This is a genomic window from Alishewanella sp. HL-SH06 (assembly GCF_052656265.1).
Genome location: NZ_CP199752.1, coordinates 2,042,992 through 2,095,000, shown reverse-complemented (window position 1 = coordinate 2,095,000; position 52,009 = coordinate 2,042,992). Strand labels below are relative to the sequence as shown.

Here is a 52,009-nt window from a genome sequence, read left to right as displayed (position 1 = left end):
AAAATCACCCGCGATCTTCTTGGCAAAATTACAGGAGTGCTGACGTGTAAAACTAAAGGCGTCGCCATGACGACTGACAAATGCATCTAAAATCATTACTTCTGAATTACCTTAATAACATATCGATGAGATATTCTAGCCTAAATCAATCTGCAGATGGTCTAGCCAGTAAGGTGGTATGCAGTTGATCAGGCCCGCGACGTCTGGATAAGAATAGCGCGTTACCACCCATTTGTTTAGCATTAAACTTCGCGGCGGTACTTAAAGCCGCTACGTCATGATGTGTATGACATACGGTAGGATCGGGAAAGGCTACGCCGATTGATAAAGAAAGCATAGGATAAAAGCAAGACTCGCCCATGCGATTTAACGAGTGGATCCCCTGCTGTTGCTGATGTTCGGGCTCATAATAAGCTGTTATACGGTTTGCAAATTCAATCAAAATGGCATTGCACAGAGGTTCAATAACAACGTGAGTGCTGATCAACACAAAATCGTCACCACCGATATGACCAATAAAACAGGATAAACCTGCCGTTTTTTGCTGAATAATTTCAGCTAATAATTGCAAAACTGCATCACCCTTACTGTAACCATAGATGTCGTTAAAGGGTTTAAAATGATTCAGATCTAAATACGCCACCGCAAAGTCTGTACCCTTGGCCAATAATTTATCGATTTCTTGGTAAATAGGCACATTGCCTGGTAAAAAGGTCAGCGGATTGGCATAACGCGCATGCTGCAGTTTCGCTTCACTGACTTTTTTCAGTAATTGCCGTACCGATCCTAAACCAAGATAATAACCATCACGACATATAATAAAGTACCAACTCGCTGCACTGTGCTCATCTTCAGCAACAATGTTGCTGACTTCATCTAAACTACATTCAGCATCAACCATGACGGCTTGCGTATTCATGATCTGAGCAATTGTCTTTTTTTCATTCAGCGCTCGACCAAAGTTTTGCGAGAAAAGTGCTTGTAACTCAGAACGACAAATTAAACCTACTGGCTTATTATCATCTACCACCGCGAGAGTTTGTAAGCGGTGATCTTGTTCAAACATAGTAGCAACTTGCAACGCGGTTAATGAGGCTGAAATCGGCGCAACCGCCAACAAAAGTTGCAAGATATTATCTTGACTCTGAACCGTCGGCTTAACTTCAAGTAAGCGCTTGTTCGCGAGATTCTGCATAAAACTGACTTGTGGCCGTCCGAGCAAATAACCCTGGGCAAAATCAGCACCTAATTCTTTACACTGAAAGAGTTCTTCCTGCGTTTCAATCCCTTCGGCAATAATCAACGCACCGGTAGCTTTAGCTAAACTGATAATATTTTTAACAAAGGCCTTTTTGGTCGGGTCACGATGAATTTCGCTAATGAAATAACGATCAATTTTAACGAAATCAGGCTGCAACTCTGACCATAGCTTCAAACCCGAAAAACCACTGCCCAAATCATCAATCGCAATTAAAAAACCCAGATCGCGATAATGGTTCACCGCTTTAATTAATAAACTCGCCTCTTCTACTTGGTATTGTTCCGAAATTTCAATCACTACCTGTGACGGATCTAAACCGGCTTTTTGTAACATCGCTTTGGTTAGGCCGCTAGGATGATCAGCGGTCAGTAATAATAGTGGATTAACATTTAAGAATAATTTACTAGTGACGCCTGCACTGGCAAAGGCTGCAATACTCAACTCTCGGCAGAGCAGTTCTAACTCGGCTAACGCATCGCACGCAAGCGCGGTTTTAAACAGTTGCAAAGGCGAATGCAGCGGGCTGTTCGATGGGCCACGAATTAACGCCTCATAACCGAAAATCTGCGCAGTATTTAAAGTAACGATAGGTTGAAATAACGGCTGAAGCGCTTTGGCCTGCAAAATACTTTGTAGCTCAACACAAGACTGTTCTGAAGTTGCCATACATCAAATCCAAAATTAACAACAATAAAGAATATGCAGGTTGTATGACAACGATATGACTAAAAAAACAAACACAAAACACTTGCTTTTTATTTGAACAAAAACTACTGTATAGGCATACACTGTATAAATAACCAGCTAGAGGTTTACATGCTTATTACCAGCAAAACGGCACACCATGATACTCAACTTCGCAACAGCAAATCGTTAAACAATATTGCTGTGCCTTCCACGCAGGCCTCGGCATATCAACAGCATGATAATATCGAACTACAACTATTAAAGTTGCTACAACAACATCGCGATGTAGATGGCTGGATCGTATTAATCGCACCGAAAGTGAAACCTAATAAAAATTTTTGGGCAAGCTGCCAGATCCCTCTAGAAAAAATCTTAATGATTCATCCGCACCAGGTTAAGGATTTAGCGAAAACGGTACAACGCGCGATAAACAGTGCTAGCTGTAAAGTTGTGTTGCATGGTGGTGAATTAACTGATGAGGAAGCAACGCAATTAGCGCAATTAGCAGAGAAGCAGCAAACTGCGTTGTATCCCTTAACACAGGCAATGGTGAAACAACATTAAAACTCTATATCAGTGACAAGTGACAAGTGACATACTTTATCTAAGCTATGCATCACAATACTTAACAAAAAACGATAAATCATCAATAAAGTGAAACACCCTGAGCTGGCTTAGGGGTAAACTAACACGCATTAATGTGGAGATAACGATGCTGTGTTATTGCTGTTCAAAAAAACCGTTTATTGAATGCTGTGCCCCTTATGTATTAGAAGGTGAATTAGCACCAAATTGTGAAGCCCTAATGCGTTCACGTTACACGGCCTATTGTCTTGGTCAGATTGACTATGTTTACCAGACTACGCATCCAACACAACGTTCAGCTGAATTGATAGAAGAAATTCAACAGTTTGCTGATAGTGTGCATTTTTTTAAGTTAGCGATCAGCGAGAGCAACCAGAATATGCATAAAGGTGAAGTAAGTTTCAAAGCCTACTTTATTATCGATAACACCGTTGAAGTGATCACAGAACAATCATTTTTTGAATTTATTGATAAATGGTATTACCACAGTGGCAAACTGTCAGCCACACCAAGCCATAAGTTAAAACGTAATGAGCTTTGCCCGTGTGGTTCATTGATAAAAGTGAAACATTGTCAAACTCATCTAATAAGCGGTCAAGCATAAGATCAAGAAGCACTAAAGCGGTAAAGGGTTAGCATTCAGTTCTTGCAGCATTTCATATAACACGGTTTCGTCCCCTTCTTGGATCGGTGGTTCCTTGCCACTTAGACGACGTATAGCATGCTGATCTAAATTACTCATCAAGCGACCATCTAATTTTTTGGCATCATCTTTTCTAACCCAAGGCTCAGGGGTTAAAGCGCTTTGTAATTTCAATTGGCGTAAACTCGTTTGCGCAGATCGATTAAGTTGCGCTAACACAGCCGCATCAGTTTCTTGCCATGCAAAACTGCGGCGTTGACGCACAAATAATTGCTGATAGAGCGTTGCGTTAACCTCAACGCTTTTAGGTAATGGCGTATAAAAAGCCGCCATTTCTTGTACCGCCGGAGACAACACCGCTAACCACAACGCAAAATCAGCACGATGCTGTTGTTGCAGTGCTTGGTTAAGCGTTGTACCCAGTTGCCATTCGTTAATGATTGCTTGCATTATCTACACTTTTTAGCCTAACTGTTTGCTTTATCGGCAAACAGTCAAAAAACTTTAGTAAAGTGCTTTACTTAAAAACTGAATTTGATAATATGCGCCTGCACTTGTGGAGGGGTTCCCGAGTGGCCAAAGGGATCAGACTGTAAATCTGCCGGCACTGCCTTCGAAGGTTCGAATCCTTCCCCCTCCACCATTTCTCTTTATATCTAAGTTCTTCAATTTAAATCTAAACGCTATAAAACACTCTTAGGGCAAGGTGAGAACCTTCACCAGGTTTGACAATGCGCAGCATTGACCAGCGGAACAACATGGCGCTTGCCTGAAAGGCGAGCAACGCAAGCAATTTCTTCTTCAGCAGCCTCTTTCATATTCAATTCATCGTGTTATCAGCAAAAAATGCTGTTACGACTGACTCATTGTCGCGATTAATTAATGCTGTCTTTATAAGCAAAAGCAAATAATGGCATAACAGCCAGTACTTGCTCGTACTTATTGATAATGACTATAACGTTGTCTTTGGTTAAAAGGCCGTAACTAACTGGCAAGTTGCTGACATAGCTCAGTTAATAAGGTACTGGCACCAATACGTAGCCCTTCGCTTTGTGCCGTTTTACCCGTCACTTGCTCATATAAACTGACTATCTCTAATGCTTGCTCAACGGTTTTGACACCACCTGATGCTTTAAATCCTACCGAGCGATCTGCGGCAGCTATACTGGTTAAGATGATTTTAGCCGCTTCCAAGGTAACGCCAACCGGCACTTTACCGGTTGATGTTTTAATAAACTCGGCACCACTATCTATAACCAATTCACTGGCTTTAGTAATTTGTTGTGCGGTTAATAGCTCACCTGATTCAATAATGATTTTTAAACACAGACCTTGGCTTGCTTCACGCACCGCAGCTAAAAACTGAGCAACTTCGGTTTCTTTGCCGCTGAGTAAGGTTTGATAAGGTAAAACACAATCAATTTCCGTCGCACTGGCTTGGCGTGCTGTAGCGATGTCTGCTAGTACGGTAGATAAGGGTTGATCGCCAGTTGGAAAGTTAACAACCGTCGCCAGTGCCACAGTTTCATTAGACTGCGTAATATGTTTACGGGCCTCGGCTAAAAATTCAGGATACACACAGAATGCGGCCACCGGCGCGGGAGTTACCGGTAATTGGGCTAACCAATCGGTCATTTGACGCTGATCATCGTTATCTTGTAAGCGTGTTACATCTAATAGTTTAAGCAGTTGCAATAAACGAAGGGGATTCATCATGGTTAGTTGCCTGTCTGTTTCATTATTATTAATTACCGTCTAATTAATCGCGGTATGCTCACCTAGTGAGGGCAGAGATTAAACTAAAATAGCGATTTAATGCAAAATCTAATAAATAATTATGCCGCAATGGAATCTTTTTATAATCAGTGGGTCTTAAAAGGTGTGTTATCCCTGGATGTATTCTCCTTTTAATCAATTTATCTTGATACCGACCTTTAAAGGTCGGTTTTTTTTATAACAACAACCGCTGATGTTGCTTTAGCCACTGCTCCGCTAACCTGTAATCAGCAGAAAACTTTGCTACGCGTTGCCAAAAAGCGTTTGAATGATTCATGTGGGTTAAATGTGCTAATTCGTGCACAACAACATACTCTGCTACCCAAGTAGGCGCTTGCATCAAGCGCCAATTAAACCCTACCTCTGACAAACTATTGCAAAACCCCCATTTACGCTGCCAGTTACCAATACGGATTGCCTTTGGCTTACACCCCATAAGCTGAGCTTGAGACGCTACCGCTTGCTGAAAATACTGTTCAGCCAGCGGTACAAAATATTCTTGCAGTTGTCGATTCAGGTATAAAGCACGTCGTTCTGGCTTCACCCGCGTTGGGATCGATACTTTACACTGACGCTCCGTCATTACCACATTGGCTTTGGCCGCTAACTGCCAACAAAATGGTATCGATTGCCCTGACACTAAAATTTCATGACGATCTAACGCTGCCACGGCGCTATCAGCTTCGGCTTCCGTTCGAGCAAGGTGTAACAAGATCCATTGTTGTTTGCGCGCTAATAACGCAGAGATGAACTGACTTGAAGTGCCTTTTGGTGCTCGAATGGTCAATTGCCCTGCCTTAATGGCCAATTGCACAGAACGTCGCCGACTGTAGATGACTTGATAGTTAAAAGGCAAAGCTGTTTGCCCAGATAATATTGCCAAAGATTGCTCCGGATCCGAGTTTGTCACAGGTCGTGCTGATCTGGATTACATGGTATGATCAACAATAAGCGTTAACAGGTCTTAATTCGGATAGTGTATGAAAATAATTTCTTTTAATATTAATGGTATTCGCGCCAGGCTGCATCAACTTCAAGCATTAATTGAAAAACATCAACCTGACATTATTGGTTTACAGGAAATCAAAGTACATGATAGTGAATTCCCATTAGCTGATGTTCAAGCAATGGGTTATCACGTTTATCATTTTGGCCAAAAAGGGCATTATGGTGTTGCCATCATGAGTAAGAAACCGGCCAGCGAAATGCAATATGGTTTTCCCGGCGATACTGAAGATGCTCAACGTCGAATGCTAATTGGACAATTCGATTTAGCCGATGGCAAACGCCTAACTGTGCTAAACGGCTATTTCCCGCAGGGGGAAAACCGCGAGCACCCGATAAAATTCCCAGCCAAAACTCAGTTTTACGCTGATTTGCAACATTACCTAGAAACTTCGCATAACAGCGAAAAGGACTATGTGGCCGTAATAGGTGATATTAACATCTCGCCTATCGACTTAGATATCGGCATCGGCGAAGCCAATGCCAAACGTTGGTTACGTGAAGGTAAGACCTCTTTTTTGCCGGAAGAACGTGCTTGGCTACAACAATTGAAAGATTGGGGCTTGATCGACACTTTCCGTGCACTGCATCCAGAAACTGGCGCACAATACAGTTGGTTTGATTATCGCTCGAAAGGTTTTGATGATAATCGTGGATTACGCATAGACGTGGTTATGGCTACCCCGTTGCTGGCGGCTAAGTGTATTGAGTCAGGCATCGATTATGAACTCAGGGGTATTGAACGCCCATCTGACCACGCCCCTGTTTGGTCAGTATTTAATTTAGCTTAGCTTGAGCCACTGTCATGAATGCGTCTTGTTAAAACCAACGGCGCATTACCGTATTGTCTAACTGCTGATAAGCCTGTTGAAGTAGTTTAGCCAGATCGAAATAGCTTTTTAACGAGCCAGGCTGGCTTTGTAATTGGCCATGCTTGATGATTTGCTCACGAATTTCGTTTCCCCAATTTATCAGCGCTGGAGGTAAACTGTTGTCAGCTCGTATGCCTAGCCAATAAAAACCCTGCAATGGTAACGCGGCTAAAAACAACATCATGGCAATAATCTGACCGAGATGTTCTGCACCAAGCAATTTGAATTGGACTAAAGCCGTAATTACCGATAATACCGGCAAAAAATGAACGCCTTTACGCGTTAAGAAAATGACTTTATTTTCAGGGAAAATAGCATTTAATTCTGGTTTAGTCGGCCAAGTACGACTATAACGAATACCTTGGCTTAGAATACGAATCAGCTGCAATTACTCTACTCCCGTGCTGGCCTAGTTTGATAACTTTAGCATACTTTTAATTGTTCTAAACAAAATAAAAATGCCATTGAAACGTTAATGAAAGACACAGTGACGCCTCAGATTTAACAAAATATAAACAACAAGATATTTAAACCAAATTGATAGCAAAAGTCTGCTTTTTTTACGTTCTCTGTACTTTTTCGATCATGACAGACTAAACAAAGAATATGCCAAAATAAAAATCCAATAGAATACAGAACGATAAACAAGATAAACCGTGTTATTCACAATGTTATTCACAGAATCTGTGGACAACATGAGGCTTGTTAATAACGGTTTAATGGCTTAACGACTGTTTTTTTGCTAGTGGAAATCGTTAATTAAGCTACAAATTTGAGCAAATACGGCAAAAGCAGCAGTTTTATGGCCAAAAGCGCTGCTATCGCTTTAATGCTGGGCTACATAAGGTAGTGAAAGATGCTGATATTGCAAAAACTTTAAGCTATCATCAAAGCTTCATGATCTTGGAGAGCAACAGTGCAGCAATCAGTCATCATCTGGCAACAAGATTGGACCACACTAGAAGGTTTTATTATTAAAAGCCCGTTTAGTGGTCAGGTCTTACCGATCAGCATGCATCCTGAATTACTGTATCAGCAGGATATTTTTCCGGCGACCTTATGCTGTAAATTACAACAAGGTACGCTTTATGCTCCATTCAGTGGCCACTTTACAACAGCCAGAGCCGGTGAGCGTCGTTTAATCTTTACTCATACTTCGGGGCTAACGCTGACAGTCGATTTGCCTTTTGCTATTAGCATCGATCACGGCAAAGGCTTACATTGGCTGTGCCGAGCACCACGTGAAGTCAAGGCAGGTACACCGATACTGCAAATCGACTTAGCGTATTGGCAATTAGTGCTCGATGAACTGTATTGTGTCGCGAGCTTATCTTTACCGAGCAAACTCGATAAGTTACTCAGCCGACAAGCTCAAGTGCTAGCCAACCAAGATCCTCTTTTTGTTCTGCAATTTAAAAAGTAAAAAACTATGATTACCTTATACGGCATCAAAAACTGTGACACCATCAAAAAAGCCCGACGTTGTTTAGAGCAACAAGCGTTAGCCTATCAATTTCACGATTATCGCACCGATGGCTTGGACGCTGAACTGCTAGCGCGTTTCGCCGCGGAATTAGGCTGGAAAAATTTACTTAATACACGTGGAACAACTTGGCGTAAGTTAGCTGACAGCGATAAAGCGGAGATCAACGAAACACGTGCTTTAGCCTTAATGCTAGAACAACCTGCGCTAATCAAACGACCAGTATTACAACATAACGAACAACTGTTACTGGGCTTTGATGAGCAAGCTTATCTTGCTTTATCTGCCTCTTCTGAAAAATAGGTAATTCATTTATGACTGATCTCACCAATCCGGCCAGCAACCCAACATTAGCGCTCACCATAGCGTTAATTGAACGGGCGTCAGTGACACCTGAAGATGCCGGTTGTCAGCAACTGATGGCGGCACGTTTAGCTAAAGTGGGCTTTAATATTGAGATGATGCCGTTTGCAGATACGCTCAATATGTGGGCACGCCATGGTCAAGGCAAACCGTTATTTTGTTTTGCCGGTCACACCGATGTAGTACCGAGCGGTCCTGTCGATGCATGGCACACCCCCCCGTTTCAGCCAACCATCATTGGCGATACCTTATTTGGTCGCGGTGCTGCCGATATGAAAGGCAGTTTAGCTGCGATGGTTGTTGCGACTGAGCAATTTTTAGCACAAGAACCGTCACCGGCTTTTAATTTAGCTTACTTAATTACCAGCGATGAAGAAGGCCCCTTTATCAATGGTACGGTCAAAGTGATTGAAACTTTAGAAGCACGCCAAGAAAAAATTCGTTGGTGTTTAGTGGGCGAACCCTCTAGCCATCTGCAAGTGGGTGATGTGATAAAAAACGGTCGGCGAGGTTCGTTAACAGGGCACTTAACCGTAAAAGGTATTCAAGGCCATGTCGCCTACCCACACTTAGCTGATAATCCTATTCATAAAGCGGCACCGGCATTGGCCGCCTTAGCAACAGAGATTTGGGATAACGGTAACGCTTATTTTCCAGCAACCAGTTTTCAAATCGCCAATATTCAAGGTGGCACCGGTGCATCAAATGTGATCCCGGGAGAATTAAACGTCATGTTTAACTTCCGCTACAGCACGGAAGTGGATGCCGAGCAGCTGCAAAGTCGAGTCTATGCCCTACTCGACAAATTTGGTTTACATTATCAGCTAGAGTGGACGTTAAATGGCTTACCGTTTTTAACCGAGCAAGGCGATTTAGTTGACTCCACGGTGGCCGCGATTGAAAAAGTACGAGGTATTACGCCACGGCTTGAAACCACAGGTGGCACCTCAGATGGCCGTTTTATTGCCCCAACTGGCGCTCAAGTGATTGAACTAGGCCCCTGCAATGCCACTATCCACAAAGTAAATGAATGTGTGGCGATTGCCGATCTTAGCCAATTAACTGAAGTGTACCTGCAATTATTGATTAATTTGCAGCAACGCTTAACCGCATGAGCCGCGCGATACTGAACCGTGCCCTGTTAACGGGGCTTGATAATTCAGCCATGCAACATATCGGCAATCAGCAGTGGCTTCACCAAGAGGCCATGGCTGCATTTCTGCAACTCAAAGCGGCCTTGGCTAATGAAGGTTTTGATTTAGCCGTGGTATCGGCTTGGCGCAGTTTCGAGCGTCAAGCTCGTATCTGGCAAGCAAAATGCTTGGGGCAACGTCCGGTTTTTAATCATGCTCAACAACGGGTTGATGTGACTTCACTGTCAGCGCAGGCACGTATTGAAGCGATTATGCTTTATTCGGCACTACCTGGTGCAAGTCGACATCACTGGGGAACAGAAATAGATGTTTATGATGCCGCGGCTGTGCCAATAGATTATCAAGTACAGTTAAATACAGACGAATATCAAGGCGATGGGCCTTTCGCCACTTTAGCACAGTGGTTACAACAGAATGCTGCTGACTATGGCTTCTTTTTACCTTATCGCGCATTTCGCGGTGGTGTAGCGGCAGAGCCTTGGCATTTGAGCTATCAACCGCTGGCCAGTGCATGTCAGGCAGCGCTAACTCTAGAACAATTACAACAAACCTTGATGGATAATCCGATTGCCGAGCAAGCCACAGTGTTGCAAATGTTACCGGAGTTATATCCTCGTTTTATCACTAACATTTGTGAGGCAGAAATATGAATTGGCCGTTATTTTGGGGCATCGCACTCGCTTTTGGCGTAATCATTGGCAATATCATGCTCATTAAACATTCAGCTAAAATGAAAATGCCCAGTTTAAAAGATCTAGCCGATCCGCAAGCCAAGCCTGACAACGCCAGTCAAACTGACGCTGCCAAGCAAACACAAAGTAAACCGGTTACTCCGAGCCCTGATCAAAAGCCGAATAGCCCTGACTAAAGCGTTGTAACTGGTCTCGTAAGTTAGGTGGTGTGCCCGTAATAACTAAAGTATCGGTTTTGATATCGTACTTTATCCGCTCCCCGAGTAGCTTTTCATCGAAGCTAAGCGATAAGCCGCCACCCGCACCATTAAACTTGACCATTTTTTTCAGCTCTTTCACTTCGACTGGAAATTGTTCAGCGACATCGAGCTGTTGTTCCGCACAATAGTGTAAGAAACCATTACTTTGCTCAGGATCAACGACCGCCGATAACTCAGTGAGTACCACATCTTGCCCGCTCTTGGCGCGCTCTTCACAGTAGTCAAACACCTGACGCCGAGCGCTGGTTTTTTCAGAGGCATCAAATTCTGCCGCACCCAGGTATTCTTCAACTGAAGCCAACACTTTTTGGCTATTCACTCGTGCATCGGCGCCCTCGGTACAGCCTAAAAAATCTAAAAAGAAATCGGCCACTTTTCGCCCTGCACGTCCACGAATAAAACTGATGTAATTGCCTTTAGCCGCATTAACCGCATACTCCGTTAAATCTAAACGTGCGGCCAGTTGCATCCGGCCAATATCTAAATGCCGTGAAGTTGCTAACTCGAGTTGCTCCGACAATTCAAAGTGATCTTTACTGCCTAACAGGCAGACCAAAAGGTAATCGCTGGCTAAATAACGATAATGTGCCAGTAACACATAACCTGTTTCAGGTAATTGATGTTGGCTTAATTCCACCACTAATGCATCCGTAGTGGCTTTGGCAAAACCCAAAAAGTCTGTTTGATCAGCCTGCCAATCGGCTAATGCTTGTGGCACTCGTGCGGACTTCTCTGGATTAAAACTGGCATATCCTTTAGCTGGTTTGCCGTTATAGGCCAGATGTAAGGTTTCTACCAAGTTGGCAACGGCGACGTTACTGCTGATCAAACCGTCACGATAATGCGCTTGATGTTCGCCACTATCGGTCAACGCAATGTAATTAATAGCCAGATGTTGCATATCTACCGACATAAATTTTCCTGTTTTTTCTGAATTCTGTTACTATTCTATCTGTTTAAGCTTTGTTTATCTGAGTAATCCATGCCTATTGTATCAAAATATTCGACTAGCCAAATTGAAAAGCTGGTAAATCAACTTATCGACACCCTGCAAAATGAGCAGGCGACTACCGAGCTGAGCTTAATGTGTTTAGGCAATGCCGTCAGCCATGTTATTAATACATCAGTACCCGCCAAACAACGCGCTGCGGTAACTGAATCATTTAATCGGGCATTAGCGGATGCCATCAACGTAAATCGTCAGTAAACTTAACATGGTGTTAGAACAAAATCTGTCACTGGTAAAAAAAGTCAATCGCTTGCTGAATTGGGGTCACTGGTTCAGCTTTTTTAACATGCTGCTGGCTTTAGTGATTACGGCTTTTTTCTGGTGGGCAGAACCTTTACCTGTGACATTCCTTGGCTGGAGTTATCTTGTATTAACCTGGCTAGGACATACCGCATTTATCTGCTTTATGTTTTTTATTTTAACCATCTTTCCATTGTCGTTAATTTTTCCCTATCAGCGCCATATTCGCGGCCTGGCCGCAGCGCTCGCCAGTATTGGATTAGTACTATTAATCTTTGACGCTTACGTTTATAACCAGCTTGGGTATCATCTAGGCAGTGCATCTTATGATCAAACGATTGATTTATTGCGCCAGCAAATAGTCACCAACCTGCGTAACTTTTTGCTGATCGTGGCCGTAGTCGGCAGTATGTTGTTTGCCATAGAACTGACCATCAGTAACTTTTGCTGGAAAAAAATTACCCGCTTAGGGCAATCAGGTATTGGTAAACCTGCACTTATACTGTTTTTCGGCAGTTTTATGTTAAGCCATGTTTTACATATTTATGCTGACGCGAAGTTGCAGTGGGACATTACCCGCCAAGATAATGTTTTACCGTTTTCTTATCCCGCTACGGCAAAAAGTTTGTTAGCCCGCTATCAGTTAGTTGATTTAACACAACGCGCACAGCGCCAAGCCGAGCGGCTAAGTTTAGAAACCAGTTTGCCACTTACCGGTGAGTTACGTTGTACTTTGCCGGCACAACAGTCGACACTACTGCTGTTTAGCCAACCCTTAACCGAGTCGCAGATTAACTTTTTCCGTCAGCAGCAATTTCGATTACACGAACAACATTTTGCCCCCAATAATGCCCCTGAAGCACTGCTCAATGTGTTGTATGGCCAATTTATGGTAGAAGCAAGCGACACCGAAGCGCTTAAACAGCGGCCGAGCTGGTTATCACCCTCTCACAGCCAGGCGTTTTCGGTAGTGAATCGCGACCCTAAGCTCAGCGCGTTGCTTCCTTGGGCATCAGAGTCGACCACTTTCACGCCTTTTAGTATGGTATTTGACGCGGATCCCACGCAAAATTGGGCTGACTATCAACAATATGCCCAAATTGTCATTGTGCCGTTACACAGCAATAATACTAAGTTCCAACTGGCTCCCGTCACCGCTCTGACCCGCTGGCCAGCACTGAGTCAACAATTAAAACAGCATAATAGCCAACAGCTGGACTGGTTACCCACCTTGGTTGCTGCGGCCGGCTGTGATGGCCAGCAACGCTGGCTTAGCGATAATTTGCTCGCACCTAAAGCCTTACCCAAACTGAATATCAGCCAGCAAGATATTATTAGTATCCGAAAAGATAAGATGCTGATCTTACGTCAAGATGGCAGCTATGGCGTCTGGTCAGCAGGCACCTTAGTGCCGCTGAATGACAAACTGGACGTACCGATGCTTATCGATGCGTTAAAGCGCTTAGAAGATTAGCTGCACTTTACTGCTTATTGTATAATCTTCGGCCCTTTCAAGCGGGGCCGCTTACCTGCTAACTCAAGCTCGGCGAGATGAAATAAATTGGTAAACACAATGGGCGGCGCCGGTTCACCAAAACATTCAATAAACGCCACTTCTGCTTCTTTAACAATTTGCTGGTACAGCTGATCATAGGTACTAAAACCATCATAACTGTAAGGCTCATTCAAATCAGCCATAGCGTGTTGTTGTTGACGACGCATAAAATAGTTCATCAGGAACTCATACTGCTTGATATCCAGCCATTCACGGCAATCCATAAGGTTTCTCCGAAATATTCTGCCCTGCGATAATGAAAATTACTTAGGCTAAACAACCTATCGCTCATGCCAAGATAAGGTATACGCAACACGGGCGTCAATTGACTTACCAAGCTGATTAATTTTATTGTTAATGCTAAGCAATAAAATTCACTTTAAATGCAAATGAGAGGTGCTATCATTTGATCATCGTATTGAGATAGGATGTAACTGATGATTAAGACACTCACCTTCGCGCTAATGCACTTTACCATTGCTTTTGTAGTGACCTATTTAATTACCGGCGATCTCATCCTCGGTGGCTTGGTTGCTATTGTTGAACCGGCGGTAAATACGGTAGGTTATTTTTTCCATGAAAAAATCTGGTCTAAACTGGCTAATACACCGCAAGGCTTTGCGGCTTAAACTAATAAGCAACGAAAGCAGCATACCCGTTGAAATTAGCACAGCACACACCGCAAAAAGCCGTTACAATATTCAACTTAAACAATGAATAATGAGGCACAAATGATAGCATTAGGTACCCTGAATACATTAACCGTAAAAAAACAGGTTAAGTTTGGTTATTACCTGGACGGATTAAGCTGGGGTGAGATCCTACTGCCGAACAACGTGGCGCCCGCAGATATTGTTATCGGCGAGCCCTTGTCTGTATTTTTATATTTAGATTCTGAAGATCAACTGATTGCCACCACTGAGCAACCGAAAATTATGGTTGGCCAGGTGGCCTCTTTAGCTGTGGTTGCCAGTACTAAGGTGGGTGCTTTCTTAGATTGGGGTTTAAAGAAAGACTTATTAGTGCCCTTTAGCGAGCAGCAAATCCCGCTGAAAGTGGGCCAGCACTATCTAGTGTATTGTTATGTCGATTTAAGTAATCGTATTGTTGCTTCGACTAAATTAGATCGTCATTTACATAAAACACCTGTGCCTTACCAAACCGGTGATAAGGTGCAAGTGATGATCAGTGAGCAAACCGATATTGGATACAAAGCGATTATTGAACATCAACATTGGGGTGTATTGTATAAAAATGAAGTTTTTCGCCCACTAAAACGAGGTGAACGCCACACCGCCCTGATCACCAAAGTTCGCGATGATGGCAAAATTGATTTACGCCTAAATCAAGCCACTTATCAGCAAGCTCAGGCGTTAACTGAAAAGATTTTACAGCGTTTACGCCAAAACGACGGCAAGCTGGCTTTAACGGATAAAAGTTCGCCAGAATTGATTGCCGATGCCTTTGGTGTTAGCAAAAAAACTTTTAAACAAGCCATTGGCGCCCTGTATAAAGACAAGCTAATTGTTATCACACCTGCCGGTTTGCTGCTGGTTGAAAAGTCAGTTTGAATAAATAACACCTGTGCTTCGTGCAAAACAAGGCGCATTGAAACGGTATTGACCTTCACGCTAAACGACGTTCTTGCTAAAAACAGCGAGTAAAATACAAAAAACCGGTCTTGCTGAACAGACCGGTTTTATTCTTAGCCAAATTTGGCTCAAATCACGCTGCGGTTATTTGGTTTAGTGCAAACTAAATGCACCGCGCTGGTGGCCCGCTCACGAAAGCCGCCTTCGCAATAGCACAGATAAAAATGCCATAACCGAATAAAATTATCGTCATAATTTAATTTATGCACCGCATCTCGCTGTGCCATAAAATTATCACACCAATCTTTTAGCGTACGAGCGTAGTCAAAACCGATATCCTGAACCTGACGTATCACTAAGTCTGTATGCTCCGCAACCGCAGTAGCCATCCGGCTAATGGACGGTAAACAACCGCCCGGAAAAATATAGCGTTTAATAAAGTCAACTTCACGAACATATTGATCATAACGATGATCGACCATGGTAATTGCCTGCAATACCATAATGCCATCAGGTTTTAATAAGCTGCTGCACTTGGCAAAGTAATTATCGAGAAAATCATCGCCTACCGCTTCAATCATCTCAATAGACACCAGCTTATCGTAGCTACCCTCAAGCTCGCGATAATCTTTAAACAACAGGGTAATTTGTCCCTCTAAACCTAATGCTTTTATACGGTCTTGGGTGTAATCAAATTGCTGTTGTGAAATCGTGGTGGTAGTCACTTTACAACCATAATGCTGTGCAGCATAAATAGCCATACTGCCCCAACCAGTACCAATCTCAATCACATGATCACTGGCTTGTAATTGCAGACGCTCACAAATTTGTTGCAACTTATGCTGCTGCGCTTCGGCTAAACTGCTATCAACAGAGGGATAAACCGCACTGGAATACATCATGCTAGGATCTAAGAACAGCTTATACATCGCGTTGCCTAAGTCATAATGCGCAGAAATGTTGCGTTTAGACTGACTGACCGTATTACGATTGCGGTAATTTAGCAGCTTTAATACTGGACGGCTCAAACGTGCCCAAGTAGAGTCCATCTTATCGAGCACAGCTAAATTACGGGCAAAAATTTGTACTAGGGCAGTTAAGTTGTCGCAGCGCCAATGGCCATGAATATAAGCTTCACCGCCACCAACCGAGCCAGCTAACACCAGTTTTTGGTAAAAGGCAGGATCAACCACTGTTATCGTGGCGTGTAACTCAGCACCCGTTTCACCAAATTGTTGTTCTACCCCTGCTTCAATCACCGTAATGGCACCGTGACGTAATTGGCTGAGGAAATTCAAAGTAAATTTACGACATAACCGGTCAAACCAACCAAGATTGTCAAACACCGCTTTTTCACTAAGCGACAAACTCATACATCAGTTCCTCTGGATTTAGGATGGCCATAGATAGGCATCCTTTTAAACACTAGTTTTAAAGCCTGCCAATAAATTCGAGTCATGATCTGTACGCTTTGCCATGGCTGACGGATCAATATCTTACGGCGTACTGCGGCTGTCAGCTCAAAGCGTCGTAGGGTAAACCACGCACTAAACACCGCTTGGGCTTGCTTGATATTCGTAATACTGCAAAACAATTGCTCGCTAGGCTGGGGAATTTGCCATCGATATTGCATATCCAATGGATTAAACGGTGAAACATGAAACACTTTGTCATGTTCATAGAACTTGGCGTTTTCTTGCAATTGCTGCAAATAGTAATGCCGTTCGTTCCAAGGCGTATTACTGACCTCCGCGAGCAAATAACAGCAACGACCGCTTTCATCGTAACAATAGTATAAATTAAGTGGGCTAAAATAGACGCCCCAGCCTGCCAATGGCGATACCAAGAAAACCTGGTTAATCGCCACATTACCGCCTAACTGCTGTACTTTGGCGCGAACAGCTTGCCCCAAGTCGCTATCACCCTCGAGAAAATCTTTACGTCGAAAACTAATCGCAGCAAACCGCTCAAAACCGATGCCTACAGCAGATAAACTAGCTTGGTTTAGCTGGCTGCAATCCAGCCAATAAGCCGCATAAGGATAGCTAAAGCCATGCACCTTGGGTAGAAAGCGCTTATGCCCTACCCGACCACAATATACCGCATGGCCTGCTTGCATCAGTAATCTACACCTAATAAGGCGGCAACATCGACAGCACTACGAGCGCCGTCTTCATGAAAACCGTTATACCAATAGGCACCACAAAAGAAACTATTATTCACACCATTGATCTCGTGACGCCGCTGCTGGCTGGCGATAGTACTATGGTTATACACGGGATGTGCATAGTGATAAACCCCTAATACCTTATCTTTGGCGATACTGGCGCTGTTGTTTAACGTCACGCAAAAAGTCACGGGGGCTTCTAAGCGCTGTAAAATATTCATATTATAAGTCAGTGTCGCTTGATTACTTTGCTGGCTATCAAGATTGTAGTTCCAAGACGCCCAAGCCGCTTGGCGAACCGGCAGTAAATTCGTGTCGGTATGCAGCACAACTTCGTTTTGTTGATAAGCAATTCCCCCCAAAATCTCCCGCTCTTGTGCTGTGGCATCTGTTAATAAAGCCAGCGCTTGATCGCTGTGACAAGCAAAGATCACTTTATCAAATTGCTCGGTTGTGCCATCGGCAAAATGAATGGTTGCACCCATAGCATCGCGCGACACGCCACTGATGTTTTGCTTTAAGCGTAATTTAGCAGCATCGACCTTTTGTAACAGTGCCTCCACGTAGCGCTTAGACCCTCCTTTTATCACTGACCATTGTGGCCGATCATTAATATTTAACAAACCGTGGTTATTAAAAAAGCGAAGGAAAAAACGCACCGGAAATTTTGGCATATCGGTTAAACCGGCTGACCAGATTGCTGCGCCCATCGGCATTAAATAATTATCACGAATGCCTTGGCCAAAGCCATGTTTGTCTAAAAACACGCCCAATTCTAAATCCAGATCGGCATCATCTTCAGCAACCAGTTGCTTACCCAATTTGTTAAAACGCACGATTTGCCGCAACATTAACCAAAAAGACGGTCGAAACACATTACGTTTTTGTGCAAACAAGCTGGTTAAAGTGTTGCCATTATATTCCAGATTGTTTTGTGTATTTTTGACTGAAAAGCTCATCTCTGTTGGTAACGCAGGTACAGCAAGCTCAGCAATAAATTTATTGAAGATGGGATAGGTCCAGTTATTGAAAACAATAAAACCGGTATCAATGGCATAGTGCTTGCCTTGCACTTCAACATCAACAGTGGCAGTGTGACCGCCAAGATAATCATTTGCTTCTAACAAAGTAACATCATATTTATGTTGCAACAGATACCAGCTTAACATGCCAGAAATTCCGCCGCCTATTACTGCTATGCGCATAACTTTCCTTATAATGGCAGGCTAAACGCCTGCTTAAACAGCGGGTTAACCCGCAGCCATTTTACGTTTAACTTGGCTGGTTAACCAACCTAATACTGGGATCTGCTGATAAACCATTTCGGTCATATCATAATAATCACGATGATAGATAATTTGCTCACCTTGCCAACGTAATTCTGAACAGCCCTTAACACTAATTTCTTTACCCTTAGCGATGGCAGGATGGCTGTACGTCATCACCCAACTTAAAAAACCGACATCACCCGAACAAGAACCAGATACCGGCATAAAGCGTGCATAGTTCAACCGTTGATAACCATGATTCAAGTATACTTGTAACGCAGTTGCGCCTTGAATTTGTTGCACCGGATCAATAAAACAGACGTCTTTATGATAGAGCGCTGTTGGTGCAATAGTATGTTGCCCTGAGATCTGATTAAAATAATCTAAAAAGGCCTGTAGGCGCGGTTCAAGCATGCTGGTTCTCCTGATTTTTTACTGCTGAAAACAGCGCTAAGGTAATTTTTCGAACTTGATCATGTGCAACCACAGGAGCAGCATAACCTTTAGGCGTAATCGGTTTATGCGGCCAATGAATGTCTTTAGCCGATTTAGCCGCCAATTCAGGAATAAATTTACGGATAAAGTCACCATTGGCATCAAAACGTTGGCTTTGTGTTACTGGATTAAAAATACGGAAATACGGTGCTGCATCTGTACCGGTTGATGCGGCCCACTGCCAGCCGCCATTGTTCGCCGCAAAATCACCATCAATGAGCCTCGACATAAAGTATTGCTCGCCCCAGCGCCAATCTATATGCAAATCTTTGACTAAAAAACTGGCCGTGATCATACGTAAACGATTATGCATCCAGCCCGTTTGATTTAATTGCCGCATGGCAGCATCCACAATCGGATAACCGGTTTTACCCTGACACCACGCTTCAAATAAGGCAGCGTTATTCGGCCATTGAATAAGATCGGTTTCCGCTTGAAACGCTTTATGCTTAATTAATTTTGGAAATGCCAGCATGATGTGTTTGTAAAAATCACGCCAAATCAGTTCAGATAACCAGACTGCAGCACCACTTTTCTCTTGCCAAATTGAAGCTCCGGCTTCTAATTGCAAGCGAGCGACGCATTGTTGTGCTGACAGCACGCCGATCGCCAAGTAAGGTGAAACCTGTGACGTGCCATCCACGGCTGGTAAGTCACGTTGCAAAGTGTAATCTTGCACCTTTTGCTGACAAAATAGGCGCATCTGCTGCAGTACTTCTGCCTCTGCCACTGGCCACGCCGATGAACTGTTATCCCCCTCTTGCATCACGGTAAAAGTTGGTAAGTCAGTAAAGGTTCGCGCTTGTGGCTTTGGCTTAGCAAAGCAATGCACACCTTGTTCAGCATATTTTGCTAACCAATTACGTTTGAATGGTGTAAAAACTTTATAGACATCCCCCTGCTGGGTTAACACTGAGCCAGGGGGCATAATGCAAAGCCTGTCGAACCAATGACAATCAATCTGCTGCTGTTGTAATAGTGCGCTAACCTGTTCATCGCGTTGCTGCTCACGCACTTCGTACTCACGCTGTGCATACAAAGCCACCAGCCCTTTAGGAATAAAGGCAGCAATCGTCTTAGCGCAACTAGCATAGTCCACACCTTCCACCATCACTAACGGAATATTTAAATCTGCCAGCTCGCTCTCTAATGCTTTGACACGACGGCGCAATAAATCTTGACGTATAGCGGCCATATGGTGTTGTTGCCAGCTTTTAGCGGTAGCAATAAACACAGCGATAACAACACCGTTGTCTGCCGCCGCCGCGTTAAAGGCCGCATGCAATGCTTCGTTGTCATGACAACGTAAATCATGTCGAAACCAGACTAAATGGACAGAGGGTGTTTTCATAAGGCTTTGTATCCAAATTAGACGTGCTTGCACGTCAAAATAATTCCAGCAATTAGTTTACCTAAATTGCCTAAACACGATTATTTAAGGATCCTACCAATAGAAAGCACGGCAGCACTGATCCTGACGTTACTGCTGTCAGCATTTTGCTCAGTAGTGAACACTCTTCTTTACAGTACGCCTATTCATTCGGATCAACCCTTTAAAAAAAATCAAAAAAAAACGGCAGTTACTTTGTAACTGCCGTTTTAAGGTTTAATGTTTATCTAACCTTTACTGGTACCGCTTTCTACCCGTGATCTCAGTTTCTGGCCTGGCCGAAAAGTGACTACACAGCGAGCAGAAATGGGAATATCTTCACCTGTTTTTGGATTTCGGCCTGGTCGCTCGTTTTTAGTGCGCAAATCAAAATTACCAAAACCCGATAACTTAACCTGCTCACCAGACTCTAGCGCAGCACGGATCTCTTCAAAAAAAGCTTCCACTATTAGTTTGGCATCGCGTTTACTTACGCCAAACTTGGTAAACAAACGTTCTGCTAAATCAGCTTTGGTAAGCGCCATCTTTATTCCCTCAACGTTGCGTCGAAATCATTTTTAAGCACGCTAACCACTTGATTTATAACCTCTTGGATAGTTTTATCCTCAAGCGTACGCGCTTTATCCTGTAAGGTCAGAGCAATCGCTAATGACTTAAACCCTTCCGCAACGCCCTGACCGGTGTATACGTCAAATAATTTTAGGTCAACTAACTGATTTACGCCAACTTTTTTTATACTAGCAACAATATCAGCAAAATGCACATCTGATCTAACAACAACCGCTAAATCTCGGCGATTTGCCGGGTATTTTGATAAATCTTGCGCTTGCACTATTTGACGAAGGCCTAAAGCGGCCACTTCAAGCTCAAACAAGAAAGCTTTACCTTTAATACCTAACTTACGTTCAGCTTCGGGATGCAAAGCACCTAAATAGCCCACTACCTCGCCATCAACATACACAGCTGCAGTTTGCCCAGGATGAAGTGCACTGTGCTCTGCCGCAGCAAAATGTACACGAGCTGACGCTGACAATAAGGCCAACAGGGCTTCAACATCACCTTTCACATCGTAAAAATCAGCCGGACGCTCTGCGATCGTCCAATGCTCATTGGCATAAGAGCCCACGACCACGCCGCCGATCACCGGTACTTGACGTACACCGTTTTCGGCAGCAGCATCAGGAATAAATTTTAGGCCATATTCAAATAGACGTAACCGATTATGCTGACGATTTTGATTGTATTGCACCGCTTGTAATAAGCCTGGCCAGCTATTTAAACGCATGGCTGACATATCTGCCGAAATCGGATTCGGTAACACTAAGGCAGGCTGATCGGCAAACAAAGCTTGCTGCACTTTAGGGTCAACAAAGCTGTAAGTAATCGCTTCTTGATAACCACGATCCACCAACACCTGACGCATTTGCGACACACTTAAACTGGCTTCATTAAAACGGCGCATTTTTAAGGCTGCGATGGGCGCTTGGTTTGGGATATTGTTATAACCATACACCCGAGCCACTTCTTCAATCAAATCTTCGGCGATGCTGATATCAAAACGATAACCTGGCACCGTCACTTGCCAACCTTCTGCGGAATCTGTGACACCTAAGCCTAGGCGTTGAAAAATATCAGTCACTTCGCTGCGTGCAATATCATGACCAACAATGCGTTTTAACTTTTGCTCAGTCAACACGATAGGTGCTTTTACCGGTAAACAGTCTGCAGCAACCGCTTCGGTGATCGGGCCTGCTTCACCGCCGACTATTTGCAACAACAAGGCGGTAGCTCGTTCCATGGCGGTACGTTGTAATTGAGGATCAACACCGCGCTCATAACGATGCGAGGCATCCGTGTGTAAACCATACTGACGCGCTTTACCGGCAATGGCTAAAGGGGCAAAAAACGCACTTTCTAGGAAAATATCCGTAGTGTTTTTTGTAACACCACTGTCTAAACCACCAAAAATACCTGCCATCGCTAACGCTTTATCCGCATCGGCGATTAATAAGGTATCAGCCTGCAAAGTCACTTCTTCGCCATCTAATAACACCAGTTTTTCGCCGGCTGTGGCCATTCGTACTTGAATATCACCGTTGATTTTTGCTAAATCAAAGGCATGCATTGGATGCCCCAGTTCTAATAAAACATAGTTGGTAACATCAACAATGGCATCGATACTACGAACACCGCAGCGCCGTAATTTTTCAGTTAGCCATAATGGGCTGGGCGCTTGCACATTAACGTTGCGAATGACACGACCTAAATAGCGTGGGCAGGCACTCGGGGCTTTAAGGTTGATGGCTTTTTGTTCATCGATGGTCGCAGCAACTGGCGTAAATTCAGGCTGGCAAACCTCAAGTTTATTTAACGCGGCCACTTCACGCGCTAAGCCTTTAATCCCTAAACAGTCAGCACGGTTTGGCGTTAAATCAACTTCGATAGTCACATCGTCTAAAGCTAAATATTGGCGAAGATCAGTGCCCACTGGCGCATCTGTTGGTAATTCCATAATACCGTCAGAGTCATCTGCCATGCCTAATTCTGAGAATGAACACAACATACCGTGTGAAGGCTGTCCACGCAATTTGGCTTTTTTAATTTGAAAATTACCCGGTAATACCGCACCCACGGTAGCTACCGCAACTTTTAGCCCTAAACGGCAATTCTTTGCGCCACAAACAATGTCTAATAACTCCGCAGAACCAATAGACACTTTGGTAATTTGCAATTTATCAGCATCAGGATGTTGCTCACAAGCCACGACTTCACCGACGACTACGCCACTAAACTCACCGGCCACCGCAGCAATACCATCGACTTCTAAACCGGCCATGGATAATTGTTCAGATAAAGCTTGAGTATCCAGCTTAGGGCTAACCCATTCACGTAACCAGGATTCGCTAAATTTCATCTTGTTCTACTCCGCTTATCTGAACTGCTTTAAGAAGCGCACATCATTTTCAAAAAATGAGCGTAAATCGGTTACGCCGTAACGCAACATCGTTAAACGCTCAACGCCCATACCAAAGGCAAAGCCACTGTACACGTCAGGATCGATGCCGACAGAGCGCAGCACATTCGGGTGCACCATGCCACAGCCGAGTACTTCTAACCATTTTCCGTTTTTACCCATCACATCCACTTCAGCAGAAGGTTCTGTAAATGGGAAGAACGACGGTCTAAAGCGAACCTGTAAGTCTTCTTCAAAAAAGTTTTGCAAGAAGTCATGCAAAATGCCTTTTAGCTCAGCAAAGTTGACATTTTTATCGACCATTAAGCCTTCAACTTGATGAAACATTGGCGTGTGTGTTTGATCATAATCATTCCGATACACCCGACCTGGCGAAATAATGCGCAGTGGCGGTTGTTCTTTTTCCATAGTGCGAATTTGCACGCCAGAGGTTTGCGTGCGCAACATCAGCTTAGGATTGAAATAAAAGGTGTCATGATCTGCTCTGGCAGGATGGTGCTCAGGAATATTCAGCGCATCAAAGTTATGAAAGTCGTCTTCGATTTCTGGCCCATGCTTGGTTTCAAAACCTAACTCAGCAAAAAAACTTTCAATTCGCGCAATAGTGCGACTGACCGGGTGTAAGCCACCGCTTTCAATAGCACGGCCGGGTAAGGTGACATCAATCCGCTCTTGTGCCAACTTATCGGCAAGTTGCGCTTGTTGTAACAAATCACGTTTTTGATTTAGCGCGTCTTGCACTTGCTGCTTTAATTCGTTTATTTGTTGACCAGCGATTTTACGCTGCTCTGGGTCCATCGCCCCTAAGGATTTCAGCAGATCGGTAATACTGCCTTTTTTGCCCATAAAGGTTACGCGAACCTCTTCTAAAGCAGGAATATCGCTCGCGGTTGCTACCGCAGCCAGAGCCTCATTTAATATCGCTGTCAGGTTCATTGTTGTCCTCAACGTCACCAGGATTGCCTAGATTCAAAGCCGCCAATAATACACCAGAAATGGCTAGCACGCAGTTTTAGCAGCAGATTTTTTCGTTTAGAAGCAGATTTTTCTGATTATTTTAGGCTTGTTGCAGAATTTCACGGATGAATGGGATAGTGAGTTTTCGCTGATGCACAATAGAGGCTTTATCAAGTCGATCTAAAATAGCCACCAGCGAACGGATATCACGATTATGGTGGTTTAATAAATAACGCGCCGCCTCAGCAGGCAGTTCAATGCCCTTAAGCCGAGCTTTTTGTTGTAATAAGCCTTGCTTGTCGTCATCACTTAACAACCGTAACTGAAAACTGGTGCAGGCATGCAAGCGTGACACTAAATCCGGTAAGGTGATCCCCAGCTGTTGTGGTGCTTGATTAGCAACAATAATCAGTGCCTTACCTTGCTCAACCAGACGATTATATAAATCAAACACCGCCACCTGCCAGTTGAGATCGCCCGCCACCGCCTGAATATTGTCTAAACAAACCAGATCGAGTTGCTCAAGGTTATCTAAGATCCGCGGAGTTAATTGCTCACAATCTTGCAACGCCACTAACTGGCTGGTGCGGCCTTGCTCATGCGCCTGCACGCAGGCAGCATATAATAAATGCGATTTACCGCTACCACTGGCACCGAATAAATATACCGGTGCTTGCCCAGTAGGATCAGCTAAATACTGCTTTAAAAAGCTCACTGCCGCACTATGTTCGGCGGCATAAAAACTATCTAAGGTTTCATCTTCAGGCAAAGTAACAGCTAAAGTCAGTTGCATTTAACGCCTAACAAATTGAAATACCGCTAACACATCCGATGGATTAGGATCCGTTTGCAGCATCGGTACCCCAGGATAGGCACCGAAAGAAGGTTCAAGGGTATCGATTTTTTGAATAGTCGGTTCAAACTGCAAGCTTTGCAATAATTGCTCGGTACTCATTTGGATAGTTAGCTGAAAACGAGTAAATTGCGCGCTTTGTTGCACGATCTGAACTTTGCTGACCCCTAGTAAACTCGCTAGGTTACGCTCAACACTGACCACCTCGGCCAAACTTTGCATACCACCGACTTGCAGTACCAGATGTTGCTCTGCTGCAGGGTTAAGTAAAATAGCGAATTGTTGCGCCAGTTCTTGACCTAAGCTAGCCGCATACTGCTGCATTAATTCGGTTTCATTGGCCGCTTGATATTCATGTCGTAATACGCGCCCTTCTTGCTGTCGCAACGCGGTTAAACGCCAGGGTAATTCAGGGTTATCGCTTGTGGTTTCGAGTAATAACACCACCACTTCATCTGCTTGATAGCGTGCGCTGGCGGCGTCAATTTGTTGCCAAAACCCAGCCCACACATCAGTTTCAGTTAACAGCATTAAGTCGTCGATATCATACAAGGGTAAAGTAAAAGGCAAGGCTTGTTGCTGCAAAGCGCTGCTTAAGCTGGTTAGCCAGACGCTATCAGCACGGCGCACAAAATTACGTTGCAACTGTTGTTGTTCAACAATCCAAAATAAAATCTCAGGTCTTTGCCCACCCCAAACTGGAATTTGGTAAGATTTAAGTAATTGTTGAATACGCTGGCTGTCTAAGACAACACGAACCTTATTGCCCTGCTCGGTTCGGATCGCTTCAAACTGCTTAACGTAGCTTGCGGCATTCGCTAACTCATTTCGAAGCTCGGCTTGTTGCATAATATCTGGGCGACCAGTCACACGCATTAACACTTGCTGTAAGGCTTCACGTTGCCATTGCTGTTGCGTTTGCTCTGCACTCACTTCAGCCTGATACAAAGGCGGACGCTCTGCGCTACACAGTACATTGCTAAACAACAATATTAATGCTAACCCCAGCCATTTAGCCAAGACCATGCTTTCTCCTTTGCGCTGCTCGCGTGATTACGCCTTATTATAACAAAGCCACCCGCAGGTGGCTTCACTAAAACAAGCAAACGATTAGCCTAAATGAACACCTAAACGATTGGCCACTTCTTCATAAGCTTCTACCACGCCACCTAAACCTTGACGGAAGCGATCTTTATCCAGTTTTTTGCGGGTTGCTTTATCCCATAAACGGCAGCCATCCGGTGAGAATTCATCACCTAACACCACTTGGCCGTTAAAAACACCAAATTCTAATTTGAAGTCAACTAACAACATCCCGGCTGCGTCAAACAAAGCATTTAATACTTCATTCGCTTTAAATGTCAGACGCTTCATTTCCGCTAATTGCTCAGCTGTTGCCCAGCCAAAAGACACTGCTAACGATTCATTCACCATCGGATCGTGTAACGCATCATTTTTTAAGAACAATTCAAAGGTGGCAGGCGTTAAAGCCATCCCCTCGGTAACACCAAGACGACGCACCAATGATCCAGCAGCATAATTACGAATAACGCACTCTACCGGGATCATGTTTAACTTTTTCACCAGCACTTCATCATCGCTGAGCAATTTCTCAACTTGCGTTGGAATACCGGCTTCTTGCAACTTTTGCATAATGAAAAAGTTAAATTTGTTGTTGATCATGCCTTTACGATCAAGCTGTTCAATACGCTCACCATCAAAAGCAGAGGTATCATTACGAAAGTGTAACACGAGCAGCGAATTATCTGTGGTGTTATACACTGTTTTGGCTTTTCCACGGTACAGCTCAGTTGTCTTTTGGACCATTTTAAACTCCGATCGGCAGGCACTAAAATCAGGCGCAAAGTATAAAGGGCTTTGGCCTGATCGCAAATGACTTTTTACCGTAGATTATAACTCAGCACCGGCTGCACGGATGGCAGTGACCATCGGCTCGTAAATACTGTTCACAATATCAGCAGATAATGGCTCACCTGTTTTGTCTAACCAAGCAATCGCAGTATGGTTGTTGGCTAAACGTGATAACACAATCCGGTAATCGCCATTTTCTATGGGTAACTGTAAAGGGGCATCACGTAACGTAACGGTGCGCCAAAAACCTCGTTCGGGTTTGGTGTAATTCAAATAATAGGTATAAACAGAACGGTCAAAATCTGTTACCGATAAATTTAAATCATTAAATAATAACTCTAACTGTGACCATGTTACATCTAACGGCTGTTCAGTGATTAAAGCGGCATTGCCGGCTTTGTCGATACCGGGAGCCAAAGAGACTTCCGCCACTTGTGCACGTAAATCACGGGCCTTGGCGACCTCGGTTACAGCCACTTGATTAATCACTCGGTTAAGTAAATTCACTTCGTTGGCTTTAATTTGAACCGCATTGAGCTGTTCACCTGGCACAAAATACTGATGCTCTAACAAGGTCACCGTCATACTTAAACTGCGACCATGCGGCCGAGGTGCTAACTCAATTTGAAAACGTACTTGGTCCACAGCATCTTCAGATTTCCAAAACAGAAAGCCAGAAGTCTCAGAGCGCTTGATCCAACCCGTTTCATACCGTAAGCCGGCATCGTCAGTTTGCTTTAATTCAATGGCTTGCTGTTGAAAAAACGCCTGCAATTGCTCAGTCACAAAAGGCGTTAACTCACCGGTTAAGTCATTACGTTCAAACCATACCCGAGCAAGTTTTTCTTCTTCCTCTAAGCGACTGCTGGTTGCAGTGGCAAGAACTAAGGTAGGAGAACGCTTACTGATTTGCTCTTTTGAGTCGGTTTGCACCGGCTGATTGGCTGGAATATCATAGATTGCTGGCTGATTGGGTGTGGCCATACCTGCGGGGATCTGCAGGTTAACTTTCTTCAGCTCAGTGCTTTCTGTTGGTGTTTTGTCAAAAACTGAACAGCCACTTACTAAGACGCTGACAGCGATAATACCATTTGCCCACTTTTGCACCTAAACTACTCCTGCTCTAAAATTCCGGCTTTTTGTAATGCCTGTTCGATTCGTTTTTCATGAATTGGTTCCAACTGGGTTAACGGTAAGCGCAAAAAATCGGACTTGATTAAGCCCATGCGCTTTAATGCCCACTTTGTTGGAATTGGATTGGATTCGATAAATAAATCTTGGTGAAGCGCTTGAAGCTTTGCATCCATGGCTAAGGCTGCTGCATTTTGTCCGGCAAAAGCAGCCTGACACACTTGGCTCATGGCCGCAGGAACGACATTAGCTGACACCGAGATGACACCGTGCCCCCCCGCTAACATAAACTGTGCAAAGCTCGCATCGTCGCCACTTAACAGTAAAAAATCAGCAGGACATAACGCTTTAAGCTCGGCTAAACGAGCAAGTGAACCGGTCGCTTCTTTTATACCGACGATATTGTTAACTTTCGCTAATGCTGCTACCGTTTCCGGTAGTAAATCAACGCCCGTTCTACCCGGCACGTTGTATAAAATGATCGGCTTGTCAGTTGCCGCCGCTACCGAAGTAAAATGCGCCAGCATGCCTTTTTGCATTGGCTTATTGTAAAACGGTGTCACTGTTAGATAGCCATCAATGGGCAGATCAGCAAAAAATTGCGTTTTAGCAATGGTTTCACTGGTCGACATTGCACCATTACCCGCAATGACCGGGATCTTCCCCGCCACTTGCTCGCATACCTTAGCCATCACTGCATGTTGTTCTGCCATGGTTAAGGTAGCAGCTTCTGCTGTAGTGCCCATTATCACCAGACCGGCACTACCTTGCGCCAAGTGAAAAGCCACTAATTGCGCTAAGCTCTCATAATCAACCTGACCCTCATCGGTCATCGGCGTCACCAGGGCAACGATACTACCTTTGAACATGCTACTGTGGCTCCACATTTTGTATTAAGGGCGCCTATGTTAAAGACAGCAGCCAGTAAACACAAGCAAGCTTTCACCCTGATTGCTGATGCGTAAGGGCAGATGACATTCATTTGCAATATGCTAAACTGCGCGCCGTATCATGTTGGCAAAAAAACTGCTGTTTTTAGACCTTTATAGGAAGTGCTATGCCTCTTCAACTTGTGGTTACCGCGATAGGCCCGGATCGCACCGGCATCGTCAGTAAGCTAGCCCGCTTGGTGACCGAATGTAATTGCAACATTATTGATAGCCGTATGGCTATTTTCGGCAGTGAATTCACCTTTATTATGCTGCTTTCTGGCGATTTACCGGCCATCAGCCGTATTGAGCACCTGTTACCAGCGCTAGGATTAGAACTTGATCTAACCACGATGAGTAAACGTACTAGTGGCCAATCGCAAACTCAGGTTGTGTCGCATTATGTACTGGACTATGCGGGCCCAGACAAAGTCGGTACGCTTGGTGCTATCACAGGATTGTTAGCTAGTCACAATATTTACATTGGCTCTTTGCAATCGGCTACCAGCCCCAGCGCAAACGGCGTAATGATGCATACGCAAATGACGCTGGAGTTAGCGGAAGGAATTGATGCTGAACACATTTCTGTAGAACTCTTTGCCTTGATGCAACAACTCGGCTTACAAGGTACTTTTCAAGCACAACAATAAGGAAACGCTATGCAAACACTAACCGCCGGACAAATTGCCCCTGATTTTACGTTGCCCGATCAACAACAACAGCCCGTCAATCTTAGTGCTTTGCTTAAACAGCAGCGCGTACTTGTTTACTTTTACCCAAAAGCCATGACGCCAGGTTGCACTGTGCAAGCCTGTGCGCTGCGTGACAGCATGGCTGAACTTGAACAGTTAGGCGTTAAAGTGGTAGGCATTAGCACTGACGCACCGACACGCTTAGCAAAATTCGCTGAACGCGATCAATTGAATTTTACCTTGCTTGGCGATGAAGACCATCAGGTTGCAGAAGCTTTTGGCGTTTGGGGCTTGAAAAAATTCATGGGTAAAGAATACGATGGTTTGCATCGTTTAAGCTTTCTTATCAATCAAGACGGTAGCATTGCAAAAGTCTTCGATAAATTTAAAACCAAAGATCACCACGAAGTCGTACTCAGCTACTTAAAAGGCTAGCATTCATCTTGCCAGACTCGCATTTTAGCCTGTCGTTATACTAAATAACGGCAGAACTGCTAGCATCATATCCAGCGATTACGCCTAGCTTTTTCCCTATTTGGAGCACCCGATGAATAAATTAATATCATTTTCTGCCTTGGCTTCGGCCCTATTGTTTGCCTCACCTGTTGTGAATGCACAAACCATACAATCAGAAAAATCAGTCTTGTCTATTGAAAAAGTGGCCGAAGGCTTAGAGCACCCTTGGGGCCTAGCATTTTTACCCGATGGTCGGATGTTAGTAACAGAACGCGCTGGCAAGCTGCGTTTAGTCAATACAGACGGTAGCCTTAGCGCACCGTTACAGGGCTTACCCGACATCGTTGTCAACGGTCAAGGGGGGTTACTCGATGTGGTGTTACACCCCGATTTCGCATCGAATAAGCAGTTCTATTTCAGTTTTAATCAGCCTGGCGAAAATGGCAGCAGTACAGCAGTCGCCCTGGCAACTTTAAGCGACACAGCAATCAGCGATTTAAAAATTGTGTTTAGTGCTAATCCTAAATTTGAAAGCCGCCATCACTTTGGCGGGCGCTTAGTGATCCAAGATAATAATTACTTATTTATCACGTTGGGCGATCGAGGGCAGCGCCGCGATGATGCACAGACCTTAGATAACCATCACGGTAAAGTGATCCGCTTACATTTAGATGGAAGCGTACCTACCGATAACCCTTATGTGAAAGATGCTGCAGTCTTAGATGATATTTGGTCTTATGGTCATCGTAATATTCAAGGTGCAGCTCTGCATCCTGCAACGGGTGAACTGTGGACGCATGAACACGGCCCGCAAGGCGGTGATGAAATTAACGTCACTCGTGCCACACTTAATTATGGCTGGCCGATGATTACTTATGGTGAAGAATATGGCGGCGGCAATATTGGTCAAACCAAAAAAGCCGGCTTAGAGCAGCCAATGCATTATTGGGTGCCATCCATTGCACCCAGCGGTATGAGCTTCTACTTATCTGACGCCATTCCTGGGTGGAAAGACAGCTTATTGGTTGGATCACTGAAATTTGGTCAACTCGTGCGCTTAGAACTCAACGGTGAAAAAGTCAGTCATGAAGAACGTATTATGATTGGCCAGCGGATCCGTGATGTTCGCCAAGGCCCTGATGGTGCAGTGTATCTGCTGACCGATCAAATTAATGGCCAAATTCTTCGATTAAAAGCTGCCAATTAAACATGTCAATACTTCCTCGATTTACACTAGCCGGTGGCCTTGTTGCCACCAGCTTGTTGCCCTACTCGGCATTCGCGGCTGAACCCACAGAAATTATTGTGGTTACAGCCAGTCAGCAACAACAATCTTGGCTCAGTACGCCTGCGAGTATCGATATTGCCAGGCGCAATGAACACGGTCTGTTAATCGATAGCGCGGAGCTCTTGCAAGGGATCCCCGGCTTGCAAGTTGATAGTCGTGCCAATTTTGCGCAAGACACACGGCTCAGTTTACGTGGTTTTGGTAGCCGCAGCGCTTTTGGTATTCGTGGTATTTACTTACAACAAGACGGTATACCCATCTCGGCACCCGATGGCCAAGGCCAACTTTCCAGCGTTTTACTCGATAACATTGCTTATGCCGAAGTATTACGTGGCCCGATGGCCGTATTGTATGGCAATGGCGCCGGTGGCGTGATTTCGTTATACACTAATGAGCAACAACCCAGTGGGGTGAGCAGTGATCTCGCGTTAAGTTCTATGCATCAGCAATACCAACTGCAAATTAGCCAACGCTCATTAAATAATAGTTGGCAGTTAGCCGCTAAACACTTTGAAACAGAGGGCTTTCGAGAGCGTTCCAGCGCGCGTAAGCAACAAATTCAATTTGGTTGGCAAAGCTTATTAACAGACGAGCTGACTCTGCGCCTGCGTATTGATGGCTCGAATGATCCCCTGCTGCAAGATCCGCTGAGTTTATCCGCAGAGCAATGGCGAGAAGATCCTGAGCAAACAGCGGCTCAAGCCAGTTTGTTTGATACCACTAAAAGCACCCAACAACATCAAGCCAGCCTCGCCTTAGCGCACAGTGGTCAGCATCCTTGGCAAGTTGCTATTTGGCAAGGTAATCGTGAAGTGGCGCAAAACTTAGCCTTCACCGGCTCTGCCATCACCTCATCAGGCGGTGTCATCGCACTAGACCGCGATTTCCAAGGCGCTAATGCACAAAAGCAATGGCAGCTGCACCCTGAGCTGAGTACTCTTGTTGGCGCAGCTTTTGCAAAAAGTGATGATGCTCGCCAGGGTTATGTCAATCAATTCGGACAGCGGGGTGACTTGCGACGCGACGAAACCAATCTCGCCGAAAACCGGGATCTTTACTGGCGTGTCAATTATCAACCGACCGATAAATTGAGCTTTAATGGGGGCTTACGCTACACCGAACTGTACTATGCTATTCGCGATAATTTTATCCAAGGCGCAAATCCAGATGACAGTGGTGAGCGCAATTATTACCAACATGCTGGCGCCATCGGTATGAATTATCAGTTTGCCGCCAACTGGGCTTGGTTTATGAGCACAGGTCAGGGTTTTGAAGCCCCCACATTAAGCGAGCTTGCCTATAAAACTGAAGGCAGTGGCTTAAATTTAGGCTTACAGGCCAGTAAAAATCGACAGTGGGAAACAGGTGTAAAGTACCAAGATGCTTCAAGCAGCATGAGTTTAAGTGTGTTCAGTATCCGCAGCAGCGATGAATTGTTGGTTGACAGTAGCAATAACGGCCGCACCAGTTATCGTAATGCCGGTGATACTGCGCGAGATGGTATTGAGCTGGCAATGCGCACCGAGTTATCCGCGCATTTGCAACACGATTTTAGCTTAACTCTACTTGATGCGACCTTTGCGTCTACAGCACTATCGGGAAAACGCTTACCCGGCGTAGCAAAAACAGATGCTTATTCGCAATTACGCTATCAACCCCGATTAGCGCTGCCATTGTATTTAGAATGGATCAGCAGCTATCGTAGTAAAATTGCAACCGATGATGAGAATAGTGATTTTGCGCCAAGCGCCGTTACTTTTGATGCCGCTATCAGCAGCGAGCAGTTGTTAGCAAAGTGGCAAGTGCGTTATTGGCTAAAAGTGAACAACTTGACCGATCGGAAAAATGTGGGTGCGGTGGTGGTTAATCAAAGTAATGGCCGCGCTTTTGAACCCGCACCTGGACGCTATTTTAGTGCGGGTGTGAACCTAAATTATCGCTGGTAATATTAATCTGCAAGGTCAGCGGGATGAACTCTCGTTGACCACGCTTTCGCTGTTGCTTTTACCAGTGAAGCTAAAGGTATGGCGAAGAAAATCCCCCAGAAACCAAATAACCCTCCGAAAAACAATACCGCAATGATGATGTAAACGGGGTTTAAGTCGACCACTTCTGAAAATAACAGCGGCACCAATACATTACCATCTAAGGCTTGAATAATGCCATACGCCAACATTAAGTAACCGAATTCAGGTGTTAAACCCAACTGAAACAAGCCTACCGTGGCCACCGGCAGCGTTACTAAGGCCGCCCCAATGTAGGGGATAAGTACCGAGAAACCGACCAGTAAGCCCAATAACATCGCATAATTTAACCCAAATAACGAAAATACCGCGTAACTCACTGTACCAACAATGACAATTTCTAGCACTTTGCCCCGAATATAATTCATGATCTGCACGTTCATTTCGTGCCAAACTTGAGTAATTAATTTGCGTTCATCGGGTAAAAACTGCACAAAGCCATTAGACAGCTCGGTTTTATCTTTTAGCATAAAGAAAACCATGACAGGTACTAATACCAGATAAATCAGCAGCGCGACTAAATCCACAATAGATCCCAGTGATAACGACAGCACGGTGCGACCAAACGTCATGACTCGCTCATCAACTGATTGCATCAGCAATAAAATCTGATCTTCGCCGACCATGCCGGGTAACAGTTCAGGTAATTCGAGTAAGTAAGTGCGACCGAGTGCAATCATTTGTGGCAAATCGCGTAATAAGTTTCGGCCCTGATACCAAGCAATCGGTACCACCCACATCAACAGCAGGATCAAAATGCTCATAAAACCAAGCACCACCACGCTGGTACTGATTGTTCGATTAAAACCAAAGCGCGTTAGACGTGCAACAGGCCATTCTAATAAGTAGGCAAATACAATGGCGACCAACACAGGCGCTAACATACCACTGAGCCAATAAATGGCAAAAAAACCGGTCAGCAGCATCAAAAACAGCGTAACAACCTGCGGATCAGAGAATTTGTTTTTGTACCATTTTTGCAACCAGTCTAGCATGTGATGTCTCGCGTAAATGTAAACGATTTTGCAGTATACCAACATCAGCATAAAAGTAACGACTCACTGTTAGACAGGGTGCTGAATGTGGTAAATTAGTGCCGTATTGAGCCGTTAGCTTACTGATTGTTTTAAAAAGCTACAATCAGTGACGCTTCGTTAAACTTTACTGAACTTACAGCGTTTAACAGAGCCAAACCAGCAGAAATGTAGCTTAATTTGCAGCATCAAACAGGTCAGTGATTTATGATACGCTTTGCAGTAAGAAAGACAATTTTGCTCTCTCTGCTCACATTAAGTTTGCAGACGCCATCCGCTATGGCTTTAAACACCCTGCCCGATATCGGCGGCAACGCTTTTTCAACTTTAACGCCTGAAAAAGAAAAACAAATCGGTGATGTACTGATCCGACAAACCCGTGCTCGTTTACCCATGGTGTACGATCCTTTACTCGATGAGTACCTTAATGCACTGGGTAATCGTTTAGTCGCTCGCTCGAATGATGTAAAATTTCCCTTTAAATTTTATTGGGTCAATAACCAAGAGATTAATGCTTTTGCCTCTTTAGGCGGCAATATCGTTTCTCATACGGGTACTTTAGCGGTCTCTGAAAGTGAAAGTGAGTTTGCGTCGGTGATCGCGCATGAAGTTGCCCACGTGACACAACGACATATCGCCCGTTTTGTCGAAGCGCAAAACCAACGCTCGCCTCTCACCATTGCCAGTTTGTTGGGTTCGATTATTTTAGCGACCATCAACCCTGAAGCGGGCATGGCTGCGATGGCCGCCTCGCAAGGCGCGGCACAGCAAAGTGCCATTAACTTTACCCGCAGTAACGAGCAAGAAGCCGATCGTATAGGGATGACTATCCTGGCCGAAGCGGGTTTTGATCCTAATGCCGTACCGATATTTTTCAGCCGATTAAGTCAACAAAGCCGGTTTGTTAATCAGCAATTAGCCTTTTTACAAACGCATCCTCTTTCGCAAGCTCGAGTCAGCGACACCCGCTTACGAGCTCAACAGTTTCCACAACGTTTTGTGCCGGATAGCCAAGATTTCACTTTAACTAAATCGCGCATTTTAGCCCGTTATCATTACAGCACCAAAGACGCGTTAATCATCTTCGAACGTATGCTAACTGAACCCGGTGGCAATACCCGCGCGAATCATTACGGTTTAGCCATTGCCAAGCTGGATAACAAAAACTATGAAGAAGCCCTAGTTCTTATAGAAGACTTACTAAAACAAGATCCGTACAACCTGTATTACCTTGATGTTTATACAGATATCTTGATAGCTGAAAAGAAATACGAACAAGCAAAAGAATTTTTACAACAAGCCTATTTACTGCGGCCGAACAACCAAGTGGTAACGCTAAACTATGCTAATGTGGCTGTGAAATCAGCTAACTACGGTTTAGCCGTACATTTGCTACGTAACTTATTGTATTACAAAGACGATAATATCTTAGCCTATGATTTGCTGTCAGAAGCTTATAAAGCACAAGAAGACTTCGCCAAATATTATGAAACACGCTCGGATCTGTTTTATCAATTGGCTAATTATCCAAAAGCCATCGATGATTTGAATGAAGCGTTGAACAGTCTTAAACCCGATGCCCGTTTAGAAAACCGGCGAATTGAAGCCAAAAAACGTCAACTGCAAGCTGAATTTGAGCGCTTGCAACGCATGTAACTGACGATTAGGACCTATTATGATTATTTACCATAACCCACGTTGCTCAAAAAGCCGTGACGCCCTAGCGCTTCTGGCCGATAGCGGCCAATCGTATCAAGTTGTTGAATACTTAAAAACGCCACTCGATTACCCAGCTATCGTTGATTTATTGTCGAAGTTAAAATTACCTGCACGGCAGATTTTACGCAGTAAAGAGCCAGAATATCAAAGTTTGAACTTGGCAGATCCGTCGCTCAGCGAACAGCAGATTATCGAGGCCGTAGTTGCGCATCCCCGTTTAATGGAGCGCCCTATCGTAGTTAAAGGTGAGCAAGCGGCGATTGGCCGGCCGTTAGCTAATATTGAAGCGTTGTTAGCATGACTTGCAGTGTTTTAGTCCTCTATTACTCACGTCATGGCTCAGTCGCCGCTTTGGCTGAGAAAATCGCTAGCGGCATCCAACAAGCCGGTGCCGAAGCAAAGGTTCGCTGTATCGCTGGTTTTGATAAAACCAGCGTGCCTAAGCACCCCGTCGCTGAATTAGCAGAGTTACGAGAATGTGATGGTTTAGCCTTTGGTAGCCCAGTACGTTTTGGTAATATGGCCGCTGAAGCAAAAGCTTTTTGGGATTCCACCAGCAGTTGTTGGCTTAAAGGCGAGCTAATTAACAAAGCCGCGGGGGTCTTTACGTCCTCAGGCAGTTTGCATGGCGGCAACGAAGCCAACCTACTCAGTATGATGTTACCTTTGCTACATCACGGCATGGTATTGATGGGCGTGCCTTACAGCGAGCCTGAGCTGCATAAAACCCAGAGTGGCGGCACTCCTTACGGCCCAAGCCATGTGAGTGGTTTAAACCATGATACCCAGTTATCGGTTGACGAACAGCGATTAGCCTTGGCTTTTGGCAAACGCCTAGGTCAGCTTAGTATTGCATTGAAAAACAAAGGATTTACAAGTTAATGACAGCAACTTCTGCAGTGCCCATGTCTGCGCAAACCCAACGTTTTCTGTTATTGGGTAGGCTTGGCTATTGGGGCTTATGGCTATTGATCCCGCTGTGGCATCTTTGGTTGGCCCCAGTGAGTTATGGTGAAGATCAAAATTTGCAACCCAGCACGCTTAGTACACTCCTTTTTTTGTGGCTACCGTTATGGTTACCGATGATAGGCATCATCAAAGCCAAAGCATATACCTTTGCTTGGGCTAATTTTATTGTCATGATCTATTTTTTACACAGTTTAACCAACTTATGGGTCAGCAGCGGCTTATATCAAGCCTTGTCTGCAGTTGAGTTAGTGTTATCTTGCGTCATGTTTTATGGCTGCACCTACTTTGCCCGCAATCGCGGCCAAGAACTCGGTTTAAAAATCCCCAAATTAAAAGATGATCCTGAGCGCAAAATCTCGGGTCGTTAATCCAGCAAAACTGCAATTTACCCTCAGTATCTTGCAGTTTTTTTTATGCGAGCAATCTGCTTGCTCATTGAGTCCGTAATATTCACTATCTTGAATAAACATATGCAGTAGTTATGAGCGAGCAATTGGCACTATTTCCATTAAGCAGTTTTCTGTTACCCGGTGGCAGAATGAAATTGCGGGTATTTGAGCCACGCTATGTCCGGTTGGTCAAAGAATCGCTAAGTGAAAAACGTGATTTTGCAATGGCCACGTTAAATCCATTCGTCAGTCAACAACACCCTGATCGGATATTGCCACTAGTCTGTAAGGTGAAAATAGAAGATTTTGAAGCATTGCCAGATGGTCTCTTAGGCATCACCTTGCGTGGCGTAAGTCGTTATCATATCTGCCACCGTTGGCAAGAGAGTGATAATTTGCACATCGCCGAAGTAGAAGCACAAGCAGATTGGGCTGATACACTGCTGCCGGCAGCTCAGCATGGCTTTGCGCAATCCTTTGCGGCGCTCTTAGACGAATACCCGCTGTTAGCGGAATTATACCCAGAGCCTAAACTGGATGATGGCGCTTGGCTGGCCGGGCGCTGGTTAGAATTACTGCCAATGCAACCGGCACTTAAGGTGAGCTTAGCGCAAAGTGATCCTGCCTATTGCTTAGAGCAACTTGAAAGCTGGTTCGAACATAACGCCTAAGCCTCAGAGCTGAAAGCTGATGTTGTATTCTTATTCAATACCCAAGTATTTATGCACTTGCACACTCAACCGCCAGTTATGCTGAATACAGCTGGCGATGGCGAGCTCAGTGGCGCGCTTTTGCTGGCTAATCGGTTGTAAATACACTAACTTATTTAAAATTTGATGCTCGGTTAATAACGTCACAAGCTCATCAACGTGTTTTTGCATGGCCACCGGGTGTTTAATTTCATCAGCGCGCTGCAAAGCGCTAGCTAAAATTTTATAGCCCCCCGCCATATTCAATTTTGGTGATACCGTCACCCAACAATCAGCAGGGGCTTTTATTTCAAACGTGCCGCTGGTTTCAATTTGGCTACTGTAACCTTGCTCGCTTAATGCTTGGCATAATGGGACGAGATCATACATGCAAGGTTCCCCCCCGGTAATCACCACATGCCGAGCTTGATAACCACGCTCGGCAAACAGTGCTAACAAGGCTTTCGGTGTGACATTTGCCCAAAATTCACTATCGGCTTGTTTCGCACTGACCTGGGCCAAATCGACTTGTTGCTCCAGATTGATGGCCCAAGTGTGCTTGGTATCACACCAAGCACAGCCCACAGGACAGCCCTGCAATCGCACGAAAATCGCTGGCATACCGGTAAAACTACCTTCGCCCTGAATGGTTTGAAAAACTTCGTTAACCTTATACACCCGCTTTGTTAATCCTCTGAATCAAAGTAACCGACGCAATTAGTGCGCCCTAGCCGCTTTTGCACTATACTACGCGGCCAAATTTTCCGGCATTATACTAGAGAGAGGCGCGAATGACGCAAAAAGTTGTGGTTATTTATTCTGGCGGTATGGACTCCTTCACGGTGCTGCACAATGCCATTCATGCCGGCCATCAGGTATATGCACTGTCTTTTAATTACGGCCAACGCCACGTTAAAGAGCTAAAATGCGCAGAGCAAGTTTGCCAGGAATTACATATTGACCATAAAATTGTTGATATTACCGCGATTAACCAATTAATTAGCGGCTCTTCACTGACTAGTGACATCGATGTACCTGAAGGCCATTATGCTGCTGATACCATGAAATCGACCATAGTGCCCAACCGCAATATGATTTTATTGTCGCTTGCGGTCGGTTATGCCGACTCTCTTGGTGCGCGCGCGGTATATTATGGTGCACATTCAGGTGATCACTTTATCTACCCAGATTGCCGACCTGAATTTGTTGAAAAAATGAATGATGTTTGTCAGATCGCTAATTATCAACCCGTCGACATTGTGAGCCCGTATTTATATCAAACGAAAATTGAGATCTTACGTGATGGCTTAGCGATGGGCTTGGATTACAGCAAAACCTGGACATGCTACAACGGTCGTGAACATGCTTGTGGTAAATGCGGTTCTTGTCAGGAGCGCTTAGAAGCCTTTGCACTTAATCACACCAGCGATCCGTTGGTATATGAATAACTGCGCTGTCTGTTTAATCCTGTCTTTTGCTAAATAGGAGCGAAGCGCCATGCAAATAGACACTCAGATCACTAAACTGAGTCGCCTGCCCTACACTGCCGGTGCAGAGTTGGCCCAGTGTAGCTATACAGGATTAAAAGCACTGATCATTGATGGTGATGAAGACGATTTTGATGCCATAGCAGAACGGCGTCAACAGACGATTACGCTGCGTTGTAGTTTGTGGGAGGCCAAACGGCTGAGCGATGACGACATCCAAGCAAACCCATCGTTACAAGCCATTGTTGCCAGCTTGCCGCAAGTTAAGGTTAGTGGCGTCGTACAGCAGATCCTTAGTGATGAGCAGCTATTACTACGTCTTACAGATAGCGCTGAACCTTTGTCGGTTTGGATCAGCGATACGCAGCAGCTGTGCGTTGGCCAACCCCTCAATTGCTGTGGCGAACTGCACGCCAGTGTGCTGGCTTATCGTTAACAGCTCAGCTCGTTGGCTTACACCAACATCACACTAAAACGAGCCCGTCAGGCACAAAAAAACCGGTTAGGCTTAAGTAGGTTATCTTAAGTTAAAACCGGTTTTTTTACGCTAGCTCAGTGGCGAAATGAGGCCGTGTTAACTGCTAAACAAGCTTTGATGCAGTTGCTTAACGACAGCAGGGCCATCCTGATCTTGGATTAAGAAACACAGATTATGCTTTGAAGCGCCGTGACAAATCAGCCGCATATTAATACGCTCAAGCGCATGGAATAACGCACCCGCTACCCCTTTACTGCTATGTAAATGGTTACCAATCACCGCCACTAAACTTAAACCTTGCTCAACGGTGACTTCACAAAAGGTTTTAAGCTCATCTAACGCGGGTTCAACGCTATTAGAAAAGGCACTGGTCATGCCGCCCTCATCCAGCGTTAGCGCCACACTGATCTCGGATGTTGTGACCAAATCGACCGAGATCTGATGACGGCTAAGCGTATCAAACACCCGTGTTAAAAAACCCGCGGCATGCAACATGGCAGGGCTTTTTACTGTGATCAAGGTTTGTGATTTACGCAAAGCGATAGCACGATAAGGTGGCCGCTCTTGCACGGTCTTCGCAATCCACGTTCCACCGGCAGCCGGTTCACGGCTTGAACCGACAAACACCGCGATATTTTGCCGCATTGCCGGCAACAAGGTGGCAGGATGTAACACTTTAGCACCGAAAGTGGCCATTTCTGCTGCTTCGTCAAAACTGATTTCGCGGATACAACGCGCATCACTGGTTAAACGCGGATCGGTGGTGAAGATACCCACAACGTCGGTCCATATTTGTACCGTTGCCGCTTGGATCGCTTCAGCTAATAAGGCGGCACTGTAATCGGAACCGCCACGGCCTAAGGTTGTGGTTTGTTCAAAATCATCTGCGCCAATAAAGCCTTGGGTAACAACACGATAATCGGCTAACAACGGTGTTAAATGCACTTGAGCAAGCTCAGCGATCATCGCTAATTGCGGCTCAGCTTTGCCAAAGCGACTGTCGGTGCGCATAACACGGCGAATATCAAAACACAGTGAGGCCGCACCACGCTCAACTAAAACTTGTGCAAACAGCACTGAACTTAAACGCTCACCAAAGGATTGGATCAGATCTTTATGTGCGCTGCTATATACCGCACCGCCATTTTCAATCATCGCTCTAAGTTCAGCCAACAACAACTCAATAGGCTCGGCTACCGCTTGCGGTTGCTGTAAGCGATTCAACACATTTAAAGTAATACGCTCAATGCCAGCAAAGGCATCGTGACGGGAACTGACATCAGTAGTTTTGGTAATATCCACTAACAAGTTGGTTACGCCAGAGCTTGCGCTAACCACTACCACACGGATATTGTCATCTGCCAGAATGATATCGGCACAACGAGACATAGCATCGAAGTCAGCGACACTGGTGCCACCAAATTTGGCAATAATAAATTTAGACACTGGGGTCTCTCCTTAACAAATTAGATAAGCAGAGCATGGCATTTGCTAGCAGGCAAAACGAGAATAGAAACAGACCGTTGCTGAAAGTAACAAAGGCCAGAAGCTCTCCACCGATTACAGGTGACAGTCCTAAGGATTCAGCCTTAGCGACCGAGTAAGTAATGTCTATCTCGTTACTCACTCTCGGCGCTAAACCCCCTCAACTATGCTACGAGTGATAGTGCTCTGACATAGAATACCTGGCTAGCGCGCCTCTTCTGGTCTATCGAATACGATTGACGGCGCGGACTTTACCAAGATTTCTGCAGACTTGCAATAGCCTTTTAGCCATCTAGATGCAAGAATGCAATTATTTTCTTGAACCGTCAAGCGCCAACGAGAAATTAATAATGTGTTTGAATATGTTTTAACCGTTCTAAAAAACGTTCCATGGTTTTTTCTTCAGCGGCATCGGCATGCCATTTATTATGAAAACCCAAGGTGAGTTGCACTTGCCCATCGGTAAAGTAGACTTCATAACCATCAAAACCTTGGCTTACGGTTATGCCTTCTAATTCAAAGCCCGCCCCGTGCTCGGTGTTCACGGCTTGACCTGATTTTTCAATTTTACTGTACAAATTCAGTAGGAACTTGCCATCAATTTCGTTTTGCATAATGACTCCAGTTTGTTCGGTTTGAACCAGTTACGCTTTATCGGTATAGTTCGATTGTCTTTAAAGGAGAAAAATAATGAAAATAGCCTTTGCTGCTGCCAGTTTACTCAGCATCTTTGCAGCTCACGCCAACATTGTCCAACCCGCACCGCTCGTTTCTATTGCCACGCATGATAGTTTTTTTAATCAATTAAAAGCACTGTGCGGAAAAGCCTTTGCCGGTAAAACCGTCGTTGATACGCCCGCTGCACCGGGTTTTGAAGGTGCATTAATTATGCATGTACGCCGCTGCACCGATACAGAATTACAAATACCGTTTCATGTCGGTGACAATCATTCGCGTACTTGGATTATCACTAAAACGGGTTCAGGACTCTCCTTAAAACACGATCATCGCCATAAAGATGGTTCGCATGACGAGCAAACCATGTATGGGGGCCATACTGTTGATGCCGGTTGGCCAAACGTGCAGTCGTTTCCTGCCGATCAATACTCTAAAGAGTTATTTGCCGCCAATGGCTCTGCACAATCCATTGGCAATACCTGGCAAATGTATGTCTATCCAGAACAATTTACTTATCGGCTAGTGCGCGAAGGCCGCGAATTTCGGGTCGACTTTGATTTGACTCAACCGGTGTCTTTACCGCCTGTACCTTGGGGTTATGCCGATTAACCGCCCTAATTTCGCGACGGCAGCACTAGGCAAGTGTGTCGTCGACTCATACACTAAGAATATAGCCTAACACATCCAAGGAAGTTCTAATGAAAGATACTGTTAAACCTGCTATCTGGTTAAGTTTAGCCTCTGCACTATTCCTCAGTGCTTGCGATAAACCTGCCGAGGCCCCTAGTAACGCGGCGGCGGCTTCGGCAACCACCGAAGCCCCTGCGTTAGTCGATACCGACTTTAACCCTAAACTCGCTGAATACATCAAAACCCTGTCTTCAGATGAATTTCAAGGGCGCGCTCCAGCCACTAAAGGCGAAGAGCTTACCGTCGCTTTCATTGAGGATAATTTTCGCCGTATCGGTTTAAAAGGCATTGATGGCGACAGCTATAAACAACCGGTATCGTTGGTGCAAATTGATCCGAAAAATGTCACGGCAATGACACTTACGGGCGGTGGCGATACCGTGCCTGATAGCCTAGCTTATCGCGATGACATGATTGCTTGGACTACCCAAGTTGTTGATAAAGTTAATGTCGCAGAAAGCGAAATGGTGTTTGTCGGCTACGGTATTGTTGCGCCGGAATATAATTGGAACGACTACGAAGGCTTAGATGTTAAGGGCAAAACCGTCGTGATGTTTGTTAACGACCCCGGTTATGCGACTCAAAATCCTGAATTGTTTAACGGTAATGCCATGACTTATTACGGTCGTTGGACTTACAAATATGAAGAAGCGGCGCGTCAAGGTGCGGCAATGGTTTTGATCATTCACGAAACTGCACCTGCTAGCTATGGTTGGGGCGTGGTTGCGCATGGCTCGCCGATTAAATTTGATTTAATCAAAGAAAACAAAAACAGTGATCGTGCACAAGTGGAAGGTTGGATCACCGCTGAAACCGCTGAAAAGCTATTTAGCAACATTGATCAAAATATTGAAAGCATGCGTGCACAAGCTTTATCAGGTGATTTCAAACCGGTGCCACTAAATGTGAAAGCGTCGGTTTCCATCGATAACAACTTACGTGAGCTCAACTCAAGTAATGTGGTCGGTTACATTGAAGGTAGCAAATACCCCGATGAATACGTACTTTACATGGCGCATTGGGACCACCTTGGCATGGACTTCTCTAACCCAACCAACAAAGTCTTCAATGGTGCGCAAGATAATGCCAGCGGCACCGGTGCTGTTATTGCCTTAGCAGAATACTTTAAACAACACGCCCAGCCAGAGCGCTCAGTGGTATTTGTGTTAGTGACGGCGGAAGAGCGTGGCTTACTTGGCTCTGCTTGGTATGCTGCTAATCCAGTATTCCCATTAGAGAAAACAGTAGCAGCCATCAATATGGATGTGATGAACGTTTATGGCCCAATGAAAGACATGGTCGTTGTTGGACTGGGTAACACCGACTTAGAAGAAATATTGGTAAAACACACCAAAGCACAAAATCGATATGCCGTAAAAGAGCCGAATCCAGAAGCAGGCATCGCTTACCGTTCAGACCATTTTAGTTTGTCGAAAAAAGGGGTACCGATCCTGTATGCCAAAGGCGGTAATGACCACTATCAAAACGGCTCAGAATGGGGTGCGGCTCAACGTGCAGAATACAACAGCTGTTGTTATCACAAAGTAGGCGATGAATGGGATGACAGTTGGGACTTACGTGGTGCTCAGCAAGATCTGTTCTTGTACTACCGCGTCGGTGACGAGTTAGCGAATAGTCGACTGTGGCCAAACTGGTATCAAGGTAACGAGTTCCGCGCTATTCGTGATGCTTCAGCGGCACAACGCCAAGAATAATTTTTTAATTTAATCAGTTACATTAAAAAGCAGCTTCGGCTGCTTTTTTTATCGCTATAAATTCAGAATCAATTCAGTTAGGCTAAAGCACACTCACCTTTGGCGGTAAACTAACAAGGAGCCTGCATGCGTCGATTGCTAAAAATCTTAGCTATGCTGCTGTTAGCATTACCGGTGTTACTGTTTATCGCTTGGTTTTACCTGCATACTCAATTAAAAATGGCTGGGATCAGTAGCTGGTCGCTGCAACTGGCACACCTTTCTTGGCATCAAGCCAACTTAAACCAATTAGATCTCGTTTTTGAAAACGACCACTATCGTAGCGAAGTGAGCTTTCACGACTTAAAACTGCGCTGGTCATGGCCAGGCTTTTTTCGAATTCAAGCACATAGCATCCAACTGGCCAGTGCCACCATCACTGTGCAGCAAACCGGCGAGCACGTTGCAGACACCGCCGCTCGGCTCCCTGTGGCGCTATCAGCGGATTGGCGCTTACCTACATGGTTGCCAAAGCTGATTAAACTAGACCAAATCGATTTATTGCTGCCCTGTGCCAGCGGCCAATGTGCCTTGCAAGCTAGTCTAGTGGCCAGTGCGGATGAGCAGCAAGCTTGGCAAGCCAGTTTATCGTTCAAAAGCCCACAGTATCAGCAAACCGTCAAAACTGATTGGCAATTGCAGCAAGGTCCTGATGAACTGGCCATTCAAGCGACCTTGCTCCTAGATCAGCAACTGGCGTTAAGTTTTAAACAACAGCTTGCTGTCGATCGTGCTGCCAGTACCGAGTTAGCCTTAGCCATTTCGCCGCCTTCACCGGCCTTATTAGCTTGGCTTAACGAGTGGGATCTGCAGCTACCTGATGAATGGCGCGAGCAATTTACTCAACCAGTACAATTACATCTTGTCGCCCGTTGGCAATTACCCGAGCTATGGCCTGAGGCCAGGCTAGCAACCAACGCGTTACCCTTGGTTAATGCCGAGATAGATATTATTGCCAGAGCCCCAGACGCATTTATTATTCCCAATATCGGCTGGTTAAAAGGAGAATTAAAAGCACAGCTCCAGATTGCCGATCAGCATGTGGCGAAGTGGCAATTAGCCGCTGATCTGGCATTAAGTCATTATCCTGATTTTGGCCTGAAAGCTTATTTCGCGGATCCGCTAGCGCCACTGCTGATTAAAATTGATAGTCAAAGCGCCAACAGCCCGTCATTAACGCAACTGCCGCTAAAACTTCAACTGAGCTCAGCCAGCCCAGTACAAAGCAGCTTTAATGCACAAGCGATGTTAAGTTTAACGCCAGAGTTAGCCATCACGCTCAATCAAGCTGAGCTCATGCTAAAAACCAAGCAACTGCAAGTCAAAGCGTACCAATTAAAACTGCAAGATGTGACATTGCAAAGCCGTTTTCATGGCGCTTGGCAGGCCAAGTATTGGCAATTACAACTAGCCGATAACTCCAGCTTAGCGGCCAAAGTGATGCATCCCGACGCGAAAGGTCAAGTGAAACTAGCCCTTAATGGCACCACAATTAGCCAAGCAACAGACGCCGATGTCACACTGAGCAGCCAACTGCAACTGTTGGTACAACAACTGCAACATGCTCAACTGTTAACACAAAACTGGCAATGGCAAGGCAACGCCAGTGGCTCCCTCGTAAAGCTTGACGTTGACGGGGTGTTAAGCAACGACAGTGGCTTAATCGTTAAACAACAAACCGCGTGGCAAGCCCCCGCGCAACTGCAAATGGATTGGCAACTAGAGGACTTGTTTTTACTGGCAGGCAACCCTTTAGCCACAAGCTTCCAAGCTTGGCCAAGTTTACTTAATTTAACTCGTGGTCGCATTAACGCCTATGGCCAGCTTAGCTATCAGCAACAACTTGTAGCTAATGCACAAGTGAATTTTCGAGAATTAACAGGGCTTTATAATCGTACCCTGTTTACTGGCTTAACCTCTGCGTTTTTAGTGAATTTAAAAGCCCAGCAATTCACAATCGAGGTGCCTGAATTACAGCTGACGCAGCTTAACCATGGCTTACAGATGGGCCCGTTACAGCTGAAGGCGCAGTATCAAGCGACGCTAGCAGAACCTATTTTAGGTAATTTACAACTGTTAGACGCTCGTCTTGGCTTTATGCAAGGTGAGTTGTCTGTTGAACCGCAATTAATGGCACTAAAACAGCCAAGCCAACAACTGGTATTAATAATCAACCAACTTGATTTAGCAGAGCTGGTGCGTCAGCACCCCACTACAGAATTAAAAGCCAATGGTAAACTAAGCGGGCGTATTCCATTAACTATCAACAACAAACAATTTAGTGTGCAACAAGGTCAATTAGCCGCAGAAGCGCCAGGCGGTACTTTACAGTATCGCAGTGCCGCCAGTGCTGCCTCAGCGAAGACTGGCGGTATGAAAATCGTCTTTGATGCATTAGAAAACTTTCAATTTAGTGTACTGAACTCTGAACTTAATTATGCAACCGATGGCAAACTGACGTTGGCGCTACAGCTAAAAGGCGCCAATCCGGCTTTACAACAAGGCAGAGCGATTAATTTAAATATTAACTTAGAGGAAGATTTACCGGCCATGCTCGCGAGCTTGCAGTTGGCCAACAAACTGAACGATACATTGACCAAACGGGTCCAACAATATATTCAACGACAACAAGCTGCGAAAGCTGCTGCAGGAGAAAAACGATGAAACGACATGCGTTGCTAGGGCTAGGCTTAGTTTTCGCCCTTGCTGCTTGCACCCCAAAGGTGGAAGTCGCACTAGCCAATGAGCCTATTAACATTAACCTTAATGTAAAAATCCAACATGAGATCTATATTAAAGTAGATAAGCAACTCGACGATTTATTCAGTGATGCCAGCGGGTTATTCTAAGGAGAACACCATGACTTTTTTATCACGTTTTACCGCTTTTAGCTCACTTAAACTGTTAGTACTGAGTGTATTAATGGCTGTCAGTTTGCCAATTATGGCCATGACATTACAACAAGCAATGGCCGCTTTACCTAACGCCAAAACACAAGGTTTAGTGGGTGAACAGCTGAATGGTTATCTTGGGGTGATCAACGCCAATAGTGAAGCCGACACCATCGCTAAACTGATTAATGATGCACGCCGTGCCGAATATACGCGCCTAGCAAAAGACAACAACATCGCCGTTGCAGATGTTGAAGCCTTGGCAGGTCAAAAGGCTATCGAACGCACGCAGCGAGGGCATTTTATTTTACTTGAAGGTAAATGGGTACAAAAACGCTGATTTTTACAACAAAATGGCAGCTTGACCGATAGCGGGAACAAGTAATTAGACTTTAGTCGCATACTTGAACATCAAGCCTTACTGTATTATTTAAGGTTGATTTTAACACCCACTAAGAGGTTATAGCATGAATGCTATTTATTTGATGGTAATGGGCCTAGCCGCCATGGCGCTGGGTTACTTTGTATACTCAAAGTTTATTTGCGAAAAAATATTCAAAGTAGATCCAAATTTCCGTACACCCGCTCATGAAATGCAAGACGGTATCGATTATGTGCCAACCAACAAGTATATCTTATGGGGGCATCACTTTACTTCCGTCGCAGGAGCAGCTCCCATCATCGGCCCTGCTATTGCGGTGATCTGGGGTTGGGTACCCGCTTTTTTATGGGTTGTTTTTGGTACTATTTTCTTTGCAGGTGTGCACGATGCAGGCGCAATTTGGGCCAGTAGCCGTAACAAAGCAAAATCTATCGGTGCCTTAACAGGTGATATCGTCGGTAATCGCGCCCGCAGTATCTTTATGATCGTTATTTTCTTGGTATTGCTGATGGTCAACGCGGTATTTGCCGTGGTTATTGCCGGTCAGTTAATTAACTTTCCAAGTGCCACCGTGCCTGTCTGGGGCGCCATTGTGGTTGCCTTAATTATCGGTCAGTTAATTTATCGCAAGCTGATTGGTTTGTTAATGGTGACCATTATTGGTGTCGTCGCGCTCTATGCGATGATTTATGCCGGCCCAATGTTCCCGCTGTCGTTACCAGAAACCGTCATGGGTTTATCTGATCGTCAAGGCTGGATTGTCTTACTGTTTGTTTACGCAGCTATCGCCTCATTATTACCGGTATGGGCCTTATTACAACCACGTGATTACATTAACGGCATCCAATTATTTATCGGTCTAGGTTTATTATACGCTGCCGTTATTTTTGCCAGCCCAGATATTGTTGCTCCAGCCTTTAATCATGATGTACCGGAAGGCACACCTTCGCTGATCCCATTATTGTTCGTGACTATCGCCTGTGGTGCTATCTCCGGTTTCCATGGTTTAGTCTCTAGCGGTACAACTTCTAAACAGCTTGATAAAGAACCCGATGTACGTTTTGTTGGTTACTTCGGCGCAATTGGTGAAGGTTCATTGGCTTTAGCCGCCATCATTGCTGCCACTGCCGGTTTTGCTACCCTTGCTGATTGGCAGGCGATTTATCATAGCTTTGGCCAGGGTGGCGTAAGTGCCTTTATCCGCGGCGGTGCCAATATCTTGGAAAATGGTATTGGTTTAGACGCGGTTTTATCTCAGACCTTGTTAACGGTAATGGTGGTTTTGTTTGCAGGTACCACGATGGATACCGGCTTACGCTTACAACGCTACATTTTCCAAGAATGGGGCAGTATTTATAATATTAGTTGGATGCAAAAAGCTGCACCCGCCACGCTGTTAGCGGTAGGTTCTTGTTTACTGCTGGCTTTTGGTGCCGGCGGTGATGGTTCAGGCGGTATGATGATTTGGCCATTGTTTGGTACCACTAACCAACTATTAGCAGGTTTAACCTTGCTAGTGATCACGGTTATGTTAGTAAAACTGGGCCGTCCAATGTGGTACACGCTGGCACCATTAATCTTCTTATTAACAATGACCACTCTAGGTCTGTTAATTCAACTCAAAAGCTTTTATGACAAGCAAGATTGGTTCTTATTCACTCTAGACTTAGTTATCTTAATCGCAGCAATCTTAGTGATCCTTGAATCTGTGGGGACGCTTACCCGACAAATCAAAGCCAATAAGCTTGCCAACGATAAAGTATGAAGCTCGATACCATTAAGGCCTGGTTTCGCCAGGCCAGTTTTTATGCTGAAGAGGCTTATAATGCCCCCTACCGCTCGGCTATTGCCCGAGCGCAACGGGAACAAAATGACCTCTTCATGCTGCTGATTTTTTCTGAAATGATGGGTGTCCCCAACCCTGCAAGTTATTACACCTTAGAATTGCAGCCACTGTTAATGGAGCGATTTCATGATTGGCATACCCGAATGGGTATGGAGCACTCACCACTGGATAATTTCAAATGTTGTTAACCGACAAAAAAGTATTGCTAATTGGTGGCAAAGGCGGAGTCGGTAAAACGACCATGTCTTCCGCCTTAGCGGTATTAGCCAGCCAACGCGGTAAAAAAGTGTTATTGGTTTCAACCGATCCGGCGCATAGCTTGGCCGATGCCTTTGGTCGTGAAAAAATAGGCGATAAGATTACTCGCTTAGCTGCAAATCTGGATGCGTTAGAACTCGATCCTGACGAGGAAGTCAATCAACACTTAGCCAAAGTTAGCGCGCAATTAAAGCGTTTTACTCGTCCTGAAATGTACGCTGAAATTGAACGGCAAATGCGTTTAACACGGCAATCACCTGGGGCACAAGAAGCGGCCATGCTGGAAAGGATTGCGCATACGATTGAACTGGGTTTAACCGATTATGATTTAGTCATATTCGATACGGCACCAACAGGCCATACTTTGCGCTTACTCAGCTTGCCTGAAGCCATGGCTGCGTGGACGCAAGGCTTACTCAGTGCCAATAAACGCTCGGAAAAACTCGGTGAAGTGCTTGGACATCTTACCCCTAAAGGCGGCCGTGATATTGATAATCCGCTGGTTGATCCCGCCGAGCTGGCGACATCTGGCATGGATGATCGCAATAAAGCCATTACCGAAACCCTATTAACTCGGCAACGTTTATTGCAACGCACCCGTGAGTTATTGCTTGATAAAAAGCGTACGGCTTTACTCTTTGTATTAACTCCCGAGAAATTGCCTATCTTAGAAACAGGACGTGCGGTGCAAAGTTTACAGCACGAAAAATTACCGTTAGCCGGTTTAATCGTTAATCGTATTTTACCTGCTGAAGCGGATGGCGCGTTTTTAGCAAAAAGACGCAACCAAGAACAAAGTCATTTACAGCAAATTGAACAGGATTTTAGCCAGCTACCGCGCTTTAAGATCCCGTTACAAGCTACTGATATTCAAGGCTTAGCCGCTTTAGAAATAATGGCTAACTTGCTTAACAACGCTGGGCTTTAAGGCCCAGTTTTTTTTCGTCTGCACAAATCTGCCCTTCAGCAAGCACTCATGTAGTTATTGCAAAGATTGAGAAACACTGGCGAAAATACAGCGCTCAAAAAAAGAATTTAAAAAATGAACCATTTAATTCTTGCACATTTAATAACCATTGATTAGTATAGTTTCATTGACAGGCAAGTCATCCGAAAGGATGAACACGCAAAGCTACGGATCTAACGGGTTTTCCCTATGATAGCCGAGCTGCCATTAATTAACCCATGTTAATTAATGATCACGCTTCCCGCATGATTTGCCTATCACTTAACCAACTTACTTTACAGTGATCGCCTATGGCACACGCAGGAGCAAACCATGACTAAGACCATCATTACATTTGTCGCTTTAGTTGCTACATCAGCTTTTATCAGTACTCCTGTTGCTGCTGACGAACAGTTAGCACAATCAATTTGTTCTTACGTCGCTGCAGATAACCGTAACCAGTTACGTAAAACCTTATCTGATAATCGTTTACGTTTAAGCAATGTGTACGAAGGCATAGTATGTGACAGCTTACCCTTGGTCCGTTTTGCAATCAAAAACAACGCAAATGACACCGCTGAATTTATCATCAAGCAATTACCAGGCAGCATCGTTGCCTCATCAGGTGACATTGATTGGGC

Annotated in this window: 57 protein-coding genes, 1 tRNA gene and 2 riboswitches (2 of these 60 running past the window's edge); of the genes, 33 read left to right on the top strand and 25 right to left on the bottom strand. The window is 44.8% G+C overall.

The window, feature by feature from the left end:
• Together ACUJFK_RS09740 and ACUJFK_RS09735 are read right to left on the bottom strand one after the other, a co-directional pair.
• A protein-coding gene (locus ACUJFK_RS09740) for a DUF3581 family protein (RefSeq protein WP_229585982.1) crosses the window boundary here: on the bottom strand, positions 1 to 96 show its beginning. It extends 624 nt beyond the left edge of the window; only the first 96 of its 720 coding nucleotides appear in the window; its start codon is at positions 94 to 96; the stop codon falls past the left edge of the window.
• Positions 97 to 145: 49 nt separating this feature from the next.
• Positions 146 to 1,927 (bottom strand): GGDEF domain-containing protein, encoded by a 1,782-nt coding sequence (locus tag ACUJFK_RS09735; protein WP_445424708.1) that lies wholly within the window; start codon positions 1,925 to 1,927, stop codon positions 146 to 148.
• A gap of 150 nt (positions 1,928 to 2,077) precedes the next feature.
• On the opposite strand from ACUJFK_RS09735, the gene ACUJFK_RS09730 reads away from it, so the two are divergent.
• On the top strand, positions 2,078 to 2,512 hold the full coding sequence (locus tag ACUJFK_RS09730) for a SulA-like leucine-rich domain-containing protein (RefSeq protein ID WP_445424707.1): 435 nt from the start codon (positions 2,078 to 2,080) through the stop codon (positions 2,510 to 2,512).
• A gap of 148 nt (positions 2,513 to 2,660) precedes the next feature.
• Complete coding sequence (locus ACUJFK_RS09725) at positions 2,661 to 3,137, top strand: YchJ family protein (RefSeq protein ID WP_226751583.1); 477 nt, start codon at positions 2,661 to 2,663, stop codon at positions 3,135 to 3,137.
• Between the two features lie 12 nt (positions 3,138 to 3,149).
• On the opposite strand, the gene ACUJFK_RS09720 is transcribed toward ACUJFK_RS09725, so the two are convergent.
• Entirely contained in the window at positions 3,150 to 3,626 is a 477-nt protein-coding gene (locus ACUJFK_RS09720; RefSeq protein WP_445424706.1) for a VC2046/SO_2500 family protein, read from the bottom strand.
• A gap of 108 nt (positions 3,627 to 3,734) precedes the next feature.
• Here ACUJFK_RS09720 and ACUJFK_RS09715 point away from each other — a divergent pair.
• Positions 3,735 to 3,819 (top strand) — tRNA-Tyr (locus ACUJFK_RS09715).
• A 341-nt stretch (positions 3,820 to 4,160) separates the two neighbouring features.
• On the opposite strand, the gene deoC is transcribed toward ACUJFK_RS09715, so the two are convergent.
• Both deoC and ACUJFK_RS09705 read right to left on the bottom strand, forming a co-directional pair.
• Positions 4,161 to 4,892, bottom strand: a complete 732-nt coding sequence (gene deoC, locus ACUJFK_RS09710; RefSeq protein ID WP_306176517.1) for a deoxyribose-phosphate aldolase — start codon at positions 4,890 to 4,892, stop codon at positions 4,161 to 4,163.
• 235 nt (positions 4,893 to 5,127) lie between these two features.
• The gene (locus ACUJFK_RS09705; protein ID WP_445424705.1) at positions 5,128 to 5,835 is read right to left on the bottom strand and encodes a M48 family metallopeptidase; all 708 of its coding nucleotides are present in this window, start codon (positions 5,833 to 5,835) and stop codon (positions 5,128 to 5,130) included.
• A 97-nt stretch (positions 5,836 to 5,932) separates the two neighbouring features.
• On the opposite strand from ACUJFK_RS09705, the gene xthA reads away from it, so the two are divergent.
• A complete protein-coding gene (gene xthA, locus ACUJFK_RS09700; protein ID WP_445424704.1) occupies positions 5,933 to 6,748 on the top strand; it encodes an exodeoxyribonuclease III in 816 nt (271 codons plus the stop codon).
• Between the two features lie 28 nt (positions 6,749 to 6,776).
• Here xthA and yfbV read toward each other — a convergent pair whose 3' ends face one another.
• Positions 6,777 to 7,217, bottom strand: a complete 441-nt coding sequence (gene yfbV / locus ACUJFK_RS09695) for a terminus macrodomain insulation protein YfbV (RefSeq protein WP_226751578.1) — start codon at positions 7,215 to 7,217, stop codon at positions 6,777 to 6,779.
• 528 nt (positions 7,218 to 7,745) lie between these two features.
• On the opposite strand from yfbV, the gene ACUJFK_RS09690 reads away from it, so the two are divergent.
• From ACUJFK_RS09690 to ACUJFK_RS09670, 5 genes are read left to right on the top strand one after another with little or no spacing between them, the layout of a single operon-like run.
• On the top strand, positions 7,746 to 8,252 hold the full coding sequence (locus ACUJFK_RS09690) for a PTS glucose transporter subunit IIA (RefSeq protein WP_226751577.1): 507 nt from the start codon (positions 7,746 to 7,748) through the stop codon (positions 8,250 to 8,252).
• A gap of 6 nt (positions 8,253 to 8,258) precedes the next feature.
• Positions 8,259 to 8,615 (top strand): ArsC family reductase, encoded by a 357-nt coding sequence (locus tag ACUJFK_RS09685; RefSeq protein WP_306176520.1) that lies wholly within the window; start codon positions 8,259 to 8,261, stop codon positions 8,613 to 8,615.
• Between the two features lie 11 nt (positions 8,616 to 8,626).
• Complete coding sequence (gene dapE, locus ACUJFK_RS09680; RefSeq protein ID WP_445424703.1) at positions 8,627 to 9,790, top strand: succinyl-diaminopimelate desuccinylase; 1,164 nt, start codon at positions 8,627 to 8,629, stop codon at positions 9,788 to 9,790.
• Positions 9,787 to 10,479, top strand: coding sequence for a M15 family metallopeptidase (locus tag ACUJFK_RS09675; RefSeq protein WP_445424702.1), 693 nt, complete (start codon positions 9,787 to 9,789; stop codon positions 10,477 to 10,479). The genes dapE and ACUJFK_RS09675 overlap by 4 nt, the downstream gene beginning before the upstream one ends.
• On the top strand, positions 10,476 to 10,697 hold the full coding sequence (locus ACUJFK_RS09670) for a DUF2897 family protein (protein ID WP_306176523.1): 222 nt from the start codon (positions 10,476 to 10,478) through the stop codon (positions 10,695 to 10,697). The genes ACUJFK_RS09675 and ACUJFK_RS09670 overlap by 4 nt, the downstream gene beginning before the upstream one ends.
• Here the strand turns inward: ACUJFK_RS09670 and yejK are convergent.
• Positions 10,657 to 11,694, bottom strand: a complete 1,038-nt coding sequence (gene yejK / locus ACUJFK_RS09665) for a nucleoid-associated protein YejK (protein ID WP_226751572.1) — start codon at positions 11,692 to 11,694, stop codon at positions 10,657 to 10,659. The genes ACUJFK_RS09670 and yejK overlap by 41 nt on opposite strands.
• Before the next feature lie 69 nt (positions 11,695 to 11,763).
• Between yejK and ACUJFK_RS09660 the strand changes: the two genes are divergently transcribed.
• Entirely contained in the window at positions 11,764 to 11,988 is a 225-nt protein-coding gene (locus ACUJFK_RS09660; protein WP_226751571.1) for a YejL family protein, read from the top strand.
• Between the two features lie 7 nt (positions 11,989 to 11,995).
• Entirely contained in the window at positions 11,996 to 13,504 is a 1,509-nt protein-coding gene (locus tag ACUJFK_RS09655) for a DUF3413 domain-containing protein (protein ID WP_445424701.1), read from the top strand.
• A 14-nt stretch (positions 13,505 to 13,518) separates the two neighbouring features.
• Here the strand turns inward: ACUJFK_RS09655 and ACUJFK_RS09650 are convergent, their stop codons facing one another.
• Positions 13,519 to 13,809, bottom strand: coding sequence for a hypothetical protein (locus ACUJFK_RS09650; RefSeq protein WP_306176525.1), 291 nt, complete (start codon positions 13,807 to 13,809; stop codon positions 13,519 to 13,521).
• Between the two features lie 213 nt (positions 13,810 to 14,022).
• On the opposite strand from ACUJFK_RS09650, the gene ACUJFK_RS09645 reads away from it, so the two are divergent.
• Both ACUJFK_RS09645 and ACUJFK_RS09640 read left to right on the top strand, forming a co-directional pair.
• Entirely contained in the window at positions 14,023 to 14,214 is a 192-nt protein-coding gene (locus ACUJFK_RS09645; RefSeq protein WP_306176526.1) for a DUF2061 domain-containing protein, read from the top strand.
• Between the two features lie 102 nt (positions 14,215 to 14,316).
• Positions 14,317 to 15,156, top strand: coding sequence for a CvfB family protein (locus ACUJFK_RS09640; RefSeq protein WP_226751567.1), 840 nt, complete (start codon positions 14,317 to 14,319; stop codon positions 15,154 to 15,156).
• 149 nt (positions 15,157 to 15,305) lie between these two features.
• Here the strand turns inward: ACUJFK_RS09640 and ACUJFK_RS09635 are convergent, their stop codons facing one another.
• From ACUJFK_RS09635 to dapA, 13 genes are all read right to left on the bottom strand, one after another.
• On the bottom strand, positions 15,306 to 16,550 hold the full coding sequence (locus ACUJFK_RS09635) for an SAM-dependent methyltransferase (protein WP_306176527.1): 1,245 nt from the start codon (positions 16,548 to 16,550) through the stop codon (positions 15,306 to 15,308).
• Positions 16,547 to 17,296, bottom strand: a complete 750-nt coding sequence (locus ACUJFK_RS09630; protein WP_226751565.1) for a DUF1365 domain-containing protein — start codon at positions 17,294 to 17,296, stop codon at positions 16,547 to 16,549. Before ACUJFK_RS09630 ends, ACUJFK_RS09635 begins: the two co-directional genes overlap by 4 nt.
• Positions 17,296 to 18,549 carry an NAD(P)/FAD-dependent oxidoreductase gene (locus ACUJFK_RS09625; RefSeq protein WP_445424700.1) on the bottom strand — a complete coding sequence of 418 codons (1,254 nt, stop codon included), beginning with the start codon at positions 18,547 to 18,549 and terminating at the stop codon, positions 17,296 to 17,298. Before ACUJFK_RS09625 ends, ACUJFK_RS09630 begins: the two co-directional genes overlap by 1 nt.
• A 45-nt stretch (positions 18,550 to 18,594) precedes the next feature.
• The gene (locus tag ACUJFK_RS09620) at positions 18,595 to 19,026 is read right to left on the bottom strand and encodes a nuclear transport factor 2 family protein (RefSeq protein WP_226751563.1); all 432 of its coding nucleotides are present in this window, start codon (positions 19,024 to 19,026) and stop codon (positions 18,595 to 18,597) included.
• Entirely contained in the window at positions 19,019 to 20,458 is a 1,440-nt protein-coding gene (phrB, locus tag ACUJFK_RS09615) for a deoxyribodipyrimidine photo-lyase (RefSeq protein WP_445424699.1), read from the bottom strand. The genes ACUJFK_RS09620 and phrB overlap by 8 nt, the downstream gene beginning before the upstream one ends.
• Before the next feature lie 266 nt (positions 20,459 to 20,724).
• Positions 20,725 to 21,021 (bottom strand): integration host factor subunit alpha, encoded by a 297-nt coding sequence (locus tag ACUJFK_RS09610; RefSeq protein ID WP_445424698.1) that lies wholly within the window; start codon positions 21,019 to 21,021, stop codon positions 20,725 to 20,727.
• 2 nt (positions 21,022 to 21,023) lie between these two features.
• Positions 21,024 to 23,411 carry a phenylalanine--tRNA ligase subunit beta gene (gene pheT, locus ACUJFK_RS09605; RefSeq protein ID WP_445424697.1) on the bottom strand — a complete coding sequence of 796 codons (2,388 nt, stop codon included), beginning with the start codon at positions 23,409 to 23,411 and terminating at the stop codon, positions 21,024 to 21,026.
• 15 nt (positions 23,412 to 23,426) lie between these two features.
• Entirely contained in the window at positions 23,427 to 24,407 is a 981-nt protein-coding gene (gene pheS, locus ACUJFK_RS09600) for a phenylalanine--tRNA ligase subunit alpha (protein WP_445424696.1), read from the bottom strand.
• Positions 24,408 to 24,528: 121 nt separating this feature from the next.
• Positions 24,529 to 25,221 carry a DnaA regulatory inactivator Hda gene (gene hda, locus ACUJFK_RS09595; protein ID WP_226751558.1) on the bottom strand — a complete coding sequence of 231 codons (693 nt, stop codon included), beginning with the start codon at positions 25,219 to 25,221 and terminating at the stop codon, positions 24,529 to 24,531.
• A complete protein-coding gene (locus ACUJFK_RS09590; protein WP_226751557.1) occupies positions 25,222 to 26,307 on the bottom strand; it encodes a DUF2066 domain-containing protein in 1,086 nt (361 codons plus the stop codon).
• Between the two features lie 84 nt (positions 26,308 to 26,391).
• Complete coding sequence (purC, locus tag ACUJFK_RS09585; RefSeq protein WP_306176532.1) at positions 26,392 to 27,108, bottom strand: phosphoribosylaminoimidazolesuccinocarboxamide synthase; 717 nt, start codon at positions 27,106 to 27,108, stop codon at positions 26,392 to 26,394.
• Between the two features lie 84 nt (positions 27,109 to 27,192).
• A complete protein-coding gene (bamC, locus tag ACUJFK_RS09580; protein ID WP_445424695.1) occupies positions 27,193 to 28,260 on the bottom strand; it encodes an outer membrane protein assembly factor BamC in 1,068 nt (355 codons plus the stop codon).
• Positions 28,261 to 28,265: 5 nt separating this feature from the next.
• A complete protein-coding gene (dapA, locus tag ACUJFK_RS09575; RefSeq protein WP_226751554.1) occupies positions 28,266 to 29,153 on the bottom strand; it encodes a 4-hydroxy-tetrahydrodipicolinate synthase in 888 nt (295 codons plus the stop codon).
• Positions 29,154 to 29,341: 188 nt separating this feature from the next.
• On the opposite strand from dapA, the gene ACUJFK_RS09570 reads away from it, so the two are divergent.
• From ACUJFK_RS09570 to ACUJFK_RS09555, 4 genes are all read left to right on the top strand, one after another.
• Positions 29,342 to 29,863, top strand: a complete 522-nt coding sequence (locus ACUJFK_RS09570) for a glycine cleavage system protein R (RefSeq protein ID WP_229585957.1) — start codon at positions 29,342 to 29,344, stop codon at positions 29,861 to 29,863.
• Positions 29,864 to 29,872: 9 nt separating this feature from the next.
• Entirely contained in the window at positions 29,873 to 30,340 is a 468-nt protein-coding gene (gene bcp / locus ACUJFK_RS09565) for a thioredoxin-dependent thiol peroxidase (RefSeq protein ID WP_445424694.1), read from the top strand.
• Between the two features lie 112 nt (positions 30,341 to 30,452).
• A complete protein-coding gene (locus tag ACUJFK_RS09560; RefSeq protein ID WP_306176536.1) occupies positions 30,453 to 31,568 on the top strand; it encodes a PQQ-dependent sugar dehydrogenase in 1,116 nt (371 codons plus the stop codon).
• Positions 31,569 to 31,570: 2 nt separating this feature from the next.
• Complete coding sequence (locus ACUJFK_RS09555; protein WP_445424693.1) at positions 31,571 to 33,595, top strand: TonB-dependent receptor family protein; 2,025 nt, start codon at positions 31,571 to 31,573, stop codon at positions 33,593 to 33,595.
• Between the two features lie 2 nt (positions 33,596 to 33,597).
• Here the strand turns inward: ACUJFK_RS09555 and ACUJFK_RS09550 are convergent, their stop codons facing one another.
• Positions 33,598 to 34,668: an AI-2E family transporter gene (locus ACUJFK_RS09550; protein WP_445424692.1), complete on the bottom strand. Its 1,071-nt coding sequence runs from the start codon at positions 34,666 to 34,668 to the stop codon at positions 33,598 to 33,600.
• A 318-nt stretch (positions 34,669 to 34,986) separates the two neighbouring features.
• Between ACUJFK_RS09550 and ACUJFK_RS09545 the strand changes: the two genes are divergently transcribed.
• The 5 genes from ACUJFK_RS09545 (at position 34,987) to ACUJFK_RS09525 (ending at position 38,455) form a co-directional block, all read left to right on the top strand.
• The gene (locus tag ACUJFK_RS09545; protein WP_306176539.1) at positions 34,987 to 36,363 is read left to right on the top strand and encodes a M48 family metalloprotease; all 1,377 of its coding nucleotides are present in this window, start codon (positions 34,987 to 34,989) and stop codon (positions 36,361 to 36,363) included.
• A gap of 19 nt (positions 36,364 to 36,382) precedes the next feature.
• The gene (arsC, locus tag ACUJFK_RS09540; protein ID WP_306176540.1) at positions 36,383 to 36,727 is read left to right on the top strand and encodes an arsenate reductase (glutaredoxin); all 345 of its coding nucleotides are present in this window, start codon (positions 36,383 to 36,385) and stop codon (positions 36,725 to 36,727) included.
• A complete protein-coding gene (gene wrbA / locus ACUJFK_RS09535) occupies positions 36,724 to 37,308 on the top strand; it encodes an NAD(P)H:quinone oxidoreductase (RefSeq protein WP_226751546.1) in 585 nt (194 codons plus the stop codon). Before arsC ends, wrbA begins: the two co-directional genes overlap by 4 nt.
• Complete coding sequence (locus ACUJFK_RS09530; RefSeq protein WP_226751545.1) at positions 37,308 to 37,763, top strand: DUF2069 domain-containing protein; 456 nt, start codon at positions 37,308 to 37,310, stop codon at positions 37,761 to 37,763. Before wrbA ends, ACUJFK_RS09530 begins: the two co-directional genes overlap by 1 nt.
• Positions 37,764 to 37,876: 113 nt before the next feature.
• On the top strand, positions 37,877 to 38,455 hold the full coding sequence (locus ACUJFK_RS09525; protein WP_226751544.1) for an LON peptidase substrate-binding domain-containing protein: 579 nt from the start codon (positions 37,877 to 37,879) through the stop codon (positions 38,453 to 38,455).
• A gap of 30 nt (positions 38,456 to 38,485) precedes the next feature.
• Here the strand turns inward: ACUJFK_RS09525 and queE are convergent, their stop codons facing one another.
• Positions 38,486 to 39,151 carry a 7-carboxy-7-deazaguanine synthase QueE gene (queE, locus tag ACUJFK_RS09520; RefSeq protein WP_306176542.1) on the bottom strand — a complete coding sequence of 222 codons (666 nt, stop codon included), beginning with the start codon at positions 39,149 to 39,151 and terminating at the stop codon, positions 38,486 to 38,488.
• Between the two features lie 113 nt (positions 39,152 to 39,264).
• On the opposite strand from queE, the gene queC reads away from it, so the two are divergent.
• The gene (gene queC / locus ACUJFK_RS09515) at positions 39,265 to 39,921 is read left to right on the top strand and encodes a 7-cyano-7-deazaguanine synthase QueC (protein ID WP_226751542.1); all 657 of its coding nucleotides are present in this window, start codon (positions 39,265 to 39,267) and stop codon (positions 39,919 to 39,921) included.
• A 49-nt stretch (positions 39,922 to 39,970) separates the two neighbouring features.
• A complete protein-coding gene (locus tag ACUJFK_RS09510; RefSeq protein ID WP_445424691.1) occupies positions 39,971 to 40,396 on the top strand; it encodes a hypothetical protein in 426 nt (141 codons plus the stop codon).
• A 138-nt stretch (positions 40,397 to 40,534) separates the two neighbouring features.
• Here ACUJFK_RS09510 and lysC read toward each other — a convergent pair whose 3' ends face one another.
• Both lysC and ACUJFK_RS09500 read right to left on the bottom strand, forming a co-directional pair.
• Positions 40,535 to 41,884 carry a lysine-sensitive aspartokinase 3 gene (gene lysC, locus ACUJFK_RS09505; RefSeq protein WP_226751540.1) on the bottom strand — a complete coding sequence of 450 codons (1,350 nt, stop codon included), beginning with the start codon at positions 41,882 to 41,884 and terminating at the stop codon, positions 40,535 to 40,537.
• Positions 41,885 to 41,976: 92 nt separating this feature from the next.
• Positions 41,977 to 42,149, bottom strand: a riboswitch (Lysine riboswitch).
• Positions 42,150 to 42,267: 118 nt separating this feature from the next.
• Positions 42,268 to 42,537 carry a DUF3081 family protein gene (locus tag ACUJFK_RS09500; protein WP_226751539.1) on the bottom strand — a complete coding sequence of 90 codons (270 nt, stop codon included), beginning with the start codon at positions 42,535 to 42,537 and terminating at the stop codon, positions 42,268 to 42,270.
• A 76-nt stretch (positions 42,538 to 42,613) separates the two neighbouring features.
• Here ACUJFK_RS09500 and ACUJFK_RS09495 point away from each other — a divergent pair, with 76 nt between their 5' ends.
• From ACUJFK_RS09495 to ACUJFK_RS09455, 9 genes are all read left to right on the top strand, one after another.
• A complete protein-coding gene (locus ACUJFK_RS09495) occupies positions 42,614 to 43,210 on the top strand; it encodes a hypothetical protein (RefSeq protein WP_226751538.1) in 597 nt (198 codons plus the stop codon).
• Between the two features lie 89 nt (positions 43,211 to 43,299).
• Positions 43,300 to 45,006, top strand: a complete 1,707-nt coding sequence (locus ACUJFK_RS09490) for a M28 family metallopeptidase (RefSeq protein ID WP_445424690.1) — start codon at positions 43,300 to 43,302, stop codon at positions 45,004 to 45,006.
• A 126-nt stretch (positions 45,007 to 45,132) separates the two neighbouring features.
• Positions 45,133 to 47,709, top strand: a complete 2,577-nt coding sequence (locus tag ACUJFK_RS09485) for a YdbH domain-containing protein (protein ID WP_445424689.1) — start codon at positions 45,133 to 45,135, stop codon at positions 47,707 to 47,709.
• Positions 47,706 to 47,894 (top strand): YnbE family lipoprotein, encoded by a 189-nt coding sequence (locus tag ACUJFK_RS09480; protein WP_226751535.1) that lies wholly within the window; start codon positions 47,706 to 47,708, stop codon positions 47,892 to 47,894. Before ACUJFK_RS09485 ends, ACUJFK_RS09480 begins: the two co-directional genes overlap by 4 nt.
• A gap of 10 nt (positions 47,895 to 47,904) precedes the next feature.
• Positions 47,905 to 48,276 (top strand): YdbL family protein, encoded by a 372-nt coding sequence (locus ACUJFK_RS09475; RefSeq protein WP_226751534.1) that lies wholly within the window; start codon positions 47,905 to 47,907, stop codon positions 48,274 to 48,276.
• Positions 48,277 to 48,403: 127 nt separating this feature from the next.
• Positions 48,404 to 50,083 carry a carbon starvation CstA family protein gene (locus ACUJFK_RS09470; RefSeq protein ID WP_226751533.1) on the top strand — a complete coding sequence of 560 codons (1,680 nt, stop codon included), beginning with the start codon at positions 48,404 to 48,406 and terminating at the stop codon, positions 50,081 to 50,083.
• Positions 50,080 to 50,352: a cory-CC-star protein gene (locus ACUJFK_RS09465; protein ID WP_229585939.1), complete on the top strand. Its 273-nt coding sequence runs from the start codon at positions 50,080 to 50,082 to the stop codon at positions 50,350 to 50,352. Before ACUJFK_RS09470 ends, ACUJFK_RS09465 begins: the two co-directional genes overlap by 4 nt.
• Positions 50,343 to 51,350, top strand: a complete 1,008-nt coding sequence (locus ACUJFK_RS09460) for an ArsA family ATPase (RefSeq protein WP_306176548.1) — start codon at positions 50,343 to 50,345, stop codon at positions 51,348 to 51,350. The genes ACUJFK_RS09465 and ACUJFK_RS09460 overlap by 10 nt, the downstream gene beginning before the upstream one ends.
• Before the next feature lie 162 nt (positions 51,351 to 51,512).
• Positions 51,513 to 51,598: riboswitch (cyclic di-GMP riboswitch) on the top strand.
• Positions 51,599 to 51,701: 103 nt separating this feature from the next.
• A protein-coding gene (locus tag ACUJFK_RS09455; RefSeq protein ID WP_226751530.1) for a DUF3718 domain-containing protein crosses the window boundary here: on the top strand, positions 51,702 to 52,009 show its 5' portion. The gene runs 64 nt beyond the window's last position; 308 of the gene's 372 nt are visible here — the first part of the coding sequence; its start codon is at positions 51,702 to 51,704; its stop codon lies beyond the right edge, outside the window.

Coding starts and splice junctions, on each gene's coding strand:
- ACUJFK_RS09660 (WP_226751571.1), top strand. CDS start 11,764: ATGCCTATTGTATCAAAATATTCGACTAGCCAAATTGAAAAGCTGGTA.
- ACUJFK_RS09525 (WP_226751544.1), top strand. CDS start 37,877: ATGAGCGAGCAATTGGCACTATTTCCATTAAGCAGTTTTCTGTTACCC.
- ACUJFK_RS09655 (WP_445424701.1), top strand. CDS start 11,996: ATGGTGTTAGAACAAAATCTGTCACTGGTAAAAAAAGTCAATCGCTTG.
- phrB (WP_445424699.1), bottom strand. CDS start 20,458: ATGAAAACACCCTCTGTCCATTTAGTCTGGTTTCGACATGATTTACGT.
- ACUJFK_RS09610 (WP_445424698.1), bottom strand. CDS start 21,021: ATGGCGCTTACCAAAGCTGATTTAGCAGAACGTTTGTTTACCAAGTTT.
- wrbA (WP_226751546.1), top strand. CDS start 36,724: ATGACTTGCAGTGTTTTAGTCCTCTATTACTCACGTCATGGCTCAGTC.
- ACUJFK_RS09550 (WP_445424692.1), bottom strand. CDS start 34,668: ATGCTAGACTGGTTGCAAAAATGGTACAAAAACAAATTCTCTGATCCG.
- ACUJFK_RS09560 (WP_306176536.1), top strand. CDS start 30,453: ATGAATAAATTAATATCATTTTCTGCCTTGGCTTCGGCCCTATTGTTT.
- ACUJFK_RS09480 (WP_226751535.1), top strand. CDS start 47,706: ATGAAACGACATGCGTTGCTAGGGCTAGGCTTAGTTTTCGCCCTTGCT.
- ACUJFK_RS09625 (WP_445424700.1), bottom strand. CDS start 18,549: ATGCGCATAGCAGTAATAGGCGGCGGAATTTCTGGCATGTTAAGCTGG.
- yejK (WP_226751572.1), bottom strand. CDS start 11,694: ATGTCGGTAGATATGCAACATCTGGCTATTAATTACATTGCGTTGACC.
- ACUJFK_RS09590 (WP_226751557.1), bottom strand. CDS start 26,307: ATGGTCTTGGCTAAATGGCTGGGGTTAGCATTAATATTGTTGTTTAGC.
- dapE (WP_445424703.1), top strand. CDS start 8,627: ATGACTGATCTCACCAATCCGGCCAGCAACCCAACATTAGCGCTCACC.
- ACUJFK_RS09490 (WP_445424690.1), top strand. CDS start 43,300: ATGAAAGATACTGTTAAACCTGCTATCTGGTTAAGTTTAGCCTCTGCA.
- ACUJFK_RS09730 (WP_445424707.1), top strand. CDS start 2,078: ATGCTTATTACCAGCAAAACGGCACACCATGATACTCAACTTCGCAAC.
- ACUJFK_RS09725 (WP_226751583.1), top strand. CDS start 2,661: ATGCTGTGTTATTGCTGTTCAAAAAAACCGTTTATTGAATGCTGTGCC.
- ACUJFK_RS09620 (WP_226751563.1), bottom strand. CDS start 19,026: ATGCTTGAACCGCGCCTACAGGCCTTTTTAGATTATTTTAATCAGATC.
- ACUJFK_RS09735 (WP_445424708.1), bottom strand. CDS start 1,927: ATGGCAACTTCAGAACAGTCTTGTGTTGAGCTACAAAGTATTTTGCAG.
- purC (WP_306176532.1), bottom strand. CDS start 27,108: ATGGTCCAAAAGACAACTGAGCTGTACCGTGGAAAAGCCAAAACAGTG.
- bcp (WP_445424694.1), top strand. CDS start 29,873: ATGCAAACACTAACCGCCGGACAAATTGCCCCTGATTTTACGTTGCCC.
- ACUJFK_RS09685 (WP_306176520.1), top strand. CDS start 8,259: ATGATTACCTTATACGGCATCAAAAACTGTGACACCATCAAAAAAGCC.
- ACUJFK_RS09500 (WP_226751539.1), bottom strand. CDS start 42,537: ATGCAAAACGAAATTGATGGCAAGTTCCTACTGAATTTGTACAGTAAA.
- ACUJFK_RS09675 (WP_445424702.1), top strand. CDS start 9,787: ATGAGCCGCGCGATACTGAACCGTGCCCTGTTAACGGGGCTTGATAAT.
- pheS (WP_445424696.1), bottom strand. CDS start 24,407: ATGAACCTGACAGCGATATTAAATGAGGCTCTGGCTGCGGTAGCAACC.
- hda (WP_226751558.1), bottom strand. CDS start 25,221: ATGCAACTGACTTTAGCTGTTACTTTGCCTGAAGATGAAACCTTAGAT.
- ACUJFK_RS09460 (WP_306176548.1), top strand. CDS start 50,343: ATGTTGTTAACCGACAAAAAAGTATTGCTAATTGGTGGCAAAGGCGGA.
- ACUJFK_RS09670 (WP_306176523.1), top strand. CDS start 10,476: ATGAATTGGCCGTTATTTTGGGGCATCGCACTCGCTTTTGGCGTAATC.
- ACUJFK_RS09645 (WP_306176526.1), top strand. CDS start 14,023: ATGATTAAGACACTCACCTTCGCGCTAATGCACTTTACCATTGCTTTT.
- ACUJFK_RS09630 (WP_226751565.1), bottom strand. CDS start 17,296: ATGCAAGCAGGCCATGCGGTATATTGTGGTCGGGTAGGGCATAAGCGC.
- ACUJFK_RS09465 (WP_229585939.1), top strand. CDS start 50,080: ATGAAGCTCGATACCATTAAGGCCTGGTTTCGCCAGGCCAGTTTTTAT.
- dapA (WP_226751554.1), bottom strand. CDS start 29,153: ATGTTCAAAGGTAGTATCGTTGCCCTGGTGACGCCGATGACCGATGAG.
- ACUJFK_RS09720 (WP_445424706.1), bottom strand. CDS start 3,626: ATGCAAGCAATCATTAACGAATGGCAACTGGGTACAACGCTTAACCAA.
- xthA (WP_445424704.1), top strand. CDS start 5,933: ATGAAAATAATTTCTTTTAATATTAATGGTATTCGCGCCAGGCTGCAT.
- ACUJFK_RS09485 (WP_445424689.1), top strand. CDS start 45,133: ATGCGTCGATTGCTAAAAATCTTAGCTATGCTGCTGTTAGCATTACCG.
- ACUJFK_RS09495 (WP_226751538.1), top strand. CDS start 42,614: ATGAAAATAGCCTTTGCTGCTGCCAGTTTACTCAGCATCTTTGCAGCT.
- ACUJFK_RS09570 (WP_229585957.1), top strand. CDS start 29,342: ATGCCTCTTCAACTTGTGGTTACCGCGATAGGCCCGGATCGCACCGGC.
- ACUJFK_RS09530 (WP_226751545.1), top strand. CDS start 37,308: ATGACAGCAACTTCTGCAGTGCCCATGTCTGCGCAAACCCAACGTTTT.
- ACUJFK_RS09470 (WP_226751533.1), top strand. CDS start 48,404: ATGAATGCTATTTATTTGATGGTAATGGGCCTAGCCGCCATGGCGCTG.
- queC (WP_226751542.1), top strand. CDS start 39,265: ATGACGCAAAAAGTTGTGGTTATTTATTCTGGCGGTATGGACTCCTTC.
- ACUJFK_RS09545 (WP_306176539.1), top strand. CDS start 34,987: ATGGCTTTAAACACCCTGCCCGATATCGGCGGCAACGCTTTTTCAACT.
- ACUJFK_RS09555 (WP_445424693.1), top strand. CDS start 31,571: ATGTCAATACTTCCTCGATTTACACTAGCCGGTGGCCTTGTTGCCACC.
- ACUJFK_RS09635 (WP_306176527.1), bottom strand. CDS start 16,550: ATGAGTTTGTCGCTTAGTGAAAAAGCGGTGTTTGACAATCTTGGTTGG.
- pheT (WP_445424697.1), bottom strand. CDS start 23,411: ATGAAATTTAGCGAATCCTGGTTACGTGAATGGGTTAGCCCTAAGCTG.
- deoC (WP_306176517.1), bottom strand. CDS start 4,892: ATGATGAATCCCCTTCGTTTATTGCAACTGCTTAAACTATTAGATGTA.
- ACUJFK_RS09510 (WP_445424691.1), top strand. CDS start 39,971: ATGCAAATAGACACTCAGATCACTAAACTGAGTCGCCTGCCCTACACT.
- ACUJFK_RS09640 (WP_226751567.1), top strand. CDS start 14,317: ATGATAGCATTAGGTACCCTGAATACATTAACCGTAAAAAAACAGGTT.
- ACUJFK_RS09650 (WP_306176525.1), bottom strand. CDS start 13,809: ATGGATTGCCGTGAATGGCTGGATATCAAGCAGTATGAGTTCCTGATG.
- arsC (WP_306176540.1), top strand. CDS start 36,383: ATGATTATTTACCATAACCCACGTTGCTCAAAAAGCCGTGACGCCCTA.
- ACUJFK_RS09475 (WP_226751534.1), top strand. CDS start 47,905: ATGACTTTTTTATCACGTTTTACCGCTTTTAGCTCACTTAAACTGTTA.